57 protein-coding genes, 2 tRNA genes, 1 other RNA gene and 1 pseudogene (2 of these 61 cut by a window edge) are annotated in these 56,444 nt (G+C 63.1%); 40 read left to right on the top strand and 21 right to left on the bottom strand.

All coding sequences use genetic code 11. From position 1 onward, the window contains the following. Positions 1-607 carry the 3' end of an alpha,alpha-trehalose-phosphate synthase (UDP-forming) gene (gene otsA / locus VHC04_RS02080; protein ID WP_325677427.1) on the top strand. The gene continues 758 nt to the left of window position 1, outside the view, so only the last 607 of its 1,365 coding nucleotides appear in the window; the start codon falls outside the window, past its left edge; it ends in the stop codon at positions 605-607. A gap of 82 nt (positions 608-689) precedes the next feature. Here otsA and VHC04_RS02075 read toward each other — a convergent pair whose 3' ends face one another. Then, positions 690-1,709, bottom strand: coding sequence for an ABC transporter substrate-binding protein (locus VHC04_RS02075; RefSeq protein ID WP_325677425.1), 1,020 nt, complete (start codon positions 1,707-1,709; stop codon positions 690-692). 145 nt (positions 1,710-1,854) lie between these two features. On the opposite strand from VHC04_RS02075, the gene VHC04_RS02070 reads away from it, so the two are divergent. The 6 genes from VHC04_RS02070 to VHC04_RS02045 all read left to right on the top strand — a co-directional run bounded on the left by VHC04_RS02070 (position 1,855) and on the right by VHC04_RS02045 (position 5,203). Continuing rightward, positions 1,855-2,757: a TauD/TfdA dioxygenase family protein gene (locus VHC04_RS02070; RefSeq protein WP_325677423.1), complete on the top strand. Its 903-nt coding sequence runs from the start codon at positions 1,855-1,857 to the stop codon at positions 2,755-2,757. A gap of 19 nt (positions 2,758-2,776) precedes the next feature. Next, entirely contained in the window at positions 2,777-3,673 is an 897-nt protein-coding gene (locus tag VHC04_RS02065; protein WP_325677421.1) for a TauD/TfdA dioxygenase family protein, read from the top strand. 26 nt (positions 3,674-3,699) lie between these two features. Then, complete coding sequence (locus VHC04_RS02060; protein WP_325677419.1) at positions 3,700-4,020, top strand: TauD/TfdA family dioxygenase; 321 nt, start codon at positions 3,700-3,702, stop codon at positions 4,018-4,020. Between the two features lies 1 nt (position 4,021). Beyond that, positions 4,022-4,144: a hypothetical protein gene (locus VHC04_RS02055; protein ID WP_325677417.1), complete on the top strand. Its 123-nt coding sequence runs from the start codon at positions 4,022-4,024 to the stop codon at positions 4,142-4,144. Further along, positions 4,141-4,449: a TauD/TfdA dioxygenase family protein gene (locus VHC04_RS02050; protein WP_325677469.1), complete on the top strand. Its 309-nt coding sequence runs from the start codon at positions 4,141-4,143 to the stop codon at positions 4,447-4,449. Before VHC04_RS02055 ends, VHC04_RS02050 begins: the two co-directional genes overlap by 4 nt. Before the next feature lie 82 nt (positions 4,450-4,531). Continuing rightward, complete coding sequence (locus tag VHC04_RS02045) at positions 4,532-5,203, top strand: ArsR/SmtB family transcription factor (RefSeq protein WP_325677415.1); 672 nt, start codon at positions 4,532-4,534, stop codon at positions 5,201-5,203. 6 nt (positions 5,204-5,209) lie between these two features. Here VHC04_RS02045 and ssrA read toward each other — a convergent pair. Further along, positions 5,210-5,523: a transfer-messenger RNA gene (gene ssrA, locus VHC04_RS02040) on the bottom strand. 217 nt (positions 5,524-5,740) lie between these two features. Here ssrA and VHC04_RS02035 point away from each other — a divergent pair. From VHC04_RS02035 to VHC04_RS01995, 9 genes are all read left to right on the top strand, one after another. Then, complete coding sequence (locus VHC04_RS02035; protein WP_325677414.1) at positions 5,741-7,822, top strand: AAA family ATPase; 2,082 nt, start codon at positions 5,741-5,743, stop codon at positions 7,820-7,822. Between the two features lie 86 nt (positions 7,823-7,908). Next, positions 7,909-8,235 carry a hypothetical protein gene (locus VHC04_RS02030; RefSeq protein WP_325677412.1) on the top strand — a complete coding sequence of 109 codons (327 nt, stop codon included), beginning with the start codon at positions 7,909-7,911 and terminating at the stop codon, positions 8,233-8,235. Between the two features lie 219 nt (positions 8,236-8,454). After that, complete coding sequence (locus tag VHC04_RS02025) at positions 8,455-9,387, top strand: ribose-phosphate pyrophosphokinase (protein WP_325677410.1); 933 nt, start codon at positions 8,455-8,457, stop codon at positions 9,385-9,387. A gap of 173 nt (positions 9,388-9,560) precedes the next feature. After that, positions 9,561-10,493 (top strand): co-chaperone YbbN, encoded by a 933-nt coding sequence (locus tag VHC04_RS02020; RefSeq protein WP_325677408.1) that lies wholly within the window; start codon positions 9,561-9,563, stop codon positions 10,491-10,493. Beyond that, positions 10,494-11,162: an LON peptidase substrate-binding domain-containing protein gene (locus VHC04_RS02015; protein ID WP_325677406.1), complete on the top strand. Its 669-nt coding sequence runs from the start codon at positions 10,494-10,496 to the stop codon at positions 11,160-11,162. It abuts the gene before it with no gap. A gap of 4 nt (positions 11,163-11,166) precedes the next feature. Next, positions 11,167-11,394, top strand: coding sequence for a Trm112 family protein (locus VHC04_RS02010; protein WP_325677404.1), 228 nt, complete (start codon positions 11,167-11,169; stop codon positions 11,392-11,394). Beyond that, positions 11,394-11,762, top strand: a complete 369-nt coding sequence (locus VHC04_RS02005; protein ID WP_325677402.1) for a DUF971 domain-containing protein — start codon at positions 11,394-11,396, stop codon at positions 11,760-11,762. Before VHC04_RS02010 ends, VHC04_RS02005 begins: the two co-directional genes overlap by 1 nt. A gap of 432 nt (positions 11,763-12,194) precedes the next feature. Beyond that, positions 12,195-12,476 (top strand): Smr/MutS family protein, encoded by a 282-nt coding sequence (locus VHC04_RS02000; protein ID WP_325677401.1) that lies wholly within the window; start codon positions 12,195-12,197, stop codon positions 12,474-12,476. After that, positions 12,473-12,901 carry a helix-turn-helix domain-containing protein gene (locus VHC04_RS01995; protein ID WP_325677399.1) on the top strand — a complete coding sequence of 143 codons (429 nt, stop codon included), beginning with the start codon at positions 12,473-12,475 and terminating at the stop codon, positions 12,899-12,901. Before VHC04_RS02000 ends, VHC04_RS01995 begins: the two co-directional genes overlap by 4 nt. 98 nt (positions 12,902-12,999) lie before the next feature. Here VHC04_RS01995 and VHC04_RS01990 read toward each other — a convergent pair whose 3' ends face one another. The 3 genes from VHC04_RS01990 to VHC04_RS01980 are packed head-to-tail and all read right to left on the bottom strand — an operon-like array spanning position 13,000 to position 15,524. Then, positions 13,000-13,533 carry a GNAT family N-acetyltransferase gene (locus VHC04_RS01990; protein WP_325677397.1) on the bottom strand — a complete coding sequence of 178 codons (534 nt, stop codon included), beginning with the start codon at positions 13,531-13,533 and terminating at the stop codon, positions 13,000-13,002. A 13-nt stretch (positions 13,534-13,546) separates the two neighbouring features. Next, entirely contained in the window at positions 13,547-14,752 is a 1,206-nt protein-coding gene (gene coaBC, locus VHC04_RS01985; protein WP_325677395.1) for a bifunctional phosphopantothenoylcysteine decarboxylase/phosphopantothenate--cysteine ligase CoaBC, read from the bottom strand. Between the two features lie 22 nt (positions 14,753-14,774). Then, positions 14,775-15,524, bottom strand: a complete 750-nt coding sequence (locus VHC04_RS01980) for a class I SAM-dependent methyltransferase (protein ID WP_325677393.1) — start codon at positions 15,522-15,524, stop codon at positions 14,775-14,777. Between the two features lie 101 nt (positions 15,525-15,625). Here VHC04_RS01980 and mutM point away from each other — a divergent pair, with 101 nt between their 5' ends. The 4 genes from mutM to VHC04_RS01960 all read left to right on the top strand — a co-directional run bounded on the left by mutM (position 15,626) and on the right by VHC04_RS01960 (position 19,965). Then, positions 15,626-16,465, top strand: a complete 840-nt coding sequence (gene mutM, locus VHC04_RS01975) for a bifunctional DNA-formamidopyrimidine glycosylase/DNA-(apurinic or apyrimidinic site) lyase (RefSeq protein WP_325677391.1) — start codon at positions 15,626-15,628, stop codon at positions 16,463-16,465. 35 nt (positions 16,466-16,500) lie between these two features. Beyond that, positions 16,501-17,277, top strand: coding sequence for an enoyl-CoA hydratase (locus tag VHC04_RS01970; protein WP_325677389.1), 777 nt, complete (start codon positions 16,501-16,503; stop codon positions 17,275-17,277). 485 nt (positions 17,278-17,762) lie between these two features. Beyond that, positions 17,763-18,839: an EAL domain-containing protein gene (locus tag VHC04_RS01965; protein WP_325677387.1), complete on the top strand. Its 1,077-nt coding sequence runs from the start codon at positions 17,763-17,765 to the stop codon at positions 18,837-18,839. 166 nt (positions 18,840-19,005) lie between these two features. Next, positions 19,006-19,965 carry an LLM class flavin-dependent oxidoreductase gene (locus VHC04_RS01960; protein WP_325677385.1) on the top strand — a complete coding sequence of 320 codons (960 nt, stop codon included), beginning with the start codon at positions 19,006-19,008 and terminating at the stop codon, positions 19,963-19,965. Positions 19,966-19,972: 7 nt separating this feature from the next. Here the strand turns inward: VHC04_RS01960 and VHC04_RS01955 are convergent, their stop codons facing one another. The 7 genes from VHC04_RS01955 to VHC04_RS01925 form a co-directional block, all read right to left on the bottom strand. Further along, positions 19,973-21,553, bottom strand: a complete 1,581-nt coding sequence (locus VHC04_RS01955) for a glycosyltransferase (protein WP_325677383.1) — start codon at positions 21,551-21,553, stop codon at positions 19,973-19,975. Further along, the gene (locus VHC04_RS01950) at positions 21,546-22,949 is read right to left on the bottom strand and encodes a glycosyltransferase family 2 protein (RefSeq protein ID WP_325677381.1); all 1,404 of its coding nucleotides are present in this window, start codon (positions 22,947-22,949) and stop codon (positions 21,546-21,548) included. Before VHC04_RS01950 ends, VHC04_RS01955 begins: the two co-directional genes overlap by 8 nt. Before the next feature lie 22 nt (positions 22,950-22,971). Next, positions 22,972-24,204, bottom strand: a complete 1,233-nt coding sequence (locus tag VHC04_RS01945) for a CaiB/BaiF CoA transferase family protein (RefSeq protein WP_325677379.1) — start codon at positions 24,202-24,204, stop codon at positions 22,972-22,974. A 142-nt stretch (positions 24,205-24,346) separates the two neighbouring features. Then, on the bottom strand, positions 24,347-24,946 hold the full coding sequence (gene pgsA, locus VHC04_RS01940; protein ID WP_325677377.1) for a CDP-diacylglycerol--glycerol-3-phosphate 3-phosphatidyltransferase: 600 nt from the start codon (positions 24,944-24,946) through the stop codon (positions 24,347-24,349). 30 nt (positions 24,947-24,976) lie between these two features. Continuing rightward, complete coding sequence (gene uvrC, locus VHC04_RS01935; RefSeq protein ID WP_325677375.1) at positions 24,977-26,836, bottom strand: excinuclease ABC subunit UvrC; 1,860 nt, start codon at positions 26,834-26,836, stop codon at positions 24,977-24,979. 128 nt (positions 26,837-26,964) lie between these two features. Beyond that, on the bottom strand, positions 26,965-27,381 hold the full coding sequence (locus VHC04_RS01930; RefSeq protein ID WP_325677373.1) for a dihydroneopterin aldolase: 417 nt from the start codon (positions 27,379-27,381) through the stop codon (positions 26,965-26,967). Next, positions 27,378-28,160 (bottom strand): SDR family oxidoreductase, encoded by a 783-nt coding sequence (locus VHC04_RS01925; RefSeq protein ID WP_325677371.1) that lies wholly within the window; start codon positions 28,158-28,160, stop codon positions 27,378-27,380. Before VHC04_RS01925 ends, VHC04_RS01930 begins: the two co-directional genes overlap by 4 nt. A gap of 327 nt (positions 28,161-28,487) precedes the next feature. Here VHC04_RS01925 and VHC04_RS01920 point away from each other — a divergent pair, with 327 nt between their 5' ends. From VHC04_RS01920 to VHC04_RS01875, 10 genes are all read left to right on the top strand, one after another. Next, positions 28,488-28,748, top strand: a complete 261-nt coding sequence (locus tag VHC04_RS01920; RefSeq protein ID WP_325677369.1) for a hypothetical protein — start codon at positions 28,488-28,490, stop codon at positions 28,746-28,748. An 87-nt stretch (positions 28,749-28,835) separates the two neighbouring features. Beyond that, positions 28,836-29,366: a branched-chain amino acid ABC transporter permease gene (locus VHC04_RS01915; RefSeq protein WP_325677368.1), complete on the top strand. Its 531-nt coding sequence runs from the start codon at positions 28,836-28,838 to the stop codon at positions 29,364-29,366. Beyond that, positions 29,366-30,292, top strand: a complete 927-nt coding sequence (locus tag VHC04_RS01910; RefSeq protein WP_325677365.1) for a branched-chain amino acid ABC transporter permease — start codon at positions 29,366-29,368, stop codon at positions 30,290-30,292. The genes VHC04_RS01915 and VHC04_RS01910 overlap by 1 nt, the downstream gene beginning before the upstream one ends. Next, positions 30,289-31,032 carry an ABC transporter ATP-binding protein gene (locus VHC04_RS01905; RefSeq protein WP_325677363.1) on the top strand — a complete coding sequence of 248 codons (744 nt, stop codon included), beginning with the start codon at positions 30,289-30,291 and terminating at the stop codon, positions 31,030-31,032. Before VHC04_RS01910 ends, VHC04_RS01905 begins: the two co-directional genes overlap by 4 nt. Beyond that, on the top strand, positions 31,022-31,753 hold the full coding sequence (locus VHC04_RS01900; RefSeq protein ID WP_325677361.1) for an ABC transporter ATP-binding protein: 732 nt from the start codon (positions 31,022-31,024) through the stop codon (positions 31,751-31,753). Before VHC04_RS01905 ends, VHC04_RS01900 begins: the two co-directional genes overlap by 11 nt. Before the next feature lie 95 nt (positions 31,754-31,848). Beyond that, a tRNA-Gly gene (locus VHC04_RS01895) sits at positions 31,849-31,923 on the top strand. 546 nt (positions 31,924-32,469) lie between these two features. Next, a tRNA-Ser gene (locus tag VHC04_RS01890) sits at positions 32,470-32,555 on the top strand. 296 nt (positions 32,556-32,851) lie between these two features. Then, a complete protein-coding gene (locus VHC04_RS01885; protein ID WP_325677359.1) occupies positions 32,852-33,907 on the top strand; it encodes a Fic family protein in 1,056 nt (351 codons plus the stop codon). After that, a complete protein-coding gene (locus VHC04_RS01880) occupies positions 33,904-35,691 on the top strand; it encodes an SIR2 family protein (protein ID WP_325677357.1) in 1,788 nt (595 codons plus the stop codon). The genes VHC04_RS01885 and VHC04_RS01880 overlap by 4 nt, the downstream gene beginning before the upstream one ends. Beyond that, complete coding sequence (locus VHC04_RS01875) at positions 35,688-37,100, top strand: argonaute/piwi family protein (protein WP_325677355.1); 1,413 nt, start codon at positions 35,688-35,690, stop codon at positions 37,098-37,100. Before VHC04_RS01880 ends, VHC04_RS01875 begins: the two co-directional genes overlap by 4 nt. A gap of 727 nt (positions 37,101-37,827) precedes the next feature. On the opposite strand, the gene VHC04_RS01870 is transcribed toward VHC04_RS01875, so the two are convergent. From VHC04_RS01870 to VHC04_RS01855, 4 genes are all read right to left on the bottom strand, one after another. After that, positions 37,828-38,724, bottom strand: a complete 897-nt coding sequence (locus tag VHC04_RS01870; RefSeq protein ID WP_325677467.1) for a ferritin-like domain-containing protein — start codon at positions 38,722-38,724, stop codon at positions 37,828-37,830. A gap of 137 nt (positions 38,725-38,861) precedes the next feature. Continuing rightward, complete coding sequence (locus VHC04_RS01865; RefSeq protein ID WP_325677353.1) at positions 38,862-40,379, bottom strand: DHA2 family efflux MFS transporter permease subunit; 1,518 nt, start codon at positions 40,377-40,379, stop codon at positions 38,862-38,864. Then, positions 40,376-41,530 carry an HlyD family efflux transporter periplasmic adaptor subunit gene (locus VHC04_RS01860; RefSeq protein ID WP_325677351.1) on the bottom strand — a complete coding sequence of 385 codons (1,155 nt, stop codon included), beginning with the start codon at positions 41,528-41,530 and terminating at the stop codon, positions 40,376-40,378. The genes VHC04_RS01865 and VHC04_RS01860 overlap by 4 nt, the downstream gene beginning before the upstream one ends. A 79-nt stretch (positions 41,531-41,609) precedes the next feature. After that, a complete protein-coding gene (locus VHC04_RS01855; protein WP_325677349.1) occupies positions 41,610-43,193 on the bottom strand; it encodes an efflux transporter outer membrane subunit in 1,584 nt (527 codons plus the stop codon). Between the two features lie 116 nt (positions 43,194-43,309). Here VHC04_RS01855 and VHC04_RS01850 point away from each other — a divergent pair, with 116 nt between their 5' ends. Together VHC04_RS01850 and VHC04_RS01845 are read left to right on the top strand one after the other, a co-directional pair. Beyond that, positions 43,310-43,960 carry a TetR/AcrR family transcriptional regulator gene (locus VHC04_RS01850; RefSeq protein ID WP_325677347.1) on the top strand — a complete coding sequence of 217 codons (651 nt, stop codon included), beginning with the start codon at positions 43,310-43,312 and terminating at the stop codon, positions 43,958-43,960. A 4-nt stretch (positions 43,961-43,964) separates the two neighbouring features. Beyond that, on the top strand, positions 43,965-44,669 hold the full coding sequence (locus tag VHC04_RS01845) for a potassium channel family protein (protein ID WP_325677344.1): 705 nt from the start codon (positions 43,965-43,967) through the stop codon (positions 44,667-44,669). 76 nt (positions 44,670-44,745) lie between these two features. On the opposite strand, the gene VHC04_RS01840 is transcribed toward VHC04_RS01845, so the two are convergent. Together VHC04_RS01840 and VHC04_RS01835 are read right to left on the bottom strand one after the other, a co-directional pair. After that, positions 44,746-46,524 (bottom strand): glycoside hydrolase family 15 protein, encoded by a 1,779-nt coding sequence (locus VHC04_RS01840; RefSeq protein WP_325677342.1) that lies wholly within the window; start codon positions 46,522-46,524, stop codon positions 44,746-44,748. Between the two features lie 186 nt (positions 46,525-46,710). After that, the gene (locus tag VHC04_RS01835; RefSeq protein ID WP_325677340.1) at positions 46,711-47,388 is read right to left on the bottom strand and encodes a TetR/AcrR family transcriptional regulator; all 678 of its coding nucleotides are present in this window, start codon (positions 47,386-47,388) and stop codon (positions 46,711-46,713) included. Between the two features lie 246 nt (positions 47,389-47,634). Here VHC04_RS01835 and wrbA point away from each other — a divergent pair, with 246 nt between their 5' ends. The 8 genes and pseudogenes from wrbA (at position 47,635) to VHC04_RS01795 (ending at position 54,213) form a co-directional block, all read left to right on the top strand. Continuing rightward, positions 47,635-48,234, top strand: coding sequence for an NAD(P)H:quinone oxidoreductase (gene wrbA, locus VHC04_RS01830; RefSeq protein WP_325677338.1), 600 nt, complete (start codon positions 47,635-47,637; stop codon positions 48,232-48,234). A 69-nt stretch (positions 48,235-48,303) separates the two neighbouring features. After that, entirely contained in the window at positions 48,304-48,684 is a 381-nt protein-coding gene (locus VHC04_RS01825) for a DoxX family protein (protein WP_325677336.1), read from the top strand. A 265-nt stretch (positions 48,685-48,949) separates the two neighbouring features. Next, entirely contained in the window at positions 48,950-49,327 is a 378-nt protein-coding gene (locus VHC04_RS01820) for a phasin family protein (protein ID WP_325677334.1), read from the top strand. Positions 49,328-49,410: 83 nt separating this feature from the next. After that, positions 49,411-50,265 (top strand): annotated as a pseudogene (locus VHC04_RS01815) (NAD(P)/FAD-dependent oxidoreductase); the annotation flags it as partial. A gap of 30 nt (positions 50,266-50,295) precedes the next feature. Continuing rightward, positions 50,296-51,735, top strand: coding sequence for a patatin-like phospholipase family protein (locus VHC04_RS01810; RefSeq protein WP_325677465.1), 1,440 nt, complete (start codon positions 50,296-50,298; stop codon positions 51,733-51,735). Beyond that, entirely contained in the window at positions 51,732-52,511 is a 780-nt protein-coding gene (locus tag VHC04_RS01805) for a 3-hydroxybutyrate dehydrogenase (protein WP_325677332.1), read from the top strand. Before VHC04_RS01810 ends, VHC04_RS01805 begins: the two co-directional genes overlap by 4 nt. 43 nt (positions 52,512-52,554) lie before the next feature. Then, positions 52,555-53,184 (top strand): TetR/AcrR family transcriptional regulator, encoded by a 630-nt coding sequence (locus tag VHC04_RS01800; RefSeq protein ID WP_325677330.1) that lies wholly within the window; start codon positions 52,555-52,557, stop codon positions 53,182-53,184. Positions 53,185-53,295: 111 nt separating this feature from the next. Beyond that, positions 53,296-54,213 (top strand): LysR family transcriptional regulator, encoded by a 918-nt coding sequence (locus tag VHC04_RS01795; RefSeq protein WP_325677328.1) that lies wholly within the window; start codon positions 53,296-53,298, stop codon positions 54,211-54,213. On the opposite strand, the gene VHC04_RS01790 is transcribed toward VHC04_RS01795, so the two are convergent. The 3 genes in view from VHC04_RS01790 to trbG are tightly spaced (each overlapping or abutting the next) and all read right to left on the bottom strand, a layout consistent with a single transcriptional unit that may run on beyond the window. Further along, on the bottom strand, positions 54,177-54,431 hold the full coding sequence (locus VHC04_RS01790; RefSeq protein ID WP_325677326.1) for a DUF2274 domain-containing protein: 255 nt from the start codon (positions 54,429-54,431) through the stop codon (positions 54,177-54,179). The genes VHC04_RS01795 and VHC04_RS01790 overlap by 37 nt on opposite strands. Next, the gene (locus VHC04_RS01785) at positions 54,428-55,627 is read right to left on the bottom strand and encodes a TrbI/VirB10 family protein (RefSeq protein WP_325677324.1); all 1,200 of its coding nucleotides are present in this window, start codon (positions 55,625-55,627) and stop codon (positions 54,428-54,430) included. The genes VHC04_RS01790 and VHC04_RS01785 overlap by 4 nt, the downstream gene beginning before the upstream one ends. After that, positions 55,624-56,444: the 3' portion of a P-type conjugative transfer protein TrbG gene (gene trbG, locus VHC04_RS01780; protein ID WP_325677322.1), read on the bottom strand. The gene runs 253 nt beyond the window's last position; 821 of the gene's 1,074 nt are visible here — the last part of the coding sequence; the start codon falls outside the window, past its right edge; it ends in the stop codon at positions 55,624-55,626. The genes VHC04_RS01785 and trbG overlap by 4 nt, the downstream gene beginning before the upstream one ends.

The following is a 56,444-nucleotide window of genomic DNA, read 5'->3' as shown; positions in this document are numbered from 1 at the left end:
GATGGAGCGCCTGATCCTGAGCGTCGACCGGCTGGACTACTCCAAGGGCCTGCGCCAGCGCTTCAATGCGTTCGAGCGCTTTCTGGCGGAGTACCCGGCACAGCACGGTCTAGTGACATTCATGCAGATCGCGCCGCCCTCCCGGTCCGACATCGAGACCTATCAGCGCATCCGCTTGGAGCTGGAGGGCGAGGCCGGGCGGATCAACGGCCGCTTTGCCGAGGTGGACTGGGTGCCGCTGCGATATCTGAACCGCAGCTTCGCGCGCAACGTGCTCATGCCCTTGTATGCGGAGGCACAGACCTGCCTGGTGACGCCGTTGCGCGACGGGATGAACCTCGTGGCGAAGGAATATGTCGCCGCCCAGGATCCCGACGAGCCGGGCGTCCTGATCCTGTCCGAATTCGCCGGCGCCGCACGGGAGCTGGACGCCGCCCTGCTGGTCAACCCATATGACGAGGCCGGCATGGCGAGGGCGATGGACCGAGCCTTGTCGATGCCGGTGGAGGAGCGGCGGGAGCGGCACCAGGCGATGATCCAGGTGATGCGCGCCAACAGCCTGGAGCGGTGGCGCGATCGTTTCGAAGCCGATTTGCGCGCCGGCTGATGCGCCATGCAGGGGAAGCACGCCACGGCCCGGGGGACCACGGCCAAGGGGGCCACAGCCCGCCGGAATGGCAGCGACGGGCTCAATCGCCGTCGCGATCGTGCAGTTCCGGCCAGAACAGATCCTTCCAGGATGCCGGCGCCGCCTTGATCCGCCCGACCTTATACATGAAGGACGCCCACTTCATCGTCCCATGCGGGGTCAGGATGTACCGAAACGCGGGATCCGACAGCAGTTGTTCCATCAGCGCCTGATCGACCTTGCCGTTTGAGTCGGCAGTGTAGAACGCCGCGGTCTCCTTCGGGTGGGCAGCGATGAACTCCGATGCTTCCTCCATCGAATCCAGAATAGCGCGATAGACCTTCGGATTGGCGTCATGGAACCGCTTGGTCGTCCAGGCCATGCCACCCGAGGATGGACCAACGATATCGGCGGAGCTAAGCACCGTATGGACCGCCGGATTGCGCAACTGGATGTTCTGGTACGGCGGCACGGTGAAGGCCGCGTTGAAGTCTCCCGACCCGGCGACAAGGCCGGCCGTCGCATCCGGCGGCGACAGGGAGAAGGTCAGGTGGTCCAGCTTGCCATAAGCTGCGTCGCCCCATTCGCGGACCGCCGCCATCTCCAGCAGCACCGCCTGGGCGGAGACCTTCACCGCCGGCAGCGCGATCCGATCGGCATCGGTGAAATCCTTGATCGAGTGCACCGCCGGATTGCGGGAATTCAGCCAGAGCGGCTGCTGCGACATGGCTGATACGCCACGCACCTCCTGCGCCGATCCGCGGGTCTTCGCCCAGATCGTCAGCAGTCCCGGCATGCCGCCCGAGGCAATATCGATCGAGCCTGACAGCAGCGCATCGTTCATCATGTCCGGACCGTTGAAGGTGACGAAGACCGTCTTCAGTTCGCCCAGGCCGAGTTGCTGGGCGTGTTTGGCCAGCAGGTTCCGATGCTTCATGACGTTGAACTGCAGATAGCCCATGCTGAACTGCTGGGCGAAGCGAACCTCGGTCACCTCGGCTCGCGCGGAGCCGGAGATCGCGGCGAGGCCGACCGCCGCAAGACAGATCAGGCACCAAGCCGTGTTCTTGAGCCAACGCATGACGAATCCTCGTATATGGTTGGCCGGATCATTCCGCCGTCGCCGGATCGGGGCAAGTCCCAAACCCCGACGGCAGCCGCCCGGGATTGGCAATACCGGCGATCCGTGCCCTATGATCGGGTAAAATCGACCAGGGATCGCGTCCATGAACATCCGTCCGCTCACCCGCAACAGCGCCGGTGACTTCGTCGGAGAGGTCACCGGCATCGACCTGGCCGCGCCGCTCTCCGACGCCGACGTTGCCGCCATCGACGCCGGGATGGACCGTTTCGCCGTGCTGGTCTTTCACGATCAGCACTTCGACGACGACACGCAGCTGGCCTTCAGCCGCCGCTTTGGCGAGCTGGAGATTTCCTCGGGCGGGGAGATGAGCAGGCCAGAGGATCGGCGCCTGAAGCTGGAGATGGCCGACATCTCCAACCTCGACCGCAACAGCCGCCTGCGTGCCGCTGATGACCGGGTGCGCCTGAGCGCGCTGGGCAACCGGCTGTGGCACTCGGACGCTTCCTTTCGCGCCATTCCGGCGAAGTATTCCCTGCTGTCGGCTCGTGTTGTCCCGGCCAAAGGCGGCAACACGGAGTTTGCCGATATGCGCGCAGCCTACGAAACGCTTGATGAGGCAACGAAGTCCGAAATCGAGGATCTGATTACGGAACATTCCAATGCCTATTCCCGCGAAACGATCGGTTTCCCGCGCGAGGCTTATGGCGCCGAGAACCAGGACAAGCTGCGGCCGGTCCGCCACCGCCTGGTTCGGACGCATCCCGTCACCGGCCGAAAGTCACTCTATCTGTCCGCGCATATCGGCGGCATCGTCGGCTGGCCGATGCCGGAGGCGCGCGCCTTCATCCGCGATCTGACGGAACACGCGACGCAGCCGGCTTTCATCCACGCCCATGCCTGGCGGGAATGGGACCTCGTCATGTGGGACAACCGCACCACGATGCACCGCGCCCGCCGCTATGACGATCTGCATGACGTGCGCGACATGCGCCGTTCCACCGTGCGCGGGGACGCCATGACCGCGCCACAGGCACAGGCGGCCTGAACGACAGGAGGAGACAACCATGAAACTGACGCCGCTGCATGACGGCTTCGTCGCCGAGGCCAGCGAGATCGACATCAGCAGGCCGCTATCGGCCGATGAGGTTGCCGCGATCGAGGCCGGCATGGACCAATACGCCGTGCTCGTCTTTCGCGATCAACCTCTGACGGACGAGACGCAGCAGGCGTTCAGCCGCAATTTCGGCGAACTGGAACAGGCGCTGATCGCGCAGATGTCGGCCGCGACGGCGCAGCGGCTGAAATCCTTCGAGATGGCGGACGTTTCCAACCTCGACGCCAATGGCAACCTGCGCGCTCGGGATGACAACCGCCGGATGTACGCATTGGGCAACCGTCTGTGGCACGCCGATGCGTCCTTCAGGGCAACCGGCGCCATCTATTCCCTGTTGTCGGCACGGGTCGTGCCCTCCAGGGGCGGCAATACGGAATTCGCCGATATGCGCGCCGCCTATGACGCGTTGGACGAGGCGACCAAGGCGCAGGTCGGGGATCTGATCACCGAACACTCCATCGCCTTTTCCCGCGCCGAGCTGGGGTTCGCGGAATATGGGCCCGGCAATGAGGACAAGGTCCGCCCGGTCCGCCACAGTCTGGTGCGCACCCACCCGGTTACCGGGCGGAAATCGCTGTACCTGTCGGCCCATATTGGTACCATCGTCGGCTGGCCGATGCCGGAGGCCCGCGCCTTCATCCGTGACCTGACGGAGCATGCCACCCAGCGGCAGTTCACTCACGCCCACGAATGGCGCGTGAATGACCTGGTCATGTGGGACAATCGCACCACCATGCACCGCGCCCGGCGTTACCGGGACCTGGAAGAAGTGCGGGACCTGCGCCGCACCACCATCAGGGGCACCGGCTTGACGGCGGAGCAGGTGCCGGCGATGGCTGCGGAATAGATGAAGCAGCAGGAAAGCCCAGGCCCATGACCGTCGGCATCGCGCCTCTGGCACCAGGCTTCGCCGGGGAGGTCTCCGGCCTCGACATTACCCGGCCCTTGACGCGGGAGCAGGTGGCGGCCCTGGAAGCGGGCATGGATCGATACGCAGTGGTGGTCTGTCATGATCAGAACTCACCGGTCGATCAGCAAAAGGCGTTCAGCCTCAATTTCGGGCCGCTGGAAGCCACCGCCGGCGGCAACGTCACGCATCCGGAACAGCAGCGACTATCCGCCGACATTGCCGACGTCTCCAACCCGGGCGTCGATCACAAGCCGCTGGCCCGCGACGACCGGCGCCGCCTATGATATGCTTGACGACGAAACGAAGGCGCGGATCGGGGGCCTGGTGTGTGAGCATTCCCTGATCTACTCGCGCGGCACGCTGGGCTTTACGGAGCTGACCGAGGAGGAGAGGAAGACCTTCACCTGATCCGCCAACGCCTGGTGCGAACTCATCCCGTCACCGGTCGCAAATCGCTCTTTCCGTCATCGCATATCGGCACGATCGGCGGCTGGCCGATACCCGAGGCCCGCGCCTTCGTCCGTGATCTGACAAAGCACGCCACCCAGCCGCGCTTTTGCTATGCGCATCGGTGGCGGCAATACGATCTGGTGATGTGGGACAACCGCGTCACGATGCATCGCGTCCGCCGTTTCGATGAGTCCCTGGTCCGCGACATGCGCCGCGCCACGGTCGCCGGCGACAGTCTCACGGTTGAGCAACCGACCGCCTGAGATGAACCTTGAGCAGTGACGGTTCGGCCGCCGCCGAACCATTGTTTGTCACCTTGACGCCGCCGAGCGCTATAATCGGCGCATGAACGATGTCAGCCGCATAGCCGCGCTCGTCGGCGATCCTGCTCGCGCCAACATCATGACGGCACTGATGGACGGCCGGGCACTGACCGCGAAGGAACTGGCGTTCGCCGCGCATGTGTCCCCGCAAACGACCAGCGGACATTTGGCGAAACTGACCGACGCCAACCTGCTCACCGTCGAACGCCAAGGCCGCCACCGCTATTTCCGCCTGTCCAGTCCGCTGATTGGACAGATGCTGGAAAATGTCCTGGCTGTGGCCAGCGCCGTCGCGCCACCACAACGTCCCTGGCGCGGTGGCGAGGCGCTGCGCACCGCCCGCACCTGCTACGATCACCTTGCCGGACGATTGGGCGTGGCGCTGACGGATTCGCTGATCGGTGCCGGCCACCTGATCCTGTCTAGCGATGGTGGAGAGGTCACATCCTCAGGCAACGCGTTCCTGGCCGGATTTGGCGCGCATCCTGCCGCCGGCCGCCGTGTCTTCTGCCGTCCCTGCCTGGACTGGAGCGAGCGGCGCCCACATATTGCCGGCCGGCTGGGAGCGGCCATCGCCGATCGCTGCCTGGCACTGAACTGGCTGGAGCGGCGACGCGACACCCGCGCGGTAGCGATCACCGATAGCGGTAAGCGCGGCTTCACCGAGGTGTTCGGCATTACCGGATTATGGTGAGGAGGAAGTGGGGGGCTTCTGTTGCCCGGTGCCCCCCGAACCGCGCCTATCGCTTACGCAGCGACGGCGAGCGCCTCATTGTCATTGGCACTTGTAGAGTGACCCGATAACGGCGGTATCATGCCGGGCAAAAGGTTCGTCTTTACCACGCGTGTCGATCCTGTTTCGCCCCCGTCGGCCGGTCCGACAAGACCGGAAAACTGGTGGAGGCGCCGGGCACTGCCCCCGGGTCCACAACGCTTATGCCACGCACCGTTTATCGCCATAGTCTGCAAGCAGACGGTGCTCATCTAGGGCGTCTTCGGCCGGCGATCAAGTCCCGCCGTGGTTCCGTGGTCCCGCCGTGGTCCCGTCGGCCAGAATGCAGCCCCCCACGTGCAGGCAGACGTCCTCGGCGTCGCGAGCTGGGCCGCTCATTTCGACACGGTCAGCGTCGGGTCTTCGCCGGGTGCGTCTGCAAATCGTGGATTGTCCCTGTTAGCCAGATAGAATTTGCAAGATTGCTGCGCCCCTCGGCTTCCGCTAGCATTTTTTACCATGGCCGATGCCGCGTCCTCCGCCCCTAGCGACATGCGATTGCAATCCGCGACGGCTGGCAGCGACGACGGCTGCCTGGCATCAGCGCATGGCCCGATCATCGAGGCGGTCCAGCAGGCGGTTCTGGAAGGCGGTGCGTTCCTGGCTGTAACCGGACCGGAGGTGGCAGCGAACACCGCGGCGGCTACAGCGCTGCATATCGGCCTGACCGAACAGGCGATGCGCGTGCTGTGGGTGCGCCGCAATGGCTCGGAACCACTGCGGCTGACGACCGTCGCCGCACAGCTGTTGGGAAAGCAGGAAGCTGCGTTCGACGCCGACGACATTGAACGGCTGTATGAGGTGCTGACGGATCAGGCCGGTACCAGCCGGCCGGTGGTGCTGACCATTGATGGTGCGGAAGGACTACAGCCGGAGGCGGTCAATTACCTCCGCCTGCTGTCCACGCTTGCCGCCAGCGCCGCGCCACAGATCGTCTTTTTTGGCCTACCCTCGTTCTGGGACGTGGCCACGCCGCTGCGGGATCTGATCGCGGCGCGATGGGTGCTGCCGGACCGTATCTCTGCCGACGCCGATCCCGCAGCCGGACCGCCGTCCGCCGCGCGGGACACACAAGAGGCGCCACCCACCGGGACCACCCGGCAGGCCGACCCGGCTCCGCCACCGGCGGCCGCTTCGCGCCTGCCACCGGAAGTTTTACCGGCAGCCATTTTACCGGCAGCCATGGAGGAAACGGCTACGCCGCGCGAACCCGCATCCGGCTCGGCGCCGGCATCGCCCCCGTCCCGGCCACCGGGTGCCGCAATCGAAGCCATGGTCCTCGGTACCCCGCTGAGAGCCCGGATAGTGGAACCGGCGCACGCCGAGCCCAAGGATCCCGGGGCAGACCATTCCCCTCCGATCGCGCGGATAGAAGCCGGGACACCGCCGAAGACGGTGCCGCCGCGACGCAAACTGTGGCGCATGGCACTGCTCGCCGTCACGGTGGTGGTGCTGTATGGCGCCTTCGAGGGGTTCAAGCACGTCTACATGCCAACGCCCTGGCAGCCGTTACGCGTAGATGAGTGGCTACCGGCGTCGTGGATGCGGGTACTAGGTCAGGCAACGCAATACATCTCCTCCCGGTCGGCACCGGTATCCACGGGACCGACGTCAAACCCACCGACCGATCCGATTGCTGAACTGGCGGCGAACGCCGGCGCGTTCGCGCCACCCGCACCCACACCCGCGACGGCAACACCGTTGTTCCCGCCCACGACACCCCTGCCCCAGACGCCGTCTCCGGCACCAGCCGGCCTCGCCGAACCGGCCCAGCTGGCGGTTCCGTCGCGGGAAAGCACCGGGACCGCGATATCCCCCTCAACGCCGAAGGACCAGCCCACCGTCCCGCCCCCCCAAACGACGACCGCGGCATCGGACAGTTCGCGGCAGGCCGGGACGGCAGCGGCCTCGACCTCTCCAGCCGACACTGCGGCGCCGGCACCTGCGGCAGCGACGCCCGCAGCGGAACCAGCACCGCCCGCGGTGCCGCTGGTCACCGCATCGCCAACCACCACAGCGCCGACCGCCACACAGCCAGCCGGCACGGCGATAAAGCAGCCATCCCATCCGGCCGCCGAAACCGCGACACCCTTGGCGCCGGCCGTAGTGGCGCCATCACCGGCGGCATCCGTGCCGCTCGTGAAGCCCCTTGTCCCGCCGGCCGCGCACACGCCAGCCAATGCGGAGATCGCGGCGCCGGAGCCAGCCAGGCCTTCCGAGGCGAACAGGACCGTTTCGACGGTGCAGGGAGAACCTCAGGAAATCAAATCGTTGCTTGGCCGTGGTGATTCCCTGATGTCGATCGGCGATATCGTCGCCGCCCGCCTGCTGTATCAGCGTGCCGCCAGCCTGGGCAGCGGGCGGGCCGCCACGATGGTCGGCAGAACCTACGACCCGCATTTTCTCGCGCGGGCCGGCCGCACAGGGCCGCAGCCCGACCCCAGTCTTGCCGCCAACTGGTACCGCAGCGCCGCCACCCTGGGCGATCCCGAAGCCCGCCGGCTGCTGCGACAACTGACAAACCCGGCACCCTCACGATGACCAGCAGCCCGCGATGAACGGCGGCCGGACCTCGCGCCGGACATCCCACTCAGAACCAGCCTCAGCCCGCCAGTCCGCTCGCCGCCGTGCCGACCGTGCTCGCCGCGTATAACTGGGCACTTGGTTCCAACCGTTACTATCGAGTCGCGCGGTTGACCAATTATCTCCACGGCCGCCTGGACCGGCTGCGCACGCCCGGGTTCCATCCGAAATGGAAGGACGTGACCATCACCGCGCAGGTGCCGGACATGATCCGCTTTCCGACCGCGGAACAATGGGTCCGGCGTCAGCAGGCAAAGGCACAGACGGAGACGACGGCAGCCGAGGGTGCGAGCCCCGTGCAGCCTGCCCGTGATGACGTCGCCGGACAGAGACAAGCGGGCAGACGCATGCGGGTAGACACAGGCGGGTAGACACGGGCGGGTAGACACGGGCAGGCAACACAAGCAGATGGACCAGCGGGCACCACCGGCACCCCTGACTCCGATCGGCGTTCTGCCGGGGCGAGATACCGTGGCCACCCATGCATAAGGCGCATCGGCGCCTCGCGTGGACACATGACAATGTGGTTGCTAGAAGACCGGCCATTCCCGGCGATGTGACCGGCCGGCCCTCTACCTCGCGGCGAGCCCATGAAGATCGTTGCCTGCAATAGCAACCGCCCCTTGGCCGAATCGGTCGCCTCCATCCTTGACCTGCCGCTCACCAAGGCCTCGATCCGCCGCTTCGCCGACATGGAAGTGTTTGTCGAAATCCAGGAGAATGTGCGCGGGGAGGATGTTTTCGTCATCCAGTCGACCTCCTACCCCGCCAACGATAACCTGATGGAACTGCTGATCACGCTGGACGCGCTGCGGCGGTCTTCGGCGCGGCGCATCACCGCGGTGATCCCTTATTTCGGCTACGCGCGGCAGGATCGGAAAACCGCTTCCCGCTCTCCCATCAGCGCCAAGCTGGTGGCCAACCTGATCACCGAGGCGGGGGCGAACCGGGTACTGACGATGGATCTGCACGCCGGCCAGATCCAGGGATTCTTCGACATTCCGGTGGACAACCTGTACGCGGCGCCGCTGTTCAGCCGTGACATCCAGGACCGTTTCGGCGGCCGTGACGTGATGATCGTCTCCCCCGATGTCGGTGGCGTCGTCAGGGCCCGTACCATCGCCACACGACTCAATTGCGACCTTGCGATCATCGACAAGCGCCGCGAACGCGCCGGTGTGTCGGAGGTGATGAACGTCATCGGCGATGTCGATGACCGCGACTGCATCCTGGTTGACGACCTGGTCGACTCCGGCGGCACCCATTGCAATGCCGCGGACGCCCTGATGATGCGCGGCGCAAGGTCCGCCAGCGCCTATGTCACGCATGGCGTGCTGTCCGGGGCGGCGGTGGCGCGCATCGCCTCCTCACCCATCCAGACGATGACGATCACCGATTCCATCATGGCGACGGCGGACGTCGATCGCTGTCAGAACATTCGCCAGATCACCATAGCGCCCCTCCTGGCCGAGGCGATGCGCCGCATCAGCGACGAAAGCTCCGTCAGTTCGCTGTTCGACTGACGGCCGTCGCCTCGCCATCGCCGTCCACCCTGGACGAAGCGCCGGTTCGGCGGCATTTTTCCGACCGAGACGCGGACGGCGTGGCCGCTGCGCTTGTTTGCGTTGCGAACGCCTACATCTAGACAGCAAGGCCAGCGCCATCGTTCGCTGAGGACGACAAGGAACACGACGTGATGGATACCATTATCGGGCAGACCCCTGCCGAACCCGGCGCCGCCGCGATGATCGTCGACGGCGACCAGAAGACCTTCATGCAGGAAGTCGTGGAGGCGTCCCGCACGCTCCCGGTCCTGGTCGACTTCTGGGCCACCTGGTGCGGCCCCTGCAAGACCCTGACGCCGACGCTGGAAAAGGTCGTGCGAGGCGCCCAGGGCCGTGTGAAGCTGGTGAAGATCGATATCGACCAGAACCAGGGCCTGGTCCGCCAACTCGCGCAGCTCGGCGTGCCGTTGCAATCGGTCCCCACGGTCGTGGCCTTTTGGCAGGGGCAGATCGCCGATCTGTTCCAGGGCGCACAGCCGGAATCCGAGGTGAAGCGGTTCACTGAAGCACTGCTGAAGCTCGCCGGTGGCACGATGCCGGGTGCCGATCTGCTGGCAGAAGCCAAGGCAGCGCTGGACGCGGGTGACGCGCAGCAGGCCGGAGAGCTGTTCAGCGCGCTTCTGCATGATGAGCCGGAGAACGGCGATGCCTGGGGCGGCCTGGTTCGGGCGCTGATCGCCCTGGGGCAGGAGGAGCAGGCAGACACAGCGCTCGGTCAGGTCCCTGAAAAACTGGCGGACCACGCGGAAATCGCTGGTGCCCGCAGCGCGCTGGCGCTGCTGCGCGAGGGGCGCGCGGCGAAATCCCAGCTCGACACCCTGAAGGCTCGGCTGGCCGCGGACCCGAATGATCTACAGGCACGCTATGATCTCGCCACCGCTCTGAACGCATCGGGAGAGCGCGAGGCCGCCGCGGACGCACTGCTGGAGATCATGAAGCGCAACCGTGGCTGGAACGAGGATGCTGCCCGCCTGCAGCTGTTGAAATTCTTCGAGGCGTGGGGATCGGAGGAACCAACCGTCGCCACCGCCCGTCGCCGACTGTCCGCGCTGCTTTTCAGTTGAATGGCAGCGTTTCGCCCGCGGCCCCAGGATCTGCCGACCGAGTTTCCCATCTTCCCGCTGGAAGGCGCGTTGCTGCTGCCCGGCGGTCGGCTGCCCCTGAACATCTTCGAGCCGCGTTATCTGGCGATGACGCTTGATTCCCTGGGTGCGGGCCGGATGTTCGCGATGGTCCAGCCCGACCCCGCGCAACCACCGGTGCCGAACGGGCCGGCATTGTACCGCGTCGGCTGCCTCGGCCGCGTCTCCTCCTTCAGCGAAACGGATGACGGCCGGCTGCTGATCACCCTCACCGGCCTGATCCGCTTCGCAATCGACAGCGAGTTGGACATGGTGCACGGCTACCGGCGGGTGCGCGGGGATTTTTCCCGCTATCTGGCGGATTTGGATGAGCTCTCGAAGCCAGCCGCCTTTGACCGTGAGAAACTGACCGAGGCGCTCCGCTGCTACTTCCAGCGCCGGCAGGTCGATGCCAATTGGGACGCAATCCGGCGAATGCCGACTGAGGCGCTGGTGGTGACGCTGGCCATGGCCTGCCCGTTCGAACCGGTGGAAAAGCAGGCGCTGCTGGAAGCCCCTACCCCGGCAGATCGCGGCGCCACCTTGCTGGCGCTATTGCAGATGGGCGCCGCCGGACCGCCCGATCCACCGTCCGGCCATTCCGTGAGCTGATCCGATGCCAGCCGATCCGCAAACCCCATCCGCTGAAACCCTCGCCACGACTCCGCATCCGCCGGTCGATCCGCGGTTGCTGGAGATTCTGGTATGCCCGCTCACCAAGGGTCCGTTGGAGTACGACCGCGCGGCGAACGAGCTGATCAGCCGCAACGCCGGCCTGGCCTACCCCGTGCGCGACGGCATTCCGATCATGCTGCCCGACGAAGCGCGCCGTCTGGAGGAATGATGCCAGGAGGAGCGACGCGGTCGGCGACCGAGATCCGGCTGGATCGGGCGGAGAAGACTCTGCACGTCGCGTTCGACGATGGCACCGCCTATGCCCTACCGGCGGAATTGCTGCGCGTCGAAAGCCCCAGCGCCGAGGTCCAAGGGCACAATCCGGGTCAGAAGCAGGTCGTGGCCGGCCGTCGGCACGTGGCCATCATCGGCATCGAGCCGGTCGGCCACTACGCCGTGCGGTTGCTGTTCGACGACCTGCATGATTCCGGCATCTATTCCTGGGACTATCTGGCGGAGCTAGGCCGCAACAAGGACCAGCTCTGGGCCGCCTATCTGGACGCGCTGGCTTCGCGCGGGTTGTCCCGTGACCCGTAGCAACGTCCAGCGTGGCAACGCCCAGTGTGGCAACGCCCAGTGTGGCAACGTCCCGTGCGGCAACCTTCAGTACGGCCGTTTGACGCGCACGCGCGGGCGGGCAAACCTCACTATCCGGACGTCGCGCAAGCGTCAGCACTCGGCGACCCTAGACGGCTTGTCCTCGCGATGTCGCCCCGTCACCGCGGCCTGACCCAGACGGACCTCGCCCTCTGGACCGCCTATGCGCGCCAGGTCGCGCCACTGCCAGGACGGCCAGCGCCGGCTCTGCCCCCAACAGGATCACCGGCGGCCGCATCACCTGATATGAACGGGCCCGGGCGGCCGGCCCCTGCCCCCAAACCGGCACCTTCCCTCCGCGCTGCGGCCGGCGCGGTTGAAATCGGCGGTCAGCCCGCCGGGCTGGACCGCGCGACATGGCAGCGACTACGGGTGGGAAAGCTGCATACAGAACGGACGCTGGACCTGCACGGCATGACGGTACAGCGGGCCCATCAGGCTCTCACCAGTTTCCTTCGCGGCGCCCACGCCCAGAAGCTGCGATGCGTCGAGGTGATCACCGGTCGTGGCAGCGGCGAGTCCAGCGGCACCATCCGCCGCGAATTCCCTCACTGGCTCAACCAGCCGGAGATCCGCCACCTGATCCTGGGCGCGGCGCATCCGCACGCACAGAATCCGGGTAGCGTGCGGCTGCTGCTGCGGCGCGCGCGATGACGCCATTCGGCGCCCGCCTGCGTGCGCTTCGAGCCAGCCGTGGCGTGACGCTGACCGAATTGGCCGAGGCGCTGCAGGTCTCCGCTGCCTATCTGTCGGCGCTCGAACACGGCAAACGAGGCTCCCCCAGCGCCGGGCTGGTGCACCAGGTGAACGAGTTCTTCGGCCTGATCTGGGATGAAGCCGACGAGCTGGCACGCCTGGCGCGGCTGTCCAACCCACGCATCACGGTCAACACGGCCGGGCTGACACCGGAACAGACGGCGCTGGCGAACCGCCTGGCGCAGATGATCCAACGCCTGCCGCCGGAAACCGTCGCGGCGCTGCACGCGGTGCTGGACACCGCGGCGGACCAGCCGAAGCCACGCCTGCGCCGCCCCGCCCCGTCTCTCACCGCACGGCCGCATCGTTCCCGCGGGGGGTGATGCCAGATAGCGGCGCCGCTGCGGACTGCCGGCCGCACGTCCCAAAGGGCCGCTCGACGGGTGCCCCGAAACCGCGACGGCCGCGTCCGACCACCAGCCTATTCCTGCGACGAGACGGTTTCCGTTCGGATCAGTCGCAGCGCCATCCGCTCCTCATCATGGGTGACGCCATTCACCAGAAACCCATCGGGTTCCATACCGACCGACAGAAAGCCCGCCGCCCGATACAGGGCCCGCGCCTGCAGATTGCCGACAGTCACGGACAATGTGACGTAACGCAGGCCGACACGCCGCGCGTGATCCACCAGGCCGTGCAGCAAGGCGTGCCCGACACCTTGGCCTCGCCATGCGGGCGCAACGAAGAGGCTGAACAGATTGCCCCGATGCCGCTGCTTCACCCGTGCCGGAACCAGCAGGCCGCCCATGCCCACCAGGGCATCATCCGCAAAAGCACCCAGGGTCAACGACGGATAAGCACCGATCATGCGCGAACTGCCTTCGGCACGTTCTTCCTCGACGCTGGTGCCGAAGGCTTCCGGATGCAGGCTCAGCGCTTGCAGGCGGAGTTGATGCAACCCCGGCTCATCCGCAGGCGTCAGTGGCCGTATTGTCCAGCGGGAGCTTAGGGTCATCCGGACGAGCCCATCATGCCAGCGCGGCGGCGATCCGCTCCGCAAGGCGGCGCGCCACCTGTTCCTTCGGCAGAACGGGCCAGTCCTCGATCCCGGCGGCGGAAATGATGTGTACCGCGTTGTCGGCGCCGCCCATGATTCCGGTCCCAGGTGAAACGTCGTTGGCGACGATCCAATCCGCGTTCTTCCGTCGCAGCTTCGACTGGGCGTTCGCCAGCAAGTCGTCCGTCTCGGCGGCAAAACCTACCACGAGGCGTGGCCGGAGCGGCCCGGCAGCGGCGATGGTCGCCAGGATATCCGGATTCGGCACCAGGGTCAGCGCTGGCGGGGCGGCACCGGGCTGCTTCTTGATCTTGCCGGTCGCGGCCCGATCCACCCGCCAGTCGGCGACGGCGGCGGCAAACACGGCGATATCCGCCGGCAACGCGGACTGGCAGGCATCCAGCATCTCTGCCGCGCTCTCCACGTGACGGGCCGTGACCCCGGCCGGATCCGGCACGGTGACCGGACCGCTGACCAGCGTGACCCGTGCACCCAGCGCGGCAAGAGCGGCGGCAATGGCGTGACCCTGCCGGCCGGAAGAGCGGTTGGCGATGTAGCGCACCGGGTCGATCGGCTCATGCGTCGGGCCGCTGGTGACGATCGCATGCTTGCCTGCAAGCGGCAGTGATCGCGGTGCCAGCATTGCCTCGACCGCCGCCACGATCGCCGGCGGTTCGGCGAGCCGGCCGGGGCCGAACTCGTTACAAGCCATGGCGCCATCATCAGGTCCAACCACCGTGACGCCACGTTGCCGCAGCGTGGCGACGTTGGCCTGGGTCGCCGCGTGCAACCACATGCGCACATTCATCGCCGGTGCCACGAGGACTGGTTTGTCGGTCGCCAGAAGCACGGTGGAAGCCAGGTCGTCGGCAAGGCCACAGGCCATTTTCGCCAGCAAATTGGCCGTCGCGGGCGCCACCACCAGTAGGTCGGCGGCGCGGGAGAGCTGGATATGCCCCATCTCGGATTCGTCGGTCAGCGAGAATAGATCCGCATAGACCTTCGATTCGGACAACGCCTGCAGCGACAGGGGTGTCACGAACTGCGCACCATTGTCCGTCAGCACACAGGTCACGCCGGCCCCCTGCTTCCGCAGCAGGCGGATCAATTCCAGTGCCTTATAGGTAGCAATACCGCCCGAAATGATCAGCAGGACCTTCTTGCCGGACAGAGTCATGCGATATCCCTAAAGTCGGGCGTCACAACCGCCACCCGGCATGGATTGCCGCGATGCCGCCCGAGAGGTTGCGCACCGTTACCCGCCCCAACCCGGCATCACGCATCATGCCTGCGAGCGTCTGCTGATCGGGGAAGGTACGGATACTTTCCGCCAGATATTGATAGCTATCGGCGTCCTTCGCCACGATCCATCCCAATTGCGGCAGCACGCGGAACGACCAGGCATCGTAGACAGGTGCCAGGGCAGCGACGGTCACGCGGGAGAACTCCAGACAGAGGAATCGGCCGCCGGGCCGCAGCACGCGCCGAGCCTCTCGCAGGACCGCGGATTTGTCGGTGCAGTTGCGCAGCCCGAAGGCGATGGACACGCGATCCACGCAGCGGTCCGGCAATGGTAGCTGCTCCGCGTTGGCGACCAGCAGTGACAGATCGCCGATGAAGCCCCTCTCGATGGCCCGTTCGCGGCCGACCGACAACATGGACAGGTTGATGTCCGACAGAATCACCGGGCCGCCACCACGCCGCAGCCAGCCGAAGGTGATGTCGCCCGTGCCGCCGGCGAGGTCCAGCAGCGTGTCTCCGGCGCTGGGACGCAGGTCGCTGACGAAAACCTGCTTCCACACGCGATGGACGCCCAGCGACATCAAGTCGTTCATGCGGTCGTAGTTCGGCGCAACGCTGTCGAAGACAGCGCGAACCAGCCCGGCCTTTTCGGCCCTCCGTACCGACCGGAAGCCGAAATCGACGGTGGTCTCGGGATTGTCGCTCATGGCCGGCCTCTATAGAGCGTTTCCCGGCTGGCCGAAACCGGCCGGCATCCCCGCCTCCCGCCGGAGGCCGGGCATGCGTGCTGAGCAGGAGCGTGCGACCGGTGCCGGAACTTCCCGAAGTTGAAACGGTGATGCGGGGTCTGCAGCGCCGCTTGGAGGGCCATATATTGGTGCGCGCCGTGGCGCGGCGACCCGATCTGCGCTGGCCGCTGCCGCCGGGGCTGGCGGAACGGCTGACCAACGCTCGGGTCACCGGCTTCCGCCGGCGCGGCAAATACATCCTGATGCGGCTGGCGGATGGATGGTCGGTGCTGCTGCACCTGGGCATGTCGGGGCGGATGGTGATCGGCGCCGCCGGCACCAACGGCGTCGCGCAGCATGAGCATCTGGAGCTGGAAACCGATGACGGCTGGCGGATCGGCTTTGTCGATCCGCGCCGGTTCGGGTCGGTGGACCTGGTGGAAACCGCGCATGAGGATTCGCATCGGCTGCTGGCGGCGCTGGGGCCGGAACCGCTGGAGGACGGGTTCTCGGCCGCCGTGCTGGACCGGGCTCTGGCCGGCAAGAAGACGCCGATCAAGGCGGCGTTGCTGGACCAGACGATCGTCGCCGGTCTCGGTAACATCTATGTCTGCGAGGCGCTGTTCCGCGCCGGGATTTCGCCGCGCCGGTTGGCCAACACGGTCGTTGGCGGCCGGGTGGCCAGACTGGTGCCGGCGATCAAGGAGACTTTGCGCGATGCCATCGCCGCCGGCGGGTCATCCCTGCGCGACTATGTTCAGCCGGACGGCGCGTTGGGATATTTTCAACATGCCTGGCGCGTTTACGGGCGCGAGGGCGACCCTTGTCCGGTCTGCCCCGGGAAGCCGGCCTGCAAGGGAGTGCGGCGTATTGTTCAATCGGGTCGCAGCACCTTCTATTGCCCCCGTACTCAGCGGTAGCTATTCACCTCGGGACATCCGAAAGGACCACACGCATGGCCACGTACGAAAACATTCTGGTGGAAACGCAAGGCCGCGTCGGCCTGATCCGGCTCAACCGTCCAGCCGCCCTGAATGCCCTGTGCGACGCGCTGGTGCGGGAGTTGGGCACGCAGTTGCGTGCATTCGACGCCGACAAGGCAATCGGCTGCATCGTGATCACCGGCAGTGAGCGTGCCTTCGCCGCGGGAGCGGACATTAAGGAAATGCGGGATCGCACCAACCCCGACGCGATGATGGAGGATTTCATCGGCGCGGCCTGGGAGACGGTGTTGACGATCAAAAAGCCGGTGATCGCCGCGGTTGCCGGGTTTGCGCTGGGTGGCGGCTGTGAGCTGGCGATGATGTGCGACATGATCTTCGCCGCCGATACCGCGAAGTTCGGTCAGCCCGAGATTAACCTGGGCGTCATTCCCGGCGCCGGAGGTACCCAGCGCCTGACCCGGTCAGTCGGCAAGTCCAAGGCGATGGACATGGTGCTGACCGCTCGTATGATGGATGCCGCCGAGGCGGAGCGGGCGAACCTGGTGTCACGCGTTTTTCCCGCCGACCAGATGTTGCCAGAGGTCATGAAGATCGCGACACGCATTGCCGAATTGTCGCCGGTCGCCGTCCAGTTCGCCAAGGCGGCCGTGAACCGCGCATTCGAGACCACACTGGCCGAAGGTGTGCGCTATGAGCGCGCGACGTTCCTCTCTCTGTTCGGCACGCCGGATCAGAAAGAAGGCATGGCGGCCTTCGTCGAGAAGCGCAAGCCACAGTTCTCCACCTGAATCCGTCGGCTGGTCGAATCGCCGGGTACACCTGCCTTGGTGGTGGGTGCATCCGGAGGTGCGGAGCGACGTTTGCGGTGACACGGCTGGCGGGTGGCGACACGCGGCACGTCCGCCTGCCCTGTTGTCGATCGAAATCCTTTTCCCGACATCCTTTTTCTGCACCGCGGTCCGTCTTACACGCATCGCCAATGGGTGGCAGGCCGGTCGTGGCACCGCCGCTGCCATGAGCCCGGTCGTTGACCCCATCGTGAATCATCGTGACAAAAGCGGGAATTCGTTATCAATCAATATGATTCAACTCGCACATAACGAGAGACATGTCTACGTTATGACGCATGTCTGCAACTATTCACGGGCTGCGACGTCGTACCGCCCCCCCTGCCCTGTCCAGGGCAGTCGCTAAGGCGGGGTCGGGCGGTCATGCGGATGGACCAGCCCTGAACCTGCTGCTGGTCAACCGCAGCAGGACCTGGTCCAGCGCCGTGAAGACGGCCATGCATGCCTGCAATGCGGGCGTCGTCACCTGCGCCGCAAATGAGGCTGTGGCTTTGCTCGCACGCGGCGGCACACACTACACGCATGTCCTGGTGAACCAACGTGATGCCGATGGCCTGGCAGACACGCTCGCCGACCTGACCGACGAAATCGCCCATCCTGATACCGATATGCTGATGCTGGGGACCGGCGGCAGCGGCACGCGACCCGTCAGGGTCATACCGGTAGCGGAACCTGGCGCCGTTCAGGAGGCCGTCATGAGCACATCGCCGCGCGCGCGACCGCTGAGCGGTGTCGATGACAGCGCGCTGCGGGCCGCCCTGGACGCCGGTGCGATCGAGGTCCGGTATCAGCCTATCGTCCGCGTCCGCGACGGCCGCCCGGTGGCGTTGGAGGCGCTCGCCCGCCTCACGCATCCCAGCCTCGGGACGGTGGCACCGGATCATTTCGTGCCGCAGATCGAAGCTGCCGGTCTGGCCGCGCGCTTCACCGAACTGGTGTCAGAACGGGTGTTCGCCGACCTGGAGGATCCCGCCTTGGCATCCACCGGAATGCACGTGTCCATCAACTTCACGCTGGACGTGCTGCTGTCATCGTCCGCCCTGATCGTGCTGGAGCGGCAGCGGGCCGCGCATGGCGTACCGGCAAACCGTGTCATCGTCGAACTGACCGAGAGCCAGCCGGTCCGCGATATCGGCAAGCTGCGGGAATCGGTCACGCATCTGCGCAGCCTGGGCTACGGCGTGGCCATCGATGATGTCGGGCCGGCCGTTCCGCACCTGGAGCCGTTGCTGGACCTGCCCTTCAGCAGCCTGAAACTCGACAAGGTCCTGGTCCAGCAGTCAGATTCGTCTCCCGATGTGCTCAGATACCTGAGCCTTGCCGTGCGGTTGGCGAAGAAGCATGGCCTGACCGTCATCGCTGAAGGTGTGGAGACGGAGGCGATCTACAGCCGCATGAAGGCCATTGGCGTCCAATTCATCCAAGGTTTCCTGGCCGCCCGGCCGCTGCCGCGCAATGCGGTACCCGTGTGGGTCCGCAGTTGGAGCGACAGCAACGGCTGACCTACCCGTTGCCTTGTCCTGAGACCGGATTCGGATAACCATCCCGACATGCGGTCGTGAGACAACGCGTTGCGTCCAATCGCGTTCCATCAATGACTCGCAGCATCCAGCCAGGAGCCGTGTCGCGCTTCCATACCGCACGCCGCGAACGGGTCGGGAAAGGACAATGGATATGAAGCGCACGATCGCCGTCGGGATCGGCATCATGGACTACCCGTTTGATACGACGGACGGGTTCTGGCGTTGGGTCGATTTGTGTGAGCAGGGCGGCATCGATTCCATCTGGCAGACCGATCGCCTGGTCAGCCGCACGCCGGTATTGGAGTGCATGGCCATGCTTGCAGCCGTGGCCGGACGGACGAAGCGCATCAAGTTCGGCGTCAACGTGGTGTCCGTCGCGATGCGCGAACCGGTGCTTCTGGCCAAGCAATGCGCCACAATCGATGTGCTTTCGAATGGCCGCCTGCTGCCCGGCTTCGGCATTGGCAGCCCGCGCGGTGCGGAATGGGAAGCGATGCATCTGGACAGCGCCACCCGTGGCCGCCGGACCGACGAAGCGCTGGATATCATCGGCCGTCTTTGGGCCGGGGAGGCGGTGACCTTTCAGGGCCGGCATTTCCAACTGACCGACGCGACGATCGCGCCGCTACCCGTGCAACCCGATTTGCCGATGTGGATCGGGGGATCGTCTGACGCCGCGATCAGGCGCACCGCCCGTATCGGCACCGGCTGGCAGGGCGGCGCCGAGTCACCGGATGCGGTGGCGCACGTGATCCAGGGGATTCATGCGGCCCTTCTGGAAACCGGTCGAGAGATCGAGCCGGATCATTATGGCGCCGCTTTTGCCTATCGTTTCGGCAGCAGCAATGACCCCGGCGTGGCCCAGGTCATGGCACACTACAAGGCTCGGACCGGCCGCGACCCCAGCCATGCCTTCGCGATGGGCGATGCCAGAACGATCCTGCAGCGCATTCAGGATTATGTGGACGCGGGAGCATCCAAGTTCATTCTACGTCCGGCCGCGCGGGGCGATGCCGATATGCTGGCGCAGACGAAACGGTTGATCGAGGATGTCCTGCCCCAAGTGGCGCTGCGTTGGCCGCGGCAACGCGCATCCGCGGCGTAACGTCCGACTATCGGTCGTTCCGGCGCGGGGAGCCGAGTATACGCCGGACGGCCGCAACGAAGCCGCTTCGCTCATTCTCCTTCCGCAAGCGGCTCCGTGCGCTTTCGCGCACATGCGACCACAATGCCTGATGCTGGTGCAAGGCGATTACCGCCGCGGCGAACGCGGCAGGATCCGCGGGCGCGCTCATGATGTCTTCGCCACCCATCCAGCCCATTGCGTGACACAGATGATCGGTGGCCACGACAGGCACACCCCAGGACGCGGCTTCGTAGATCTTGTACGGCGTGCCAGCCGCGAAGCGGGTGGGTGCGATGAACACCCGATGATTATTGTACAAAGGCGCCAGGTTGCCGACCTCACCACGCAATGTAATGCGCGGATGGCGCCGGAACCGTTCCAGGCTGACATCGGGTGCCGTATAGCCGACGATGGTCAAACGCGTCTCCCAGCCCAGCACGGTCTCGATCCGCGGCAGAACCTCGTCGACGAACCACACCAGGCTGTCGTAGTTCGGGCTCTCAGTCGTGTGGATCGCGCCCACGAACAGCATCCCGGCGCGTTGGAAAAATCCTTGCTCGGCGTCATGCGGCTCTATCATATGGCCGGCAACCAAAACCGGGCCATAGCCGCGCTCGCGCAGGAACCTGGCCTCATTGTCGCTGACCGTGACCAGGACATCCGCGAGGTCGGCATTGCGGAAAGCGTCCCGCAACGCCGCCTCCAGATCAAACGGCATGCCCCGCAGCGCAGCATGCTGGGCCTCCCGCAACGGAGCGACCGCTTCAGTGTCCAGCACGACCAAGGGGCGGGCCGCTTGTTCAGGTAGCCATTTGCGCAGATCCGCGGCCACACGGTCCAGGTTGTGGGTCCGCGCGATCCAGATCGCGTCATAGAAACCCGGCCTCGCCAACAGCAGTTCCTTCAACCGGTCGGCGGCTCTGTCGTGCAGGACCTCAGCCGTGTCCGGCATATCCCGGTATATCCGCGCGATCTCGTGGGTACTGCCATTCACCGGGAATACCGTCACATGCATATCCAGATCGGCCATCACGCGGACCAGATCGTTGGCGCGGACGAAACCGGATCCAAGGCGGCGCAACGGTACGGTGTCCTCGATGAACAGCACGCGTTGTGGCGCCGTACCGGCCTGACGGGCCGCCGCCCGCGCCGGGCCGGCCTGAACCGGACGCTGCCCCAGGGCCTCGGCATGCCGAGAGAGGAACGCGTCATCCGGTTTGCCCGGCCGGTCGGCGGTATCGTCATGGAATACAGCCACCGCCGGGTCATAGACGACGCGCGCCCCGGCACCGGCTATACGTAGGCACAGGTCGACACAGGCTGGACCGGGTTCCCTGGTCTCGGTGGAAAATCCGTCCAGCCTGGCCAGCAACTCCGCCCGCACCAGCAGACACGCCGGCGAACCAAAGCCCACCGAGCGAACAAAATTTGCTTCTGGCGCGAGCGGGGATTGGCCGCGCAGGTCCTCCTCACATGTACCATCACGCCAGATGATGCCGCCGGCCTGGCCAATGACACCGTGCGGCAGCAGGACCAGCCCTGTTACGGCACCGATGTCGCTATCCATGGCGATGCGATCCAGCGCCCGTCGGACCGACGCCATGACAGAGCCGGGCACCCGGCGCAAGGAGCAGCACTGCCTGCCCGCTGGCGAACTGCGTGCCGGCATTGGCAGCCACAGCCCAGTCCGTATCGCTCTCTAACCGCAATAGCCGCACGCCGGCGACGTAATCGTCCACGGCGCGGACTTCATCCTCGGCGCCGAGGTCGACGACAATCAGCTCGATGTCGCCGCCGGCCGTGTCCCGCAGCGACCCGATGGTCGCCATGAGGTCCGGAAACCCCTTTCGAACCACTATCACGACACTCAGCGCCGGCGCTGCAGAACAGGTGAAATCGAAGCCGGAGCGGGCGAGCCGTGGCAGCATCGCCAGGGCGGATCGTTGCAGGACGTTGTCCGGCACCACGGCATTCCCGTGACGGGCAAGGGCATCGCCTGGTAGCAGCCCGTGGCGCTTGCCAATCCGCAGCCAGTGCGTGAATGCATCCGGCGCCACGCCCGCCTGCAGATCGGCGCGCACCCGCGGCTGGGCGGCATAGGCTCGCAGATCGATCGCCTCGCTTGGGGTACGCAGCTCGCGTGCCCCGAACCTCAGAAAATGCGCGTAGCCGCTGCGGAAATGTCGTGCATCGATAGCCCGCCGCAGACCGGGATCCCGACCCAGGTAATGAGTCTCGGAGAAATCCGGTAGCGGATCGAAATCCACCGGCATGTCGTTGCACAAGTAGTGATGCAGGGCACATTTCCAGCGCCCAGCCACAATCTCGGCCGCTACGGCCGGGTAGCGGCGGACATACCAGGCGGGATCGAAATAGAGCGAGGTCGGCAAATCCTCCGCCCCCGTGTCGATCCGCTCCAGATAATGGCGGAACGGTCCGATCCCGCGGATCGCCTGGGCATCGGTGGTATCGAAATTCGCCAAGTACACGGCCGTATCGAATAACGGGTGGCCGATCCGTTCCTCCGCGCTGCCATGCCGCAGATAATGATCGTAACGGTTGGCTAGGCCGGCCTCGGCCAAAACCTCGTCGGTCAGCCCGGGATAAAGCTCGCGATACCCCGTCTCGTCGAACAGCCAGTGCGGCGAACGGTCGATATTGCCGCGCCGGCAATAGGCATCGAACGCCGAGGCATAGATGCCGCCCTGAATGGCAGCCGAGATCCCCGGATAACGAGCACGATGCCATCCCTCGTCGAAGACGATGTTGGGCGAGTGGCCCAGCCGCTGCCCGACATCAAGGTAATATGCCAAGACGGCGGCGGGATCGTCCGGATCGGCGGTCTCCGCGGCCTGCGGGTAGGTCCGCACATACCAGGCAGGATCGAACAAGGCCCACGGGATCGACTCACGCGGATGCGCCTGCCCGACGAGCCGAAGCAGCTCACGGGCGGGCAGATCCAATGGCCAGTCCATCCGAGGGCGATTAGACCCGGCGCTGCTTCGGCACCACGCCGGTCTCGCTCAGCACCTCGATCTCGGCATCCGAGTAGCCATGTTCCTTCAACACCTCCACCCCGTGCTGGTTGAATTGCGGCGGCGGCCGGCGGGTGCCGCCCTGCGTGCGGCTGAACTTGATCGGCGTTCCGACACCTCTGTACCAGTCCAGCTCCGTCACCATCTCACGATGCGCGGTGTGTGGTGCGGCGGTGGACTCATCGACCGACAGCACCGGTCCCGCCGGTACGCCATTGCGGATCAGGGTCAGCGCCAGTTCGTTACCGTCGCGCTCCCTGAACGCTTCAGCCAGCGCCAGGGTCAAGGCCACGCGGTTCTCGTTGCGGGTCCCGTTATTGGCAAAGCGCGGGTCGTCCGCCATCGCGGGCAGCCCAATCAGCTCGCACAATTTCCGGAACTGCCCGTTATTGCCGCTGGCGATGAAGATTTCGCAGGTCTTGGTCGGGTACTTGTCGTACGGGACCAGGTTCGGATGCGGATTGCCGGTCCCCGTCGGCCGCTTGCCGTTCAGAAAGAAATTGGCCGCCTGCGGATGCAGCAGCGCCATGCCGCAGTCATATAGGGTCATGTCGAGATACTGGCCCAGGCCGGAATGTGTCCGCTCGTGCAACGCCATCAGGATGGCGACGGCGGAATACAATCCCGTGCCCATATCGACGATGGCGGTGCCCAGGCGCATCGGTCCGGTGGAAGCGTCACCATTGATGCTCATCAGCCCGGTCATCGCCTGCAGTATGGCGTCATAACCAGGCAGTCCACCCAATGGCCCATCGGCGCCGAAGCCAGATACGCGGCAATGGATCAGACTGGGAAACTGTTTCGATAATACTTCATGATAGCCCAGGCCCCATTTCTCCATCGAGCCGGGTTTGAAGTTCTCGATCAGCACGTCCGCGCCGTCCAGCAACCGCAGCAGCACGGCCTTGCCTTCGGGCTTGCCCAGATCCAGTGCCAGGCCACGCTTGTTTCGGTTGACGCCAATGAAATAGCTGGCATCACCTTCATGGAACGGCGGACCCCAATCGCGTACTTCGTCACCCTGCGGCGGTTCCACCTTGATGACGTCCGCGCCATGATCCGACAGGATCATCGTGCAATATGGGCCACCCAGAACCCGTGTCAGGTCGACGACCTTGAGGCCCGCGAGGGCCCCCGGGCTGCGCGCGAGTCCCTTGCCCGGCGGTGAATCTGATCCGTCCATTAGCTGCCGGCTCCTTGCCCTGGCGACGGTGGTTTGATTTTGACCGCATAGGTTCACATATCGAAGCGACGGGCAAGCCGTTCGGCAGGGCCTTGGCAGGGGCCCGGCATTCGGTTCGTTCCGGCGGGATCGGACCGACGAACTACTCGGCGACGGACCCCCGCCGACGGCCGGGCATGGAAGCGTGGCGCCAGCCGGCCGTCAGATAATCCCAACCAGTGATCAGCGTCAGCGCGGCGGCGATCCAGAGCCCGGCCTCGCCCAGCGCCGACAATGGCAGCCAAGGCATGTGCCACAAGGCCGCCGTGCTATCGCCTGCCAGCAGCGTGGCGATCGCCCCCATCTGAAACGCGGTCTTCCATTTGGCCAGCTTCGTCACCGGCAATCCGACGCGGATGCCAGCCAGGTATTCACGCAGGCCGCTGACCAGAATCTCCCTCAACATGATGACGACGGCGGGATACAGGCCCAACCGGCTCAGCCGGTCCTGGCCGGCCAGCATCATCAGCGCCGCACCGACCAGCAGCTTGTCGGCGATCGGGTCCAGCATGCGGCCGATATCCGATTGCTGCCGCCGGCTGCGGGCCAGCTTGCCATCGAAATAGTCCGTGACCGCCGCAGCGCAGAAGACGATGCAGGCACTCAGGTCACCCACCGGCGTACGCCATGCGACCAGAGCCACCAGCAGCGGGATGGCGGCGATGCGCGATAGCGTCAGCAGATTGGGCAGATCAGTGAGCATCTGCGCGCCAGGATAGGACAGGATTGCCGATCAGGATACGCTCTCCACCCTCTGCCCCGGATGAAAATGCGCATAAATTCTTTGTGCCATCTCCCGGCTGATGCCCGGCGCTTCCTCAAGATCGCGCAACCCGGCCATCTTCACGCCGCGCGCGGAGCCGAAATGGTTCAGCAGCGCGCGCTTGCGGGCCGCGCCGATGCCCTCGATCTGGTCCAACTCGCTGGTGCGCAGCGTCTTCGACCGGCCGGCCCTGTGCGATGTGATGGCAAAGCGGTGCGCCTCATCCCGCAGGCGCTGCAGATAGTACAGCACCGGATCGCGGGGCGGGAGCTGGAACGGCTCCTTCCCCTCGGTGTGGAACCATTCGCGGCCGGCATCGCGATCGGGACCCTTGGCGATGGCCACCAGCTTGACGTCGGTCACCCCCAGCTCCGTCAGCACGGCCTGGGCCGCGGATAGCTGACCGGCGCCGCCATCGATCAGGGCGATATCGGGCATTGCACCGGCCGACGTTCCGGTTCCCTGTTCCGCCAGTGCCCTTGTGAAGCGGCGGGTCAGCATCTCCCGCATCATGGCGAAGTCATCGCCGGGCGTGATCGGGCCACGGATGCTGAACTTCCGGTATGCAGATTTGTGAAACCCTTCCGGTCCGCCGACGATCATCACGCCGTATGGGTTGGCTCCCATGATGTGGGAGTTGTCGTACACCTCGATCCGCTCGGGTGGGGCCGGCAGGGCAAACAGCGCCGCCACACCCTCCAGCAATTTTGCCTGGCCGGCGGCCTCCGCCAGTTTTCGCTCCAACGCTTCACGTGCGTTTATCTCTGCATGGGTGACGACGTCCTTTTTCTGGCCGCGCTGCGGCACCAGGATAGACACCTTGCGCTGCGCCTTGATGGTCAGCGCCTCGGCCATCAGCTCCTGCTGCGGCAACGGATGGTTGACCAGGATCTGCGGCGGCGGTGGCTTGTCGTCGTAGAACTGGGCGATGAAGGCGCGCAGCACTTCCGGCGCTTCCTCGGCCTTGGTGTGCAGCGGGAAGAAGGCCCGGTTGCCGTTGTTGCGGCCGCCGCGGATGAAGAACACCTGGACGCAGGTCTGACCGGCAATGGCCCATACGGCAATGACATCGGCGTCACGCAGATCGCCGGGATTGATGACATCGGTGCCCTGCACGAAGGTAAGGCCCCGGATACGGTCGCGGATTACCGCGGCACGCTCGAACTCCAGCGCCGCCACGGCCTGCTCCATCTCCGCGGCGAGTTCCTGCTGGACGCTGACCTGACCGCCGGAGAGGAAGGTCTTCGCCTGCTTCACCAGACGATCATATTCGTCCGTGGCGATGCGGCCGACGCAAGGTGCGGAGCAGCGCTTGATCTGGTACAGCAGGCACGGGCGCTGGCGATTGGCAAATACGGTGTCGGCGCAGGCGCGCAGCAGGAAGACGCGCTGCATGGCGGTCAGGGTCTGGTTGACTGCCCACGCGGAGGCAAAGGGGCCGTAGTAGGAGCCCTTGCGGGTCTGCGCGCCACGGTGCTTGGCGATCTGCGGATAGGGATGGTCGCCGGTCAGCATCAGCCAGGGATAGGATTTGTCGTCGCGAAGGACGATGTTGAAACGCGGCTTCAGCCGCTTGATCATGTTGGCTTCCAGCAGAAGCGCTTCCGCTTCTGTGTGCGTCGTCACGATCTCCATCGACGCGGTTTCGGATACCATGCGGCGCAGACGCTCCGGCAGCCGGCCGATCTGGGTATAGGCCCGCACCCGGCGGTCCAGCGCACGCGCCTTGCCGACGTACAGCGCATCCCCCTTGGTATCGAGCATGCGGTAGACGCCAGGGCTCTGTGGCATGGTCGTCAGCGCGGCCTCGATGACCGCAACGCCGATCATGGCGGGGGCGGCGACGGCGGCTGGGGTTGGGGTGTCCTCGGTGATGGATGCTCTCCGAAACGGGCCTGCTCAGGTCAAGAATGCTCAGGCCAAGGGATATAGTGCCGGACCCGGCAGATTGCGTCCTTCTACCGCCCGGCCGCCGTCTTGGTCCGGCCGCGCTCGACCTCCACTCCGGCGGAAACGGCGTCGGGGAAAACATCCAGCTTCTCGACCCGGACCCGCGCGGTTCGGACACGGCGGTCTTGCAGACAGGTCTGAGCGATGCGCTCTGCCAGCGTTTCGGCGAGCCGCACATGCCCGTCGCCGACGATAGCCCTGATGCGGTTGGCGATCGCCTCGTAATCGACCACGCGGCGCAATTCATCTGCCCCCACCATGCGGCCACGGCGGGCCGTTTCATCCTCCACGGCAAGGTCGACATTGATGCGGACGCGCTGCCGCGCGGCATGCTCGTGCGGGTAGATGCCGATCGAGGCATTGAGCACCATGTCATGCAGGAAGACCCGGCGCAGCCGCCGCGCGCGGGAGCAGAAATCGGTCATTCGACTAGCCCCGCTCGATTCGGCTCCGGTGACCATTGCAGGTGCTGGCCACCGTCCAGCGCGATCATCTGCCCTGTCATGGCCGGGAGGGACAGGATCGCCAGCAGCGCCCTGGCAACCTCCGCCGGGTTGGTGCCGACGCGTAGCGGCGTCGATTCACACTGTGCCGCGAATTGCGCCGCGGTCTGGCGCAGGCTGGGCAGCGCGGGACCTGGTCCGATGGCATTGACCCGGATACGCGGGGCGAGCGCCAATGCCATCGTCTGGGTCAGCGCCCATAAGGCCGCCTTCGACACGGTATAGGAGACGAAATGCGGCGTCAGTGCCCATACTCGCTGGTCCAGCATGTTGATGACGACGCCCTGGGCCGTGCATGGAAGGGCCTTGGCGAAGGCCTGGGTCAGCACAAACGGCGCGCGCAAATTCGGCTCGATATGCCGATCCCAGGACGCCCGGTTCACGTCGGTCCATTCTTCCCGCTCGAAGCGGGAGGCATTGTTGATCAGCACGCCGATCGGCCCCAGCGCGGCGACGGCAGCTGGCATGAGAGTTTCGACCTGAACCTCATCGGCAAGATCGGCCGACAACAGGACACTGCGGCGGTTGAGCGTCGTGAGTTCGGCCTGCAACCGGGCCGCCTCGGCCTGGCTGGCGTGGTAGTGGATGGCGATGTCGAAGCCGGCGCGAGCCAGCTCCAGCGCCATTTCACGGCCTAGGCGCTGCGCCGCGCCGGTGACCAGGGCGGTGCGGGGGATGCCTGCGGGGATCCGGTCTGACATGGCGATCGTGGTAGGGCGTCGAACCGGTCGCCGTAAAGAGGCGGCGGTCCCGCCCTGTCCCGCTTCAGGCGCGTTTATCGTCCCGGATACGAGGAGCGGCGCCGAGACGGCGCCAGCATGGCGGGGCGACGCCGGCGTCGCGCGATCGGTGATCCACGATCGGTGATCGAGGTCGTCAACCGATGCGGGGAACCCTGCCGATCCATGCGCCGAACGTCTCCCGCTCCGCCGCGGAGGCCAACTGTGGCTTGGGTGGGCATCCCCTGTTCAAGCGGTTTCGGTTCCGCCACAGTGCGGAGCCGGGGAAGGAAACGGACAAGGCCACGTATGGACCTGTCACTCGATCTGCTGGGCAACGCCATCCTGTCCGGCCTGCTGCTGGGCGGGTTTTACGCCGCTGTGACGATCGGCATCTCGATCTCCTTCGGGATGCTGGACATCGTGAACATCGCGCATCCGGCCTTCATCCTGCTGGGTTCCTACACGGCCTATATTGCCAACAGCGTGTTCGGTCTCGATCCAATCCTGGCCAGCATCGTTCTGCTGCCGGCCTTCTACCTGTTGGGGATGGCAATCTACGCGATCTAGGATCTGTCGTTCGAGCGACGAGGCGATGCCGCGATTCACGGACTGGCGTTCTTCTTCGGCCTGCTGTTCATCACGGAGGTAACGCTGGTGCTGGTATTCGGCGTCGATTACCGGCTGGTGGAGGCGCCGTATATCGGACCGAGCTGGCATATGGGATGGCTGGATCTGCCGCTGAGGCTGCTGGTGCCGGCGGCGGTCTCGCTTGTGCTGATCGGCGCGCTGGAAGTCTTCATGACGCGGACCTTCATCGGCCGCGCGGTAAAGGCCGTCGCGCAGGATCCGGTGGCCTTGCGGCTGATGGCGGCCAATCCGAGCCGGATCAAGCGCATCGCCTTTGGCTTGTCGATCGCCACCTGCTCGGTGGCCGGGGCGGTACTGATCATCATCCAGCCAGTCGAACCGTCGATCGCGCGCGATTATATCGGTCGCATCTTCGCCATCTGCGTGATGGGTGGGCTGGGCAGTTTTGGAGGGACCGTGGCCGCGGCGATGGTGCTGGGTGTGGTCGAAAGCCTGACGACGACGATTTACGGCCCTTCCTGGTCACCTGCCGTCGCCTTCGGGTTCCTGCTGCTGACATTGGCGGTGCGGCCCGCCGGGCTGTTCGGACGCAGTTGATGGCCCATCTACGCTTTGCGTCCGCTACGCTGGCGGTGGCGGCATGCGTCTTCGCCACCACCCGTTTCATCGATAACGAATACCTATTCTTCGCCGGTTATGTCGTCCTGCAGTATATCGTGCTTGCGACCGGCTGGAACATTCTGGGCGGCTTCACCGGCTATGTAAATTTCGGTACCGCCGCGTTCTTCGCCATCGGTGCCTATAGCAGCGTCGTGCTGCACAAGACGACCAGCCTGCCGCTGCCGGCGATGATCGCCGTCGGCGGCGTCGCCTCCGGCATCGTTGGGCTGGGCATGGGATATCTGACCCTGCGGCTGCGCGGCACGTTCTTTTCCATCGCCACGCTGGCCATGGCGGTGGTGGCACAGACGCTGGTCACCAATTGGGATTTCGTCGGCGGGTCACGCGGTGCCTATGTGATCCGACCGGCCAAAGCCCCGATGGTGGGCGGGAACTACATTCAGTACCTGTTCCTGCTGATGCTTGTGCTGGCGGTCATCGCCGTGGTCGCGGCGCGCGCCATCCAACGCTCCCGCCTGGGGTTGGGCTTTGCCGCAATCCGCGACGATGAGGCCGCGGCCGAGGCATCCGGCGTGCCGACGCTGCGACTGAAACTGGTCGCCACCGTGCTATCCGGGGGCTTCATGGGGATGGCTGGTGCGCCCCTGCCCTACTACGTCACATATCTGGATCCGGCATCCGGCTTCAGCCTCAGCTATGCGGTCAATACCATCGCCATGCCTCTGATCGGCGGCACCTCCTCCTGGCTGGGACCGGTCATCGGAGCGGTACTGCTAGGTTCGCTGCAGCAGGTGGCGATGGTAACCATTTCATCGGCCCTGTCGCTGCTGATCGTCGGCGCCTTGCTGGTGCTGTTCGTCGTCGCCGCACCGCGCGGTATCATCGGGTGGTTTCGAGCATGACCGGCGCGCTGTTGGATGTGGCAGGGCTGAGTAAGCGCTTCGGCGGATTCGTCGCACTATCGGATGTTTCCCTCCGGGTCGGACGCGGCGAGCGCCTGGGCCTCATCGGGCCGAACGGATCAGGCAAGAGCACGCTGGTGAACTGCATTTGCGGCACGCTGCGGCATGAGACGGGCACGGTGACGTTCAACGGCCACCGTCTGAATGGACTGGCGGCACACCGGCGCACACGCCTGGGGATGGCACGCAGCTTCCAATTGCCGCGGCCCTTCCACGCGATGACCTTGGCCGAGAATGTCCAGGTGCCGATCCTGTACGCGGCTCCCACGCCCGGTCCTCACGGATCGGGCGCACCGCGGGACCGGGTATTGCGGGATAAGGCGCTGGCGCTACTGGAACTGGTGGGGCTGGCCGATAAAGCCGATCATCGGCCGGCGGACCTGACCCAGATCGAGATGCGCAAGCTTGAACTGGCGAAGGCCATGGCCAGCAATCCCACCCTGCTGATCGCCGATGAGGTGATGGCCGGATTGTCGCACAAGGAGGTCGACGAGATCCTGGCGTTGCTGATGCAGTTGAATGAGACCGGGACAAGCTTCATCATGATCGAGCACATCATGCGCGCGGTGATGGCGTTCTCCCAACGGCTGGTGGTACTGGTGGCCGGCCGGAAGATTGCCGACGGCGCGCCAAGCATGGTGATCCGCGACGATGCGGTGGTGGCCTATCTTGGCAGCTAGCCTCACCGTTACCGGCCTGGAAGCCGGCTATGGTGCGGTGCGCATCCTGCACGGCGTTTCGCTGCGCGTCGATGCGGGCGAGACCGTGGCGCTTCTGGGCACCAATGGCAACGGCAAGTCGACATTGATGAAGTCGGTGATGGGCTTGATCCGGCCCGGCGCCGGCTCGGTCGTGGCCGATATCGATGGCGCTTCGCACGAGTTGGTCGGAATGGCGACCGAAGCGATCGTGGATCTAGGCGTCGCCATCGTTCCGGAAGGCCGGCGGCTATTCCCACGCCTGTCCGTCACCGAGAACCTGCTGATGGGTGCATTTCGCCGGTCAGCACGACCACTGCTGCGAGAGAGTCTGGATTTCTGCTTTGAGGTGTTTCCTCGGCTGGCGGAACGCCGCAATCAGCTTGCCGGCTCCATGAGCGGCGGCGAGCAACAGATGGTTGCCCTGGCCCGCGCGCTGATGTCCGCGCCGCGACTGCTGCTGATCGATGAGCCGTCGGTCGGGCTGGCGCCGCTGCTGGTGACGCGAACCATCGACAAGATCCGGGAATTAAAGGAAGGCCACCATCTGACGGTGCTGATGGCGGAGCAGAACTTCGCCGAAGCGATTCGGATTGCCGACCGTGGTTACGTCATCGTGCACGGGTCTATCGCATTCGAGGCGAGGTCGCGTGCCGAATTGGACAATAACGCGTTGATCCGCAGCCTATATCTTGGATCGTGACCTGGAGGGGGTGCGATGTCTGGTGGGGGGATGCAGATTCTGTCGCGGAACCGCTTGCGTGTCGCCTGAGAACCCCCTATAGACCGCCGCCTGTCGCGGGCGTAGCTCAGGGGTAGAGCACAACCTTGCCAAGGTTGGGGTCGAGGGTTCGAATCCCTTCGCCCGCTCCAAATTTCCAGTGGAAAATCAAGGCATTAGAAGCGGCCCGGCGAGGCCGCTTCTGCTTACCCACCCACCCTCTCACGGCCAGGTAAGCGAGGGGTAAGCACCTGAAGGCCAATTCCGGCGGCCGAATCCCGGTAGCTGACGTCAGACTCGCCCGTCTGCCCTCCATAGGCATGAAATTCGCCCCTTCTGGCTCTGAAGGAAATCGGCTGTGGCGCGCCAGCGCATGAACGCAGGGGGATTACAAAGCGAGAGAATCGTGTTTACGGCGCGCGCCCCTTTCATAGCGGGGAAGCGATCCAGGTAAGCGGTCTCGTGGGCAGCGGCCCCGGCGCCGGTGGTTGACGTGGGAGCCTTGGCTAGATTTCGAGGCCTACACATCAGGGCTGAATTGCTCGCTGTACGCATAAGTTCAAATCCTGCCCTGGCAACAGATCGGCAGCCTAACGCCAACCTGGACATAGGCGGTCGCCGTCGGGAGGGCAGTTGCTGCTGCGGGGACACTGAACACCCGATTCTTGCGAGTGGTTGAACGTGCCGTGCCCCGATTGGCGGCGTAGCCACTCGACACTCTGCTGGATAGTTTGACGGCCTCCGAAGCCGTAGGCCACAGGTTCGAACCCTGTCGGCTGCGCCAAACTAAGCCGAATCTACAATTTGACGCCCAGGACTCCCCCAACCCCAACGGCGGAGATTCGTTGGTGCTGACTGCAAGTCGCCCCCTTCGCACGGTCATTCGTCCTGTCTTCCCTGGGCAGGCCATTACGACTTGAAGGACAGATAGACCTCCGCGCACCCAATTTCATACCCGCAGATACCCAGTAGCCCTCCCTGAGCCCCGACTCTTCGCGTGCTGACGGGTAAAGAAACAGGATGGAGAATCGGGTCTAATCGGGTATTATTGGGTATGGAATCGAATATGAGAGACCCGGCATGAGGGAGCCCAAGCTCGCGCCTGGCCCCGACCTTGTGAAACTCGTCGCCGAAATTGATGAGTTCAAAGGTCGATGGGAGGCCCTCAAGGCGCTCTCACCAGACCGCCTCAGCGCACTCCGCAAAGTGGCCACCATCGAGAGTGTCGGCTCCTCTACGCGCATCGAAGGGGCGAAGCTATCAGATGCCGAGATCGAGGACCTGCTCTCGCGGGCGATCCACGTTAAGTCCTTCAAGACGCGTGATGAGCAGGAAGTGGCCGGATACGCCGAGGCGATGGACCTCGTGTTCGAGGCCTACGCGGACATGCGCCTGACCGAGAACCATATTCGCCAACTACACCAAACCTTGCTGCGCCACAGCGACAAGGATGCGCACCATCGCGGCTCCTATAAGACGCTCTCCAATAATGTCGTGGCATTCGATGCGGACGGGCGGGAGATCGGCGTCGTGTTCGAAACGGTCTCGCCTTTCGACACACCGCGCGAGATGGAGGCCCTCGTCGCTTGGACGCGCAAAACGCTGGATGAGGAAGCGCTGCACCCTCTCCTCGTCGTCGCTGTCTTCATCGTGGCGTTTCTAGCAATCCATCCTTTCCAGGATGGAAACGGGCGGCTCTCGCGCGTGCTCACCACGCTCCTCTTACTGCGAGCAGGCTATGCGTACGTGCCGTACGCCTCTCTGGAGCGCGTGATCGAGGAAAACAAAGATCTGTACTACAAAGCCCTCCGGCGCACGCAGACGACTCTCAAGAACGAAATGCCCGATTGGGACCCATGGGTGGGTTTCTTCCTGCGCTCCCTCAAGAGGCAGAAAGACAACCTCGCAGCGCGGCTGGACCGTGAACGGATCGCTCAGGGCAGCGAGGCCGACTTGCCGGAGCTATCGCTCCAGGTCCTCAAAGCACTTCGGGCGAGAGAGCGCCTGACGATCGCGCAGCTTGCCTCGATCACCGGCGCAAATCGGAACACGCTAAAAGTGCGTCTGCGCGAACTGGTGGCAGACGGACGCGTGCGTCGGCACGGCAAAGCGCGCGCCACATGGTATTCACTATGAGCGCTACGCCGCCAACCATCGACCAAGCACAGTTCACAGGTACCATCTGCGAGCGGCCACAGAATTTTGCTTGGTTTCTGGGCGCGGGCGCATCCAGATCAGCGGGGCTTCCGACTGCGACGGACATCATCTGGGATTTGAAGCGGCGCTACTACTGCCAGAAGGAGAATGAGGACATCTCACGGCAGGATGTCCAGCTCGAAGCCGTGCGATCCCGCATTCAATCCTATATGGCCTCCAAGGGCTTTCCAGCGGAATGGGCTCCCGAAGAATATTCAACCTGCTTTGAAAAAATCTTTGGTGACGACAAGGAGCGGCAGCGCCGCTATCTCGCGGGTATTCTCGCCGAAGATAAAGCCACGCTCTCCGTTGGCAACCGTGTGCTTGGCGCGATGCTCTCCTCGGGACTCAGCCGCGTCGCCTTCACTACGAACTTCGATAGCATCGTGGAGAAGGCCGTCGCCGAGGTGAGCGGCAATTCCCTCTCCGCCTATCACATCGAGGGCTCGCGCTCAGCCATCCAAGCCCTCAACAACGAGGAGTTTCCGTTCTACTGCAAGCTTCACGGTGACTTCCGCTATGACAGCGTGAAAAATCTCGCCGCAGATCTTGCTACTCAAAATGCCGAGCTTGCTCAAGTGCTCAAAATAGCGGCGAGCCGATTTGGTTTCGTCGTCGTCGGATTCAGCGGCCGAGATGAGAGCGTGATGGCCCTGTTCCGGGAAGCAATCGATACGCCCAATGCGTTCCCGCATGGATTTTATTGGACGGGCATCAAGGGCGTGCTGGTCGCTCCGCCAGTCGAGGAACTCTTGATTACCGCGCGCGCCAAGGGAGTGAAGGCAGCTTATTTCTCTATAGAAACGTCCGATGCGCTGATGCTCCGCATATGGCGCAATCTTCCGGGCAAATCGCCCGAGTTGGATAAGAAGGTTCGCAAGTCACAGGCGACGAGCGTTTCGATTCCACTGCCGGGAGCAGGGACCCGCAAGCCGATCATGCGGCTCAACGCGCTCCCCCTTACCAGTCTGCCCGGTGAATGCCAGAGCCTCACCTTTACATGCGATAAGGAGTGGCGCGCGTTGCGGGACGTGCAGCGGAAATCGGAAGGTCGCCTGATCCTGACGAAGGCGGACACGATTCTTGCCTGGGGAGCCGAGGCCGACGTGCGCGAGTACTTCAAGGCGGACCTCAAGGCGCTCGATCCTTTCGAGATTGGCGACAGGCTATTGACGCTGGATGATCATCTCTATCTCAAGGGCTTCCTTGAGGAGGCGTTGTGCGCGGCGATCATTCGTGGCAAGCCGCTACTAACGCGAACACATGGCCGGAACGCCTTCATCATCGCGGACGCTCATGCGCAGGATCAGTCCAAGTTCACGGCCCTAGCCCAGATCACCGGCAAGGTTCACGGACAGATAGACGGGTTAGTCGCACCTGCCGACGATCATCACCCCGATCCGGAGCGCGTTCGCTGGGCCGAAGCGCTGCGCATATCTCTCGACCTGCGTGATGGGAGATATTGGCTGATTGTTGATCCGGATATCTGGATCTGGCCGAACCGGGCGCGCCGCCTCGCGGACGAATTCATGGACAGGCGACGGGGCGATCGTTTCAACAAGAAATATAATCAGCTTCTTGACGCCTGGGTTCGGCTAATTGTCGGCACCGATGCACGAAACACCGAGGTCACCGTATCGGCCTTCGCCTCAGGCAGCGTCGCCGAGAATCCTTCCTTCTCATTTGGGACGCGGACGGGATTTTCGCAAAGGCTCGTATCGTGAGCACGCCGCAGAGCGAACTTTCGGGTTATGTGACTCTGCCGGAGCCGGACCTTCTGTTCGCAGGAAACAAACTGCAAAAACATCCGTTGCTGGGTCTGATCAATCACGGTCCTTTCGGCCTCAAATACGGCACACCCAGTACGCTGCGTCTTGCCTTGGTCGCGCCGAGGCTGCATCAGCAAAAGCTTCCGACCCTCATCCGCGAATTGAATGGTAGCGCCAAGCCGAAGGAAGCCGTCAACTACTATCCTGAATACCCGGGATTCTCGAAGGTGTTCCGGATTCCGATCACGGCGGTGAGCGACAATCTGATCCTTACATTTCCTGATGCGCTGGAGAATCATGCGCGCAACGGCGCCAAACACGAACTTGCTCGCGGACTTTTTCAGTGTCTTGCTCAACTCACATCCCTGCGCAGCAATTTTGATGTCGCCTTGGTCTATCTCCCCGAACACTGGGCTGCGTGTTTCGAGGGCGAGAATTTTGACTTTCACGACTTTCTCAAAGCATTCTGCGCGCCGTTCAACATTCCACTCCAGATTGTCCGCGAAGCGAGCTTCGCGCGCGTATGCCGCGCGAATGTCATGTGGGGGCTGAGCGTTGCGCTCTATGCCAAGGCGGGCGGCGTTCCATGGAAGCTAACCGGCCTGCGTCAGGACGAAGCCTATATCGGCATCAGCTACGCAATGAAAGCTGACAGGGAAGGCAACGAGTACACGACCTGTTGCAGCCAGCTCTTTGACCCGGACGGCACCGGCTTCCGGTTCGTCGCGTATGACGCGCGGGAGTTCACGCAGGATGGCCGCAAGAACCCCTACCTCTCCTACTATGAAATGCAGTCCGTGCTCTCGCGCAGCCTGGAGATTTATCAAGGCGGCCATTTCGGGCGCTCGCCCAAGAAAGTCACGATCCATAAGAACACGCCGTTCAGGGAGGAAGAACTGCTCGGCGCACTCGACAGTTTCAAGGATGGCACCGAGGTCGAACTGATTCAGATCGTGAAGGATACGGACTGGAAGGGCGTGCGCTTTGATCTCAAGTCGCCGCCGCAGGCCCACAACTATCCGATGGAACGGGGCACCTATTTCCCGCTCTCGGCGAACGAGGCGCTGCTGTGGACACAGGGCAGCGTTCAGGGCGTCCATGTCACCAATCCGAGCAACAACGTCTACAAAGAAGGCGCACTCAAGCCGACGCCATCGCCTGTCCTGGTCCGTCGTTTCAGCGGCGCGGGCGGCTGGCATGAGACTTGCGCCGGAATCATCGGGCTCACGAAAATGGATTGGAACAATAACACGCTCTACAAGAAGCTTCCCGTGACACTGGTCTATTCCAAGACGTTCGCCAACATCATTCAGCAAAATCCGGATATGGTCGATAGCGTCTTCGATTTCCGTAATTTTATGTAGTCCCAAGCCCGCTCTGCGCCGTCTACCCAATCTGGAGCGACAGTTGGCGACCCGCGTGACGAGGGGATCACAATCCCGCTCCCTTCCCGCTCCCAGGGGAGGCGACGATCAGGGAGGGCGCGGTTGTGTCTCTGTCCCGCGCTGCGATCGTCCGCCATAGAAAGCAACACCCGCGTCCGATCATCGAGCCGAATCAAGTCCGCGACCGTGTGGCCGTCTAGAACGCCCAGGAAAGCCGTCATGGCGCGGCCATCACCGAAAATCTCGCGGCCAGCCGGTGTCGAGTTTGGCGGGAGTGTGAAGGCGTGATGCGTCCGCTGCACGACTCCCCGAAGGACGCGCGATGAGCGTGGCTCGACGATCAGCGCAGATACCCTGGCCGCGCGATATGTGCATAGGTGCTGATGCCAAGCACGCGGTCATGCCGTGTTGTCGGCAAAATCCTTCCGGCAGCGGCGAGTGCCAATGCCATTCGGTGCGCGCAATCGCAGGCAACGACATCCGGACCTCTCGGGAGGGGGCGGCGCCGGTTTGACCCAGGTCCCGGCGAACCCCAGCAAAGGCATGGATTGATCATAGGACATCCATCGCGGAACTGACCGATCGGACCGCGACTATGAATGTTGGCCGCTGCCGTCAGCGTGATCCGCAATTCCAGCAGTACGAGCTGCCCATCTTCCGGAATCGCTTTTCCCCCGGGGCAGTGAACTCTTCCTGTAATGGTCGTCTACCACCGCAACCTGCGTAAGAGCGGAAGGGCCATTCTCACCAGTCGTGGCATCGTTTTGGGACGCAAGAGCCTCGGGTCATAACCCGCGAAGCGTCGACCATTTTCTTGCAGACAGGCCGCCATCACCTCATGGAGACGAACATCGACGGCGCTTACCGACTTGGCGCCAGTGACCGTAAAATTATTATCCTGGTAGGTCTCGTTTCCCTGAGCATCCATGCCGCGGGCCAACCCGATGCGTTCCCATCCGAGAAACAACCAAGCCGCGGCCACGCGCATCTCGAAATAAATCCGGCGCAACAGTGATAAGTTGGCGCGGTGCCATGCGACCCAGTTGGCGAAGAGCAGGATATGGCGGCATTCCTCCTGCATGACCGGCTCGAAAGTCTCCACCAGTTCAATTGGGAAAAAGCCGGAGCGCTTGGCCATATCGAATAGGCCGAATGCGAAGAAACTGTCGATACACTCGCTGTAGCCGGTGATCAGATAAGCCCATTCGGGATCGCGCGGTTGGCGATAGGGCGGTTCGTTTGCCAGCGGGATTCCGTAAGCTTCGACAAGCTTCGATAGGACTTCCTTATGGCGATTTTCCTCCCAGGCATTCAAGGCGATCGCGGAACGCATATCCGGATCAAAAAGAGTGGCCGCATAGGCTGCCATGCGGAGCCTCGCCTTTCCTTCCGTCTGCACCGCAATGTCCCAGATGGGCAATGACGTGATCCGGTTTAGCGTCTCTTGATCGAGTTTTGGCCACGGAATGACGGACGGACGGTACGGGTTGAAGGTTTCCTCGAACATACGGCAGACTTCATATTTATGGGTGCCCGAACCCGTTCGGAAACGTCCAGGCATGGGACTTTCCCAATACCGCGCCGTGCGATCCGCACGTTCCATTTCTTCGGGTGTCGGCGGCTTCGTTGGAAGATCGGGAGGCACGAATCCGGGCACGAGTGCTTCCGTAATGAACTGGTCGTCAGCGCTATTCATTGCCAGTTTCTTCCGCTAGATCCCGTCGGGCCTCTGTTAGTCGATTATCCGTGGGCCGCCTGCTGCAAGGGGCCTTTCGGCCGCTTGGCCAGCCAGATCAATGCCGCGAATGCAAGAATGAGGATCGTGGCATTCTGATAAAAGTCATTCGTTGCAAGCATGACGGCCTGGCCATCCACTTGCATTGAGAAGAGCGGCAGATTTGCCGGGAGCGGAGTGTGGCCGTAGGACCCAATGGCACCCACAAGCTGGCTGCGCGCGGCCCTGGTGGCGTTCTGCCAATAATTCTGGGTAAGCGACGTACCGATTGCCATGGAAAGCACGCGAAGAAAGTTCTGGAGACCGGAGCCGCCAGCCACCTTTTCCGGAGGCAGATCCGACACACCGAGCGCCGTCAATGTGATCAGGCAAGCAGGGACACCTGCGCCGAGGACAAACATCGCCCACGCGGTGTTCCCGTAGTCGGCCTGCGTGGTGAATCCCATACGCATGAAGAACGATACGGCTAGAACACACATTCCGTAGGTCACGATAAGACGCGGATCGATCTTCGGCAGCAATCTGCCAACGATCGGGGCCGTCACCACGGCGAGGATGCCCATTGGTGCAGTTGCAAATCCGGCCCAGGTGGCCGTGTAACCCATCATCTGTTGTAGCCAAAGCGGTGTCAGCACGATGTTGCCGAAGAAGAGGCCGAACATCAGGCTCAACGTGACCGTTGAGATCAGCCAGTTACGCGACAGAAAAACCGAAAGATCGAGCACCGGATCGTCGTCTGTCGTCTCCCAGATCACGAGCAGGACCACAGAAATCGCGGAGGCGATCGCCATCTCGTTGATGAACGGTGAGCTGAACCAGTCGAGATCATGCCCCTTTTCGAGCATGATCTGGAATGCGCTGACGAAAACCATCAGCAATACCAAGCCAACAAAGTCGATTCTCGATCGCGCGATTGCGGTAATGCGGTCGCGTAGAAGCGGCCAACTGATCGATGCCACCGTGGCGCAGAAGAAGATATTGATGAAAAATATCCAGCCCCAGTAGTAGTTGTCGCATATGTAGCCGCCGATGATCGGCCCGAAGATCGGTGCAACAACCGTCGTGAGACCCCATAGCGCAATCGCCACGTTTGAACGGTCCTCGGGGAAAATCGAAATCATGAGAGTCGAGGACAGGGGGATCAGTGGACCGCCGGCGAGTCCTTGCAGGATTCGGAACAAAACCAGCATGCCCAACGAACTCGAAAGACCGCAGATCACCGAACAGATGACAAAGGCGATGACGCTGAAGATAAACAGCCTGACCTCGCCAAAAATCTGGGTAAGCCAGCCCGTCAGGGGAACGGTTATGGCTTCGGCGACGGCATAGGCTGTAATGATCCAGGTGCCGTCATCGGTGGAGACGCCGAGCGCGCCCGATATCGTCGGCATTGCGACGTTCGAGATGGTGGTATCGAGCACAACCACGAAGTTCCCGAGCGACAGAGCGACGCATCCAAGAAGGAGAGCAACGCCCTTTAGCGGTGGTGGTCGCGTGCCGTTCGGCTCCGGTTTATCGGTCATTTCTTCGTCCCCACATTGACTGTGACGGTCATCGAAAGGCCGACCCGAAGGGGGTGCTGTTCCAACTCTTGAGGATCGAGGGAGATGCGCACCGGAAGGCGCTGAACGACCTTGATCCAGTTTCCCGTCGCATTCTGCGCAGGGATCGCGGCGAAGGCGCTCCCGGAACCGCCGGCAAATCCGACGACATGTCCGTGATAGACGACACTGCTACCGTAGAGGTCCGAGGTCACGGTTGCGGGCTGGCCGGGTCGCACATGCCCCAACTGATTTTCCTTGAAATTGGCATCGACGTACATGGCGTTGATTGGCACCACGACCATTACCGGCACACCAGGCTGCACCCTTTGGCCCACGTCCACTTTGCGCTGATCGATCACCCCCGCGACGGGCGCGCGGATCACCGTCCGGTCAAGGTCGAGCTGGGCGGCGGCGAGCCGCGCCTTCGCCGCCAGGACCTCCGGATTGGTCTCGACCGTCGCGTCCTCGAACAGCGTGCGGTTGGCCGCCTGAGCGCCAGTCGCCGCCGCGATGGAGGCTTCTGCCTCGCTGAGCTTGGCGTGCGCCATTGTGACCGCCGCCTCGGCGTTGCGCTGGGCTGTCAGAGAATCGGTAAGTTCCTCGGCGGAAACCGCCCCTGGCCCCGCAAGCATCCTCCGCCTCCTGACATCGAGATTCGCCTTGTCGAGATTGGCCTGAGCCTGGATGAGGTTGGCCCGCGCCGTTTCGACGGCTGCCTGTTGCATCGCCACCTGACCGCCGAGAGTGGCGTCACTGGCGATTATCTGGCGCACTTTGCGCCGCGCGGCGTCGAGCGCTGCGGTCGCCTGGTCGAGAGCAATCCTTTGGTCCGTGCCGTCCAGAACGAACAGCACCTGCCCCGCCTGGACCATCTGGGTGTTGACCACATAGACGGCCTTCACCGGGCCGCCGGTCAGCGGCGTGACCTGTGCGATCTCGACATTGGTATAGGCGTCATCCGTGCTGACCGTTGGCGGCGCCAAGAAGGCAGACCAAATCCACCAGCCACCAGCGATCAGCACCACCAGGAGACCGAAGGAAAGCAACAACTTCTTCCGCAGCTTGGCGCGCTGGGAGTTGCCTTGCGCATGTTCGCCCGTATCGCCCGCTGCCGCAGCATTCCCGCTCATGTCCGCGCTCCTTCCGATAGCCTCACTGAAAGCCCGCCGATCGGACGCTGAGCTGGACTTGCAATTCCTCGCAGGTGGGTCATCCATGGCTCCCGTTTTCAGGGATAGAGGTGTGGTATCCGCCGCCGAGGGCGCGCATCAGAGCGATGTCGAGCGTGAATGCACGAATGCGCAGGCTGGCGGCCTGGTTACGCGCCTCGATGAGCGCGTCCTCGCTGATCAGAACGCTGTCGTAATCCGTGAGGCCGCCTTTGAAGCGATCTCGGGTCAGCGTGTATGCGGCTTGCGCCTGTTGCTCGGCCGCATCCGCCGCCTGGCTGCGAGTCTGCAAAGCGTTGAGGGAGGCGATCGCGTCAGCCGCATCGCGCAATGTTTGGAGCAAGACATCGTTGTAGCTGGCGACGGCCAGGTCGTATTCGCCTCTTGCACCTCTGTAGCCAGCCTCCAGACGCCCGCCCTCGAAGATCGGCAGGTTTATGGCTGGGCCTACGGAGCCAAGTTCGGACTCTTCTTGGAACAGGTTACCCAAACCCATTGACAGCACGCCGAACACGGCCATCAGGTTTACGTTCGGGTAGTAGGCGGCTTTCGCGACCTTGATGCGGGACGCGGCTGCTTCAACGCGCCAGCGGGCGGCAACCAGACTAGGATTTCTACCGGCAAGCTCGATCGGCACGTCATTGGGCAGCGCTGGGGGAAGATTATTCACAAGCCTCGGCGGCGCGAGCTGGTCGCCACGGTCTGGCCCGGCACCGACCAGCGCCGCGATCGCGTGCCGGGTCAGTTCCAGCGATTCGTTGAGCGCCGCCAGTTGCTCCGTCGCCGTTTGCACTTGGGATTCGGCTTCTTCCAGCGCTTGCTTGGGAGCCGTGCCCGCCCGCAGGCGACCTTGGACCAGATCGAGGCTGTCCTGCTTTATTCGAAGCGCATCGGCGGCCAGGTCGCGATCGACCGCTAGTCGGGCAAAATCGCAATAGGTCGAGGCAACGTCGGCCGCGAGGGTCACGCGCGCCGCTGCGGCATCCGCTGCCGCAGCTTCGGCGGTGGAGGTCGCCGCCGCGACGGCGGCGCGATTCTTGCCCCAGAAGTCGATCTCGTAATTGCCGTCCAACAGCGCGGCACCCAACCCTTTCCAGTCCCCGTTGGAGGGCAGACCGAGGTTTTCCGTTATTCGCGTTTCCTGGACCGTCCCGATGACGTTCAGGCTCGGCAGCAAAGCCGCCTGCGCGTTCTCGATTTGGGATTTGGCGATGGCGACACGCGCCGCCGCCTGGGCCATGGTCGGTGAGTTCGCGATGGCTTCGTCGATCAACCCATCCAGTTGTGGATCACCGAAGGCACGCCACCATTGATCCTGCGGCCATGGCTGGCCGCCAGCAGGAAGGCTCTCTCCCGCCGCGTAGGTTTGAGCTGTCGCCAGCTTCGGCCGCGGACCGAGGTTCGGCGTGCAAGCGGAAAGAAGGCAGCTCCCGAACAGAAGGCCGGCAACGCACAGAGGCAGGGGTTGGCGCCCCCGCCCGTCCGAGACGCGGACAGAGTGCGTGGACGTCCCTGCGGGCGCGCGAGGTGCTTGCCGGATTTTGCTTTGGCCGTGGGGTCCACTCGAGTGGAAGCCAGCGGCATAGACGTGCTCGTACAGAATCCACCTCCGCGGCTTGTCCACGATCGGCCAACCGAAGCTCGGCGGGCATACATCGGTAACTAGCGTTACCCTTGTGGACCGAGGTAAGGTAAGTTACCGTTCCGGTCAAGTGCTCAGTTCGACGACAGGAGGTTCAGATGGCCGCCCACGCGGCGAAGAGACCGACACATGACGAGCGCCGCGCCGCTATGTTGGAAGCGGCGGCTGCGGTGTTTTTTGAGCATGGCTATGCCGCAACAAGCATCGACGCGATCATCGAGCGGATCGGCGGGTCTAAGCGAACGATCTACAATGAGTTCGGGAGCAAGGAAGGGTTGTTCACGGCGCTCGTGACAGAAAGCGCCGATAAGGCTCTCGCTGCCCTACGGGTGGACGAGGTCGATCAAAGAGATCTCCGGCAGGCGCTTCTCGAATTCGCGAAGCGCCTGATGGATGTCTATATTTCGCCGACGCTGCTCGGCGTTTTTCGTACCATCGTCACCGAAGCTCAACGCTTCCCAGATCTCGCGCGCGCCTTCTATGACAAAGGCCCCGGCCGGGCGGCTCAACGTCTCTGTGAAGTATTAGAGGCGGCCCAGACGAGAGGTGAGGTACAATTGGAAGATTGCGCGATTGCGGCCGACCATTTCATGGGCATGGTCCGCGACAATTTCCACCTCCGCATTTTGCTGGGTCTCAGGCCCGAGCCAACGCCGGAAGCGGTCGAAGCCGTTGTCGTCTCCGCAGTCGATATCTTTCTCGACGGAATCCGCTACAGGCGACCTCCCGCGAGCATGCTCGATAAGTGACGCCATGAACGCCGTGGGGCATCTTTCCTTTCTGGAACGACTTGATGCTTTCCGGGAGCGGGCATGTGAACCCGCGCTCTCGATGCTGCTCTTCGTACAAACTGTAACCATATTCGGATTTGTTCCCGCTACGGCAGTATGGCCGATCATCCCCCAAGGCATCGTGGCAATATTGCCGCTGACGTTCTCATCAATCTTTATCGCCACGTCGCGAGGAAAGTGGGGCATTGGCACCGGCGCGGTGTCTCTGCTTCTGTCCGGCGTGGTCGCGGTACTCCAGTGCTGGCCGAACAGCCGAGTTGCAGTCGCCAGTGAAGACCTGGCCGCCGTCGTCACGTTCAGCCTGCTGAGCATCGAGGTGTTCAAGGCCGTTTACGGTCCAGGCCGCTTCACTGGACATCGTGTGCGCGGTGCGGTGGTGCTTTACCTTAATATCGGTCTGCTTTTCACCTTCCTGTATCGACTCATCGCCGAGTTCTCACCCAGTGCCTTTGCGCACCTTCCCGGAGCCGATCATCAGGCGGCCCTCCGCGCTGCGCTTGAATACTTCTCGTTCTCCGACCTGACGACACTCGGCATCGGCGATATCGTGCCAATTCAGCCGATGGCACGGGCCTTGGCTGTGCTGGAAGCGACGATGGGGCAGCTATTCCCGGCGACCTTGCTTGCATACGCGGTCACAAGGGCGATGCAGGGAGACGAAAAGTAGCTGCGATCGCGCGATTGCCCTCACGAGCGCATGTGCAGTCGTTCGCGCATCGCTCGGTCGGAAGGCGGGTGTCCCGTTACCTCACTCCCTGCCTGGCGCGAATCAGCGCGAAGGCGGCGTTCACCATGGCAACGTGGCTAAGCGCCTGCGGAAAGTTTCCGAGCAGCCGCTTTGCTTTGGGATCGTATTCTTCGGCCAGAAGGCCAACGTCGTTTGCCACGCTAAGAAGACGATCAAACAATTTCTCAGCGTCGCCAAAGCGATGCTGAAGAGCGTAATTTTCCACCAGCCAAAAGCTGCACGGCAGAAAGACTCCTTCCCCAGGGGGAAGACCGTCGATATTGGTGTCTGTATCGTACCGCGACACGAAACCGCCACGGAGGAGGCGCCGCTCAATCTCAGCAACAGTGTTGAGCATACGTTCGTCTGACGCCGACACGAAGCCGACGATCGGCAAAAGAAGCAAGGCCGCATCCATATGAGGTGACCCATACGCCTGCGTAAAGCATCCAAGCCTGATATTAAAAGCCCGCTCGCAAACCTCCGCGTGAATCCTGGCGGCCATCTTGCGATAATGTGTGCGCTCCCCTTCGTCCGGCGTCAGCCCCGCATGGTTCGCGGCCCGGTCGAACGCAACCCAAGCCATGACTTTTGAAAAGGTGAAATGCTGCAGGCTACCGCGGATTTCCCATATCCCGTTGTCGGGATTTGACCAGACCTTCTCCAGATGTTCAAGGATGACGCGCCGCAGCTTTGGACTGCGCTCGACCGGCGCGAACCCACCGTCCATCGCGAAGGTCAGAGCCGCGAAGACCTCGCCGTAGATGTCGAGCTGGGCCTGCACCGCGGCATCATTACCTATACGTACAGGGCTCGATTTTTCGTAGCCTGGCAGCCACGGTAGTTCCGACTCATCCAGATTCCGTTCCCCACCAACGCCGTACATGATCTGCATCTGCTCGGGTTTCCCCGCAACCGCGCGGAGCAGCCAATCCCTGAACGAGTGCGCCTCTTCGTGATGTCCGGCTCTCAGAAATGCAAAGAGCGTGAAAGCGGCATCGCGTATCCAGCAATACCTGTAGTCCCAGTTCCGGCTGCCGCCGATCATCTCCGGGAGCGATGTCGTGGCGGCGGCGACGATTCCCCCCGAGGGAGCGTAGGTTAGGCCCTTCAGCGTGACCAGAGACCGTTTGACCGCAGCACTCCAGCGGCCTGCATCCGCGGAGTGGCTAGACCATTTGCTCCAGAACCGTTGTGTCCTATCGAGTTCGTCGTCCGCCTGAACGCGCCACGGCGGATCAAGATAGGAGGCGCCATAGGTCAAGATGAACGAGATCGTCTCCCCACTCCCGATGGTAAATTCTGCCTTCACAGATCGATCCTCGCCATCGAGTGGGATGTCTGATCGCAGGATCAGCATATCGGGACCAGAAACGAATACCGCGGTCTGCTTGTCCGGCCTCTCAATCCAGGGGACTGCTTCTCCGTATCCGAATCGCGGCAGGATGGAACACTGCATCCCCACCCGGCCGGCGACGCCTCGGACAATCCGGATGACATAGCTCCCCACGTCGACGATCGGCATGAAGTCGATGACTTCTACGCGGCCACTCGAAGTTCGGAACTCGGTCATAAGGATCAGGCTTCCGTCCAGATACCGCCTATGGCTTTCTTTAATTTGAGCACTCGGAGCAATACGCCAGGCCCCATGTTCGTCCATACCGATCAGGGAAGAAAAACACGCGGGCGAGTCAAAACGCGGAAGACAAAGCCAATCGATCGAGCCTGTGCGACTAACCAACGCGGCCGTCTTGCAATCGCCGATCATGGCGTAGTCTTCAATGAGGCTTGTCACCGCCCGTATTTCCCTCAAAGCACGGCTAGGTGCGCATTCCTGGAAATATGCCCAGGACGAAACGGTAACTTACCTTACCTTTTGATGCCGAGCAACACTCGTCGCCCCCGAACTGGCTGGTCCTGCTTTGCGGCTGGCGACTACCTTGCCCGCGAACCGCCCGTAGGGGCAGCGAGATCAGGGTCTTTACCGCGCGCGTTTCCCTTTTTGATGCCCCGGGGCCTCTATGCCAGTCAGGAAAATTGTGACCGCCGCGGCCGCCCGTGCCTCGATTTCCGCCGTATCAGGCGGCGGACGTAGGCACAGGACGACTTGAAGATGGAGGTTGTCGCGCAGCATGCCGATGAAGTGGTCGGCGGCCAGCTTTGCGTCGATTGCCTTGATCTCCCCCCGTGCGCGCGCGGCGTCAAGGATACCCTCCAATCGCGTGGCCGCTCGTCCGGGTCCCTTGTCAAAAAACGCACTCGCCAGATCCGGGAACCGCACTGCTTCCGTGACGACGGCCCGATAAAGCCCGATGAGCTTGGGCGTCGTGTAGATTGTCAATAGGCTGCGCGCGAACCTCGTGAGAACCGTATCCAGAGCCGCGGACTTGCTGTCTGGCGTATCCAAGGCAGCCAAAGCGCCGTCGGCGATCTCCGTGACGAGCGCCGCGAACAGAGCCTCCTTGTTCCCGAATTCCTTATATATCGCGCGCTTTGAGCCCCCCACCCGCTCGATGATCATGTCGATGCTGCTGGCGGCGAAGCCGCGCTCGAAGAAGACCACCGCGGCAGCATCCAGGATATCGGCGCGTTTCTGCTCGGGCGTGGTTCGCCGCCTTCGTACCGGATGGTCCGAGTTCACAACACGATTCGCTTCCATGCTCCCATGATGGCCAAGATAGGCTCCAGCGCAACCTTTCGAACCACCCATCACGTGGTCGCTGACTCCTGCTGGGTCCGGGTTCGACGCTGCCCGGCAAATTTCCCGAACCGGACGCCCTGGGTCGATTTTTCAGCGCTGGAACCGCTTTGGTCTGATTTGGATCAATTCCCCGCCGTGAAAACACCGATAGGTTGCCTCATAAGGTAAGGTGTGTTACCTTACCTTATATCAGGAGCTGTCAAGATGGCGAGGGTACTGGTCCTTTATTACTCCAGTTATGGGCATATCGAGATGATGGCCCAGGCTGTCGCGCAGGGCGCAATCGCAGGGGGCGCCACGGTCGATATAAAGCGCATGCCCGAAACGGTGCCGGTCAAACTCGTCGAGTCCGCTGGTTTCCGGGTAAATCCCGACCATCCCGAGGCCGATCCGAAGGAGCTGACAGACTATGACGCGATCGTTGTTGGCACACCAGTCAACTACGGAAACATCGCGGCGCAGGTAAGCTCGTTCTGGGCTCGAACCACGGGACTCTGGAAAGATGGCGCCTTGGTCGGAAAACTCGCGGGCGCCTTCTCTTCAACGGGTTCCCAGCACGGTGGGAATGAGGCCGCGCTGCTCTCGATGCATAAGGTGTTCCTGCACCATGGAATGATCGTTATCGGCCTGCCTTACACCTATCATGCCCAGCTCGATGATGATCGTGTTGCCGGCGGATCTCCATACGGCGCCACGACCATCGCAGGAAAGACCCTGTCGTTACAGCCGAACGAAGTCGAACTTGGTGGCGCGCGATTCCAAGGTGAGCACATCGCGAAGGTTGCTGGAAAAGTCTTTGGATAGAGCGGGGAAAACCGCCCGCTCTCTCTTCCTGTCCACAACCCGTGTGCTGCATCTCCGAGGATATCTGCCATGTTCACGACGTTAACCTTCTGGCTGTGGGTCGCCACAGTACCGCTCGTAATTCTGTATTCTTATGCGTTTGTTGCCAAGACATTCTTTACGAAAGAAAAGCTGATAAAAATGTGGGGTTGGCCCGCTGATTACTCTCTGGGACTCATCCGCTTTATCGGTGTCTCCGAAGGCGCAGGGGTGATCGGGCTTGTGGCGCCAGTTCTCACGGGAATTCTTCCCTGGCTTACCGAGTTGGCCGCGATCTGCCTGACGGTGGTTCAGATTCTTGCCATCCGCGTACACATGAAGCGCCACGACAAAATGGCCCCCCTCAATTTCGGACTCCTGGCGCTCTCCGCTTTCGTCGCCTGGGGCTACAGAGGCAAGCTGGGTTGGTAGATGGCACCCGACGCGCACAGTTCGTCCAAACCGAGCCCCTGTTTGGACGGACGTGGCGTCTGTCGAAGGGTCCGCGTCGGTGCCGATCAAAGCCGCGATCATTCGCGGCTCACGGCTCAACATCTTCGCCACGCTCACCGGGCTCGCAAAAGCGGCGGCAAGGCCCTTTCAGGCCCGCGACCCAGGAGTACCCGCGTTTCAAGTGAATCGAAGGAAGCAACGCACCCACCCGGCGGCGCACGCCGCCCCACTTAGGAGAACCTCCATGGAGCAACAGAAGACGTCCACCGATCCGCTGGCGGCAAACCTGCGGGAGACTGTCGGCACCGGAGCTAGGCAGGTAAAGGAATCCACGCAAGCTGTGTTGGAGGCGTCGCGCGCTATGACCGACGCCTACACCCAAGCTGTGGACGTGCTGCGTGCTCGGGTCGACCAGATATTCCGAGCGAGCGTCGCCCTGATGGAAGCCGGGATGAATGCCAACTGCGACCATCTCAACCGACTTGTTGAAGCGCGTAGCCTTCAGGAGGTCGCGCGCCTGCAGATGCTGTGGAGTGCCAACCACACGCTGACCATCCTCCAGGAATTCAAGAAAATCGGACTGACCGGCGACGCGGAGAGCGGAAAGACCAAGCAAGGCTGAGCGTCCGTCATGGCCCGGTCAAAGCCCAATCTTACTGCATCAACGACGGTTGATTATCTGATCGTTGGTGGGGCCTCGCCGGCGCGACGGCAGCCGAGACCCTGCGGCGCGAAGGCGCCACAGGAACCATCGCGATCCTTTCGGCGGAGGTGATTCCGCCCTATCACCGCCCGAGGCTGTCCAAGAGCTACCTCCTCGGGACAACCAACGTCGAAGAAATGCTTGTGCATCCCCCCGATTTCTACGCAGCGCAGGGGATCGAGCTTCGTCTTGGCGCTTCCGTGACCGCGGTTGATCCAGCCCATCGAATGGTTTGTATCGCCAGTTCGGAGACCATCGGATACGGGCAACTCTTGCTTGCGCCCGGCGCGACCCCAAGGCGCTCTGACGCCCCCGGCCATGATCTGCCGGGAATCTTCTATCTCCGGCGACAAGAGGATGCCGACGCCATCCGTAGTGCGGCAAAGGGAGCGCGCCGGGCGGTCGTCATCGGGGCGAGCTATCTCGGGATGGAAGTTGCCTTCACGTTGCAGGAGTTGGGGCTGGCCGTGACCGTAATCGAGTCCGGCCCCCGTCTTCTCCCTCTCATCGAAGCACCGAAGATCTCGACGTTCTTTCAATCGGTCGCGCGGCAGCACGGCATGGACGTTCGATTGGAAGACACGGTCAAGCGCTATATCGGCAAGGATCGTCTCGAGAGAATCGAGACGCGGCGTGGCGATGCTTTGCCGGTCGATCTCGCGGTCGTGGCTTCCGGCGTTGTCCCCTGTACCGCGTTTCTCCAGGGCAGCGGCATAGCTCTGGATGAAAGAGGGTTCATCCAAGCCGACGCGATGCTGCACACGACCGCAGAGGGCGTATTCGCCGCCGGCGATACGGTGGACTTTTACGATCCGGTATTCGCGTGCAGGCGGAACCTGGAGCATTGGGACAACGCCGTGCGGCAAGGCCGGCTCGCGGCCCGCAACATGCTGGGCCACCGTGAACGTTTCGACGAAGTTTCCTACTTCTATTGTCAGATCGGCGAGCTAGGTTTCGACGTCCTGGGGATGCCGGAAGCCGGTGCGCATCGCGTGGCGCGTGGTTCCCTTGATGAGCACTCTTTCGCGCTCTTTTATCTGACCGACGGCGTGCCCAAAGCCTTATTCTCCCTTGGGCGGCCTGCCAGCGAAACACGCTTAGCCGAGGGCCTGATCCGTTACCGGGTGAATGTCGAGCGGCACCAGGCCCGTCTCAGCGACCCGAATTTCCAGTTGGACACTATCCCAGCACAAACGGTGTTGGTGTTGCAGGGCGGCGGCGCGCTGGGCGCCTTCGAATGCGGGGTGGTCAAGGCGCTGGAAGCCGAGGGCGTCTTTCCCGATGTCGTGGCCGGAGTCTCCATTGGGGCGCTCAATGGAGCGATCGTTGCGGCGAATCCCCGCCACGCGACCGAAGCGCTGGAATCCTTTTGGCACGGTCTGAGCGTCGCTTCGCCGCCGCTGCCTTTCGAGGACCTGCGGCGCGCCGCGGTCGCCACGCAGATCCTGATGTTCGGCGTACCGAACTTCTTCAAGCCACGGTGGCTGCCGCCGTTCAGCAACCCATTCGAGGCTTGGACGAGCTTCTATGACGTATCGCCGATGAAGCAGCTTATCACGCAGTATGTCGATTTCGACGCGCTCAAGCAAAGCCCCGTGCGCCTATTCGTGGGTGCCGTTGATGTTGCCAGTGGCAAGCTGGAGGTGTTCGACAGCTATGTCGATGATCTCACCCCCGACCATATCCTCGCGAGCGGCAGCTTGCCACCCGGATTTCCGTGGAGCGTGGTTGGCGGCAAGGCATATTGGGACGGCGGTATCATCAGCAATTCGCCGCTGGAGCTGGTCGCCGATCGCATCGGTCCGGACGGCAAGCAAGTCTACATCGTTGACCTGTATTCCGGTGAAGCGCCACTTCCGCAAAATCTTATGGAGGTGCTCGCGCGCCGCGACGAGATTGTTTACGCCGAGCGGGTGCAGAACGATGCTCGGGTTCGGGAACTGACCGATGCCTATCGCGAAATGGTCACGGTCATCCTCTCGGATGTCGATCAGGAGACCCGCCGCCGCGTCGAACAGCATCCTCGGTACATCCAGTTGATGGGTGATGGAGCAGCCCTCCGTATCACTCGGTTCCAGCGGCCGCGCAGCCCCGGTGAGGCATCCTCCCGCGACTACGACTTTTCCTACGAAACCATCATGCGCCATCGCGCCGAGGGCTTCGATCTCGTCAAAAGAACGCTGAAGGATGCCCGAGAACGGGGCCAGCTCCTTCGTCCTCCTCGCCCGCCCGCGATCCCCGCCGAGCGGCTCCGCGTCGATGCACATCCCAAAGAGAATCCAGGCACAGACAATCGTCGTTTTACAACCAGAAAGGTCAGATCATGAACCTCACGAACAAGATCGCCCTCGTCACCGGCGCCGCAAGCGGCATCGGCATGGAAATCGCCAAGGAATTTCTTGCTCACGGCGCATGCGTAGCGATCGCCGACCGTGATCTTGATCATGCGCGCCTTGCAGCGACCATGTTGGACCCGGGCGGGAGCCGGTCACTCAGTGTCGGGATGGATGTTAGCAACGAAGATCAGGTCGAGGCGGGTGTGGATCAGGTAGCGAGACATTTTGGCGCGATCGACATCCTTGTCTCCAACGCCGGCATTCAGATCGTTGGGCCACTGGAGGAGTTCAAGTTTTCCGACTGGAAAACCCTTCTTGCCGTTCACCTGGATGGTGCCTTCCTCACGACGCGCGCCTGTCTCAAATATATGTACCCGGTCGGATCAGGCTCAATCATCTACATGGGTTCCGTCCACTCCAAGGAGGCATCGGTACTCAAAGCGCCCTACGTCACCGCCAAGCACGGCCTGGAAGGGCTGGCCAAAGTGGTGGCGAAGGAAGGTGCCGCGCACGGCGTGCGGGCCAACGTGATCTGCCCTGGCTTCGTACGCACGCCTCTGGTGGACAAGCAGATTCCTGAGCAGGCCCGCGAGCTTGGCATCAGCGAGGACGACGTCATCAAAAAGGTGATGCTGAAAGACACCGTCGACGGCGAGTTCACGACAATCGAAGACGTGGCGCGCTGCGCTGTCTTCCTGGCCAGCTTTCCATCCAATGCGCTCACCGGCCAATCGATCGTGGTCAGCCATGGTTGGTTCATGCAATGAGTCAGCTTTGGCGAGCAAGCACGCAAGCCAGTGAGCACAGGTGATGAGGCGCGCTCAATCACCAGGACGGCGGACGCTGATCCTGCGCCGGGCTGGTCGAGTGTTTCTTGAATATGGATTCTTGGGAGCCTCGATGTCGCGGATCTCCAATGCGATCGGCTGCTCCAAGGCCACCCTCTATTTGTACTTCTCCAATAAGCATGAGCTTTTCACGGAGTTCATGATGAGTGCGATCAGGCAATGCGCCGCCACGGCCTTCGAGCTACCCGAACCGGCCGACGATATCAATGCGCGGTTGCGAATGATCGGATACCGCTACATCGCCATGTTTTCAGACGCAACGGTAATGGCTCTCTATCGCAGTGTCATACACGAGCGTCAACGATTTCCCGAAATTGGCCGCTATTTCGTTGAGACCGGACTACAGCCAGCACACCAGAAGCTGTCACGCTATTTGGAGGAAGCGGCGAAAGCAGGTGTGTTGCCTATCACCGACGTTAAACGAGCGACGAAGCAATTCTTCGCGCTTTGCCTTGGTAGGCTTATCGAGGACCTGCTCCTTGACACGGAGATGCCCTCCAAGCCGCCGGACATCGAGCATCAGGTCGCCGTCGCGCTGGATGCCTTCTTTGCCATTTATCCCCGGCGCGTCGCACAAATCCAGGCGGAATGAGGCGATGGCCAAGATCAGATACGGGACTGGTAGAAGCCACCGCATGCCGGAGTTGCACTCGCCTGTCTTCGGCGACTGGGATCTTGATGCTGCATTGCTAGAGGATGCTTCATGCCAGTCGAGCTTCGCGACCTGAAGTGGGCGATTATCGCCGCTCAGCACCGAAGCCTTCGGCGGGCCGCAGATGCGCTCAATGTCCGCGAATCAACACTTTGTCGCCGCCTTCGGCAACTTGAGTATCAACTGGACGCCAAGCTGTTCGAACGAACGAATGGAGGCACCAGGCCAACAGTCCCGGGTCAAGAGTTTTTAGAGTCGGCACGGCGTATTCTCGATGACACCGAAGCAATCACCACTCGCTTCAAGACACGCTCTCGGGGAGAGCATGGCCGCCTCACGATTGGAGTTCATGCGTCCCTGACCGCCGGCAACCTCAAAGCGACGCTTGTGGATCATCGTCATCGCTTTCCAGATGTAGAGACCTACATTGTCGACGGCTCCAGTGAACATCTGCTGTCCGATCTCGCGAGTTCGGCGATCGACGTCGCATTTGTTGCCGACGGCAATTCCCAATGGACTGACAAGATGCTGCCCGTTTGGAGTGAACGGGTCGTTGTCGCAATTCCGGCTGACCATCCGCTCAGTGCCCACGAGGTGGTACAATGGCACGAACTCCGGAAGGAACGATTGCTTGTGCCTCAACGCGGACCTGGACCGGAGTTCATGAAGCTGCTGGCGCTCAAGATCGGCAATCCCCAATCTTATCGGGTTATTCGACATGACACTGGCCTCGACCGCCTGTTGACTTTGGTAGGGGTCGGCTGGGGACTTTTACTTGCTTTGGAGGGGGCAACTGGTGCGACGTTCCCGGGCGTAACCTTCCGCGAAGTCTATGACGACGATGGTCCTAGCCGCGTCGGATTCTGCACCTGTTGGAAGCGATCGAATGACAATCCATCCTTGCAGGCATTTTTGACCCTGCTTCGCGAACGCTACCCTGATCTTTCGTGGGTCGGAGGGGCGAACTGACTGCCTGCACGCCGCGCTTTCACGAATTCGCGGTCGGTTGCCATAAACTGTTCAATCATCGGTACGATTAGCTTTGTCGGATCAGGCACAGCCTGCCCAGTCGTCTGACTGAGGACCTCGGCGTACGCGACCAGTTCGCGATGCACGCCGGCTGGCAATTCGAGATTAACCTTGACGGGTCTGTGGTCGGCGATCGCCCCGAGTTTAAGCCTGGTCATGGCGAGGCTCCTGCCTGTCCGTAAGGCGATAGCACGAGATCGTGGGTGACGATCACCCTGACCGGGAATCCCGGCCGGATGGTCAGCGTGGGCTGGATATTGAGCTGACGTTGAACGATCTGCTGCCCTGTCTCGCTGATGCTGTTCGAGGCGCCTTCACGGAGGGCCTGGGCGAGGTTGTTCTCGGAGTCGCTGGTTCCCGCCTCGGCGCCAACGCTGAGGATGGTCGAGAGCACGGCTCCTTTGAAGAGCTGCCACCAGTGGTAATTGACGCCGTCCTCCAGCCCAGCATAGCCTGCGGTGTCTGCGCCTGGCAGGCGCTCCAGCACGATCGAGGTGCCGTTCGGCATGATCAGCCGCGTCCAGACAAGCAGCACACGGCTCTGCCCGAAGGCAACCGAGCTGTCATATTGGCCGATCAAGCGAGCACCCTGGGGGATCAGCAGATACCGCCCCGTCGGGCTGTCATAGACGTCCTCCGTGACCTGGGCGGTGATCTGGCCGGGCAGATCGGACTGGATGCCGGTGATCAGCGCGGCGGGGATCACGGAGCCCGCCTGCACGACGTAGGATGACGCGGCCGTCTGAAGCCGTTGCGGGCTGGTGGTCTCCTGATCGGGTGCGGCGTTCAGGAAGGCGGTCTTGCGATCCTGCATGTTTTGCGCCGCGCCGGCGTCAACGGGCGGCGTCTGAGCCGTGCTTGCTGAAGCACTGGAGGCACCGGCCGGAATGGACATAGCGGCCGGCTGCGCCTGCTGATTGATCTGCGCGAAAAGTTGGCTCACGCGCGCCGCCTCAGTTTCCTGGGCAAGCCGCTGTGCTTCCGCGTCCGGTCCGGCGCCCGCCGTCACGGTATTCGACGCCGCACCCGCGTTCAGGATCGGCTTACCGAGATCGCCTGGCAAGGCCGGCCCAAGGGGCGGCGCTTGCCGCGGCAGGCCAGTATAATCCTTCGGCAAGCCTGCAAGATCATCGGCCGAAGGAAGATTCTGGGTATTGAGGAGGTTCTGTCCGGTCGAGCTGCTGTTTTGCGTATGGAGCGCGTAGCCCAGCGCCGCAGCGATGGCGATGGATGAGGTGGAGCCGAGCAGGACCAGGGCCTTGCGCGACAGGCGGGTCACGCGCGGCTGTTCCCCACGCAGCCGCAGATCGGGCGGTGCGCCGGGCGCGGGAGCCCCGGTGTCTTCTCCGCTCATGATTGCGGCCTGCCGTCGGTGCGGACGATGCGCACCCGCTGCTCACTGTTCTTGTCGCCCAGCCGCAGTTCGGCGGCCGCGAAGAGCCGGTCCACGATGTAGTAATTGTCGCGGACCCGGTAATTGACCAGCTCATCGCCGCCTGCCGGGCCGACGACGAAGAGTGGCGGCATCTCGCCCTGGGCAATGCCGGCTGGGAACTCGATATAGACTTTCTGCCCATCATCGAAGGCACGTAGCGGCCGCCAGGGTGCATCGTCGCCTTGGATGGCGTAGCGGAAATTGAGCGCGGAGATGTCGATGCCGCTATCGATCGGCGCCGCGGCTTCGGCCTGCTGATTCTGCTGGCGCAGCGCGATGAGTTCGTCCTCGGGATACTGCCACGACACCGAGGCCATGTAGGTGCTGGGCGTGGAATGCAGCTCCAGAAGATAGGTGCGCCGGTCGGTGTTGATGATGAGATTGGTGGTGAGATCCGGCCGGGTCGGCTTGACCAGGATATGAACCTTCTTGGTCACGCCCGCACCGCTGGTCGTGTCGCCGATGATCCATCGCACCGTGTCGCCAGCAGCGACCGGGCCGGTGCCGGCGAGCTGTTCGCCATCCTGCAACGCGATGTCGGTGATCTCGCCCGGCGAAGTGTAAACTTGGTAGAGCGCCCCACTGGAATAGGGATAGACCTGCACCGCGTTGACGAAGCCGGCGATGACTGGCTGCACCCGTGCAGCGGCATTGGCTTCGTTCACACGCACCGTGGGATTAGCCGGCTCAGGGGCCGGCTTGCTGCGGGTCATCGGCTTCAGTTGGCCGGGCAGCG

Source organism: Rhodopila sp., from assembly GCF_035548095.1.
Lineage (GTDB): Bacteria > Pseudomonadota > Alphaproteobacteria > Acetobacterales > Acetobacteraceae > Rhodopila.
This window is presented reverse-complemented; position numbering and strand designations above follow the sequence as displayed.

Bases quoted from the DNA above. Each gene is read 5' to 3' on its own strand.
- VHC04_RS01800 (WP_325677330.1), top strand. From the start codon at position 52,555: ATGAGGCGCGCTCAATCACCAGGACGGCGGACGCTGATCCTGCGCCGG.
- VHC04_RS01980 (WP_325677393.1), bottom strand. From the start codon at position 15,524: ATGAGCGACAATCCCGAGACCACCGTCGATTTCGGCTTCCGGTCGGTA.
- VHC04_RS01820 (WP_325677334.1), top strand. From the start codon at position 48,950: ATGGAGCAACAGAAGACGTCCACCGATCCGCTGGCGGCAAACCTGCGG.
- VHC04_RS02005 (WP_325677402.1), top strand. From the start codon at position 11,394: ATGCCAGGAGGAGCGACGCGGTCGGCGACCGAGATCCGGCTGGATCGG.
- VHC04_RS01990 (WP_325677397.1), bottom strand. From the start codon at position 13,533: ATGACCCTAAGCTCCCGCTGGACAATACGGCCACTGACGCCTGCGGAT.
- wrbA (WP_325677338.1), top strand. From the start codon at position 47,635: ATGGCGAGGGTACTGGTCCTTTATTACTCCAGTTATGGGCATATCGAG.
- VHC04_RS01865 (WP_325677353.1), bottom strand. From the start codon at position 40,379: ATGACCGATAAACCGGAGCCGAACGGCACGCGACCACCACCGCTAAAG.
- VHC04_RS01860 (WP_325677351.1), bottom strand. From the start codon at position 41,530: ATGAGCGGGAATGCTGCGGCAGCGGGCGATACGGGCGAACATGCGCAA.
- VHC04_RS01805 (WP_325677332.1), top strand. From the start codon at position 51,732: ATGAACCTCACGAACAAGATCGCCCTCGTCACCGGCGCCGCAAGCGGC.
- VHC04_RS01870 (WP_325677467.1), bottom strand. From the start codon at position 38,724: ATGGAACGTGCGGATCGCACGGCGCGGTATTGGGAAAGTCCCATGCCT.
- VHC04_RS02065 (WP_325677421.1), top strand. From the start codon at position 2,777: ATGAAACTGACGCCGCTGCATGACGGCTTCGTCGCCGAGGCCAGCGAG.
- VHC04_RS02015 (WP_325677406.1), top strand. From the start codon at position 10,494: ATGGCAGCGTTTCGCCCGCGGCCCCAGGATCTGCCGACCGAGTTTCCC.
- VHC04_RS01845 (WP_325677344.1), top strand. From the start codon at position 43,965: ATGAACGCCGTGGGGCATCTTTCCTTTCTGGAACGACTTGATGCTTTC.
- VHC04_RS01810 (WP_325677465.1), top strand. From the start codon at position 50,296: ATGCTGGGCCACCGTGAACGTTTCGACGAAGTTTCCTACTTCTATTGT.
- VHC04_RS01850 (WP_325677347.1), top strand. From the start codon at position 43,310: ATGGCCGCCCACGCGGCGAAGAGACCGACACATGACGAGCGCCGCGCC.
- VHC04_RS01825 (WP_325677336.1), top strand. From the start codon at position 48,304: ATGTTCACGACGTTAACCTTCTGGCTGTGGGTCGCCACAGTACCGCTC.
- VHC04_RS01905 (WP_325677363.1), top strand. From the start codon at position 30,289: ATGACCGGCGCGCTGTTGGATGTGGCAGGGCTGAGTAAGCGCTTCGGC.
- VHC04_RS02060 (WP_325677419.1), top strand. From the start codon at position 3,700: ATGACCGTCGGCATCGCGCCTCTGGCACCAGGCTTCGCCGGGGAGGTC.
- VHC04_RS01920 (WP_325677369.1), top strand. From the start codon at position 28,488: ATGGACCTGTCACTCGATCTGCTGGGCAACGCCATCCTGTCCGGCCTG.
- VHC04_RS01910 (WP_325677365.1), top strand. From the start codon at position 29,366: ATGGCCCATCTACGCTTTGCGTCCGCTACGCTGGCGGTGGCGGCATGC.
- VHC04_RS01885 (WP_325677359.1), top strand. From the start codon at position 32,852: ATGAGGGAGCCCAAGCTCGCGCCTGGCCCCGACCTTGTGAAACTCGTC.
- VHC04_RS01930 (WP_325677373.1), bottom strand. From the start codon at position 27,381: ATGACCGATTTCTGCTCCCGCGCGCGGCGGCTGCGCCGGGTCTTCCTG.
- VHC04_RS01945 (WP_325677379.1), bottom strand. From the start codon at position 24,204: ATGGACGGATCAGATTCACCGCCGGGCAAGGGACTCGCGCGCAGCCCG.
- VHC04_RS01795 (WP_325677328.1), top strand. From the start codon at position 53,296: ATGCCAGTCGAGCTTCGCGACCTGAAGTGGGCGATTATCGCCGCTCAG.
- VHC04_RS02025 (WP_325677410.1), top strand. From the start codon at position 8,455: ATGAAGATCGTTGCCTGCAATAGCAACCGCCCCTTGGCCGAATCGGTC.
- VHC04_RS01925 (WP_325677371.1), bottom strand. From the start codon at position 28,160: ATGTCAGACCGGATCCCCGCAGGCATCCCCCGCACCGCCCTGGTCACC.
- VHC04_RS01880 (WP_325677357.1), top strand. From the start codon at position 33,904: ATGAGCGCTACGCCGCCAACCATCGACCAAGCACAGTTCACAGGTACC.
- VHC04_RS01970 (WP_325677389.1), top strand. From the start codon at position 16,501: ATGGCCACGTACGAAAACATTCTGGTGGAAACGCAAGGCCGCGTCGGC.
- VHC04_RS01955 (WP_325677383.1), bottom strand. From the start codon at position 21,553: ATGGATAGCGACATCGGTGCCGTAACAGGGCTGGTCCTGCTGCCGCAC.
- coaBC (WP_325677395.1), bottom strand. From the start codon at position 14,752: ATGACTCTGTCCGGCAAGAAGGTCCTGCTGATCATTTCGGGCGGTATT.
- VHC04_RS01995 (WP_325677399.1), top strand. From the start codon at position 12,473: ATGACGCCATTCGGCGCCCGCCTGCGTGCGCTTCGAGCCAGCCGTGGC.
- VHC04_RS02075 (WP_325677425.1), bottom strand. From the start codon at position 1,709: ATGCGTTGGCTCAAGAACACGGCTTGGTGCCTGATCTGTCTTGCGGCG.
- VHC04_RS01960 (WP_325677385.1), top strand. From the start codon at position 19,006: ATGGATATGAAGCGCACGATCGCCGTCGGGATCGGCATCATGGACTAC.
- uvrC (WP_325677375.1), bottom strand. From the start codon at position 26,836: ATGATCGGCGTTGCGGTCATCGAGGCCGCGCTGACGACCATGCCACAG.
- VHC04_RS02045 (WP_325677415.1), top strand. From the start codon at position 4,532: ATGAACGATGTCAGCCGCATAGCCGCGCTCGTCGGCGATCCTGCTCGC.
- VHC04_RS01835 (WP_325677340.1), bottom strand. From the start codon at position 47,388: ATGGAAGCGAATCGTGTTGTGAACTCGGACCATCCGGTACGAAGGCGG.
- VHC04_RS02020 (WP_325677408.1), top strand. From the start codon at position 9,561: ATGGATACCATTATCGGGCAGACCCCTGCCGAACCCGGCGCCGCCGCG.
- VHC04_RS02070 (WP_325677423.1), top strand. From the start codon at position 1,855: ATGAACATCCGTCCGCTCACCCGCAACAGCGCCGGTGACTTCGTCGGA.
- VHC04_RS01790 (WP_325677326.1), bottom strand. From the start codon at position 54,431: ATGACCAGGCTTAAACTCGGGGCGATCGCCGACCACAGACCCGTCAAG.
- VHC04_RS02055 (WP_325677417.1), top strand. From the start codon at position 4,022: ATGCTTGACGACGAAACGAAGGCGCGGATCGGGGGCCTGGTGTGTGAG.
- VHC04_RS02010 (WP_325677404.1), top strand. From the start codon at position 11,167: ATGCCAGCCGATCCGCAAACCCCATCCGCTGAAACCCTCGCCACGACT.
- pgsA (WP_325677377.1), bottom strand. From the start codon at position 24,946: ATGCTCACTGATCTGCCCAATCTGCTGACGCTATCGCGCATCGCCGCC.
- VHC04_RS01785 (WP_325677324.1), bottom strand. From the start codon at position 55,627: ATGAGCGGAGAAGACACCGGGGCTCCCGCGCCCGGCGCACCGCCCGAT.
- VHC04_RS02035 (WP_325677414.1), top strand. From the start codon at position 5,741: ATGGCCGATGCCGCGTCCTCCGCCCCTAGCGACATGCGATTGCAATCC.